This window comes from Ensifer sp. ENS03, assembly GCF_014852035.1.
Taxonomy (GTDB): Bacteria; Pseudomonadota; Alphaproteobacteria; order Rhizobiales; family Rhizobiaceae; genus Ensifer; species Ensifer adhaerens.
The window spans coordinates 1-48,478 of sequence record NZ_JACVAV010000019.1; the positions used below are offsets into that span (position 1 = coordinate 1).

At 62.5% G+C, this 48,478-nt stretch carries 38 protein-coding genes and 2 pseudogenes; 15 read left to right on the forward strand and 25 right to left on the reverse strand.

Annotation, left to right across the window (positions count from 1 at the left end):
- Positions 1–334, reverse strand: a pseudogene (gene cysW, locus IB263_RS33175) (sulfate/thiosulfate ABC transporter permease CysW); the annotation flags it as partial.
- Complete coding sequence (cysT, locus tag IB263_RS33180) at positions 324–1,184, reverse strand: sulfate ABC transporter permease subunit CysT (RefSeq protein ID WP_064817029.1); 861 nt, start codon at positions 1,182–1,184, stop codon at positions 324–326. The pseudogene cysW and the gene cysT, both read right to left, overlap by 11 nt.
- Positions 1,185–1,602: 418 nt before the next feature.
- Here cysT and IB263_RS33185 point away from each other — a divergent pair, with 418 nt between their 5' ends.
- Together IB263_RS33185 and IB263_RS33190 are read left to right on the forward strand one after the other, a co-directional pair.
- On the forward strand, positions 1,603–2,208 hold the full coding sequence (locus IB263_RS33185; RefSeq protein ID WP_034801968.1) for an alpha/beta hydrolase: 606 nt from the start codon (positions 1,603–1,605) through the stop codon (positions 2,206–2,208).
- A 312-nt stretch (positions 2,209–2,520) separates the two neighbouring features.
- Entirely contained in the window at positions 2,521–3,927 is a 1,407-nt protein-coding gene (locus IB263_RS33190; RefSeq protein WP_034801970.1) for an FAD/NAD(P)-binding protein, read from the forward strand.
- Between the two features lie 10 nt (positions 3,928–3,937).
- Here IB263_RS33190 and IB263_RS33195 read toward each other — a convergent pair whose 3' ends face one another.
- The 4 genes from IB263_RS33195 to IB263_RS33210 form a co-directional block, all read right to left on the reverse strand.
- On the reverse strand, positions 3,938–4,789 hold the full coding sequence (locus IB263_RS33195) for an ABC transporter permease subunit (RefSeq protein ID WP_134887515.1): 852 nt from the start codon (positions 4,787–4,789) through the stop codon (positions 3,938–3,940).
- Positions 4,786–5,577: a taurine ABC transporter ATP-binding protein gene (locus IB263_RS33200; protein WP_034801977.1), complete on the reverse strand. Its 792-nt coding sequence runs from the start codon at positions 5,575–5,577 to the stop codon at positions 4,786–4,788. Before IB263_RS33200 ends, IB263_RS33195 begins: the two co-directional genes overlap by 4 nt.
- Before the next feature lie 71 nt (positions 5,578–5,648).
- Complete coding sequence (gene tauA / locus IB263_RS33205; protein ID WP_060610805.1) at positions 5,649–6,656, reverse strand: taurine ABC transporter substrate-binding protein; 1,008 nt, start codon at positions 6,654–6,656, stop codon at positions 5,649–5,651.
- A gap of 167 nt (positions 6,657–6,823) precedes the next feature.
- Positions 6,824–7,372, reverse strand: a complete 549-nt coding sequence (locus IB263_RS33210) for a flavin reductase family protein (RefSeq protein WP_083523842.1) — start codon at positions 7,370–7,372, stop codon at positions 6,824–6,826.
- A gap of 188 nt (positions 7,373–7,560) precedes the next feature.
- Between IB263_RS33210 and ssuD the strand changes: the two genes are divergently transcribed.
- Positions 7,561–8,754, forward strand: a complete 1,194-nt coding sequence (gene ssuD / locus IB263_RS33215; protein WP_060610802.1) for an FMNH2-dependent alkanesulfonate monooxygenase — start codon at positions 7,561–7,563, stop codon at positions 8,752–8,754.
- Positions 8,751–10,232, forward strand: a complete 1,482-nt coding sequence (locus tag IB263_RS33220; protein ID WP_060582211.1) for an FAD/NAD(P)-binding protein — start codon at positions 8,751–8,753, stop codon at positions 10,230–10,232. Before ssuD ends, IB263_RS33220 begins: the two co-directional genes overlap by 4 nt.
- Here the strand turns inward: IB263_RS33220 and IB263_RS33225 are convergent.
- The 5 genes from IB263_RS33225 to IB263_RS33245 form a co-directional block, all read right to left on the reverse strand.
- Complete coding sequence (locus tag IB263_RS33225; protein WP_060610794.1) at positions 10,179–10,934, reverse strand: MOSC domain-containing protein; 756 nt, start codon at positions 10,932–10,934, stop codon at positions 10,179–10,181. The genes IB263_RS33220 and IB263_RS33225 overlap by 54 nt on opposite strands.
- Positions 10,927–11,634 (reverse strand): glutamine amidotransferase, encoded by a 708-nt coding sequence (locus IB263_RS33230; RefSeq protein ID WP_060610791.1) that lies wholly within the window; start codon positions 11,632–11,634, stop codon positions 10,927–10,929. The genes IB263_RS33225 and IB263_RS33230 overlap by 8 nt, the downstream gene beginning before the upstream one ends.
- A gap of 25 nt (positions 11,635–11,659) precedes the next feature.
- Complete coding sequence (locus tag IB263_RS33235) at positions 11,660–12,214, reverse strand: peroxiredoxin (protein ID WP_210187492.1); 555 nt, start codon at positions 12,212–12,214, stop codon at positions 11,660–11,662.
- Between the two features lie 62 nt (positions 12,215–12,276).
- The gene (locus IB263_RS33240) at positions 12,277–12,825 is read right to left on the reverse strand and encodes a carboxymuconolactone decarboxylase family protein (RefSeq protein WP_089046055.1); all 549 of its coding nucleotides are present in this window, start codon (positions 12,823–12,825) and stop codon (positions 12,277–12,279) included.
- A gap of 211 nt (positions 12,826–13,036) precedes the next feature.
- On the reverse strand, positions 13,037–13,693 hold the full coding sequence (locus IB263_RS33245) for a MarR family winged helix-turn-helix transcriptional regulator (protein ID WP_060520557.1): 657 nt from the start codon (positions 13,691–13,693) through the stop codon (positions 13,037–13,039).
- Between the two features lie 150 nt (positions 13,694–13,843).
- Between IB263_RS33245 and IB263_RS33250 the strand changes: the two genes are divergently transcribed.
- From IB263_RS33250 to IB263_RS33265, 4 genes are all read left to right on the forward strand, one after another.
- Entirely contained in the window at positions 13,844–14,290 is a 447-nt protein-coding gene (locus IB263_RS33250) for a pseudoazurin (protein WP_082005895.1), read from the forward strand.
- A 116-nt stretch (positions 14,291–14,406) separates the two neighbouring features.
- Positions 14,407–14,943, forward strand: a complete 537-nt coding sequence (locus tag IB263_RS33255) for an MgtC/SapB family protein (protein WP_089046057.1) — start codon at positions 14,407–14,409, stop codon at positions 14,941–14,943.
- 287 nt (positions 14,944–15,230) lie between these two features.
- Entirely contained in the window at positions 15,231–17,114 is a 1,884-nt protein-coding gene (locus tag IB263_RS33260; protein ID WP_089046058.1) for a patatin-like phospholipase family protein, read from the forward strand.
- A 366-nt stretch (positions 17,115–17,480) separates the two neighbouring features.
- The gene (locus IB263_RS33265; RefSeq protein ID WP_034802042.1) at positions 17,481–17,942 is read left to right on the forward strand and encodes a hypothetical protein; all 462 of its coding nucleotides are present in this window, start codon (positions 17,481–17,483) and stop codon (positions 17,940–17,942) included.
- A gap of 97 nt (positions 17,943–18,039) precedes the next feature.
- On the opposite strand, the gene ppk2 is transcribed toward IB263_RS33265, so the two are convergent.
- From ppk2 to IB263_RS33290, 5 genes are all read right to left on the reverse strand, one after another.
- Positions 18,040–18,894 (reverse strand): polyphosphate kinase 2, encoded by an 855-nt coding sequence (gene ppk2, locus IB263_RS33270; protein ID WP_060582219.1) that lies wholly within the window; start codon positions 18,892–18,894, stop codon positions 18,040–18,042.
- Positions 18,881–20,644 carry a SulP family inorganic anion transporter gene (locus IB263_RS33275; RefSeq protein WP_089046059.1) on the reverse strand — a complete coding sequence of 588 codons (1,764 nt, stop codon included), beginning with the start codon at positions 20,642–20,644 and terminating at the stop codon, positions 18,881–18,883. Before IB263_RS33275 ends, ppk2 begins: the two co-directional genes overlap by 14 nt.
- A 250-nt stretch (positions 20,645–20,894) precedes the next feature.
- The gene (locus tag IB263_RS33280; RefSeq protein WP_089046060.1) at positions 20,895–21,365 is read right to left on the reverse strand and encodes a BA14K family protein; all 471 of its coding nucleotides are present in this window, start codon (positions 21,363–21,365) and stop codon (positions 20,895–20,897) included.
- 100 nt (positions 21,366–21,465) lie between these two features.
- Complete coding sequence (locus IB263_RS33285) at positions 21,466–21,876, reverse strand: hypothetical protein (protein WP_089046061.1); 411 nt, start codon at positions 21,874–21,876, stop codon at positions 21,466–21,468.
- 168 nt (positions 21,877–22,044) lie between these two features.
- Positions 22,045–23,010, reverse strand: coding sequence for an alpha/beta fold hydrolase (locus IB263_RS33290; RefSeq protein WP_089046062.1), 966 nt, complete (start codon positions 23,008–23,010; stop codon positions 22,045–22,047).
- A gap of 101 nt (positions 23,011–23,111) precedes the next feature.
- Here IB263_RS33290 and IB263_RS33295 point away from each other — a divergent pair, with 101 nt between their 5' ends.
- Complete coding sequence (locus IB263_RS33295; RefSeq protein ID WP_051659609.1) at positions 23,112–23,570, forward strand: Rrf2 family transcriptional regulator; 459 nt, start codon at positions 23,112–23,114, stop codon at positions 23,568–23,570.
- Positions 23,571–23,767: 197 nt separating this feature from the next.
- On the opposite strand, the gene IB263_RS33300 is transcribed toward IB263_RS33295, so the two are convergent.
- The 5 genes from IB263_RS33300 to msrA all read right to left on the reverse strand — a co-directional run bounded on the left by IB263_RS33300 (position 23,768) and on the right by msrA (position 27,757).
- Positions 23,768–24,652, reverse strand: a complete 885-nt coding sequence (locus IB263_RS33300) for a DMT family transporter (protein WP_192373250.1) — start codon at positions 24,650–24,652, stop codon at positions 23,768–23,770.
- Between the two features lie 158 nt (positions 24,653–24,810).
- Positions 24,811–25,161 (reverse strand): ribbon-helix-helix domain-containing protein, encoded by a 351-nt coding sequence (locus tag IB263_RS33305; protein ID WP_060520550.1) that lies wholly within the window; start codon positions 25,159–25,161, stop codon positions 24,811–24,813.
- A gap of 24 nt (positions 25,162–25,185) precedes the next feature.
- Positions 25,186–25,782 (reverse strand): DJ-1/PfpI family protein, encoded by a 597-nt coding sequence (locus IB263_RS33310; protein WP_034802015.1) that lies wholly within the window; start codon positions 25,780–25,782, stop codon positions 25,186–25,188.
- Between the two features lie 101 nt (positions 25,783–25,883).
- Positions 25,884–27,110 carry a bifunctional alpha/beta hydrolase/OsmC family protein gene (locus IB263_RS33315; protein WP_192439585.1) on the reverse strand — a complete coding sequence of 409 codons (1,227 nt, stop codon included), beginning with the start codon at positions 27,108–27,110 and terminating at the stop codon, positions 25,884–25,886.
- A 140-nt stretch (positions 27,111–27,250) separates the two neighbouring features.
- Entirely contained in the window at positions 27,251–27,757 is a 507-nt protein-coding gene (msrA, locus tag IB263_RS33320; protein WP_060520547.1) for a peptide-methionine (S)-S-oxide reductase MsrA, read from the reverse strand.
- 769 nt (positions 27,758–28,526) lie between these two features.
- On the opposite strand from msrA, the gene IB263_RS33325 reads away from it, so the two are divergent.
- Positions 28,527–29,186 carry a response regulator transcription factor gene (locus IB263_RS33325; RefSeq protein ID WP_250806632.1) on the forward strand — a complete coding sequence of 220 codons (660 nt, stop codon included), beginning with the start codon at positions 28,527–28,529 and terminating at the stop codon, positions 29,184–29,186.
- A 201-nt stretch (positions 29,187–29,387) separates the two neighbouring features.
- Here the strand turns inward: IB263_RS33325 and IB263_RS33330 are convergent, their stop codons facing one another.
- Positions 29,388–30,053: a response regulator transcription factor gene (locus IB263_RS33330; protein ID WP_060582226.1), complete on the reverse strand. Its 666-nt coding sequence runs from the start codon at positions 30,051–30,053 to the stop codon at positions 29,388–29,390.
- A complete protein-coding gene (locus IB263_RS33335; protein WP_192439586.1) occupies positions 30,046–31,401 on the reverse strand; it encodes a sensor histidine kinase in 1,356 nt (451 codons plus the stop codon). Before IB263_RS33335 ends, IB263_RS33330 begins: the two co-directional genes overlap by 8 nt.
- Before the next feature lie 531 nt (positions 31,402–31,932).
- Here IB263_RS33335 and IB263_RS33340 point away from each other — a divergent pair.
- From IB263_RS33340 to gdhA, 5 genes are all read left to right on the forward strand, one after another.
- The gene (locus IB263_RS33340; protein ID WP_192439587.1) at positions 31,933–39,717 is read left to right on the forward strand and encodes a peroxidase family protein; all 7,785 of its coding nucleotides are present in this window, start codon (positions 31,933–31,935) and stop codon (positions 39,715–39,717) included.
- Positions 39,718–39,790: 73 nt separating this feature from the next.
- Positions 39,791–41,542 carry a type I secretion system permease/ATPase gene (locus IB263_RS33345; protein ID WP_060520542.1) on the forward strand — a complete coding sequence of 584 codons (1,752 nt, stop codon included), beginning with the start codon at positions 39,791–39,793 and terminating at the stop codon, positions 41,540–41,542.
- 40 nt (positions 41,543–41,582) lie between these two features.
- Complete coding sequence (locus IB263_RS33350; protein WP_060610763.1) at positions 41,583–44,291, forward strand: calcium-binding protein; 2,709 nt, start codon at positions 41,583–41,585, stop codon at positions 44,289–44,291.
- Between the two features lie 61 nt (positions 44,292–44,352).
- Positions 44,353–45,678 carry an HlyD family type I secretion periplasmic adaptor subunit gene (locus IB263_RS33355; RefSeq protein WP_060610760.1) on the forward strand — a complete coding sequence of 442 codons (1,326 nt, stop codon included), beginning with the start codon at positions 44,353–44,355 and terminating at the stop codon, positions 45,676–45,678.
- Positions 45,679–45,887: 209 nt separating this feature from the next.
- The gene (gene gdhA, locus IB263_RS33360; RefSeq protein WP_089046067.1) at positions 45,888–47,234 is read left to right on the forward strand and encodes an NADP-specific glutamate dehydrogenase; all 1,347 of its coding nucleotides are present in this window, start codon (positions 45,888–45,890) and stop codon (positions 47,232–47,234) included.
- Between the two features lie 190 nt (positions 47,235–47,424).
- Here gdhA and IB263_RS33365 read toward each other — a convergent pair whose 3' ends face one another.
- Together IB263_RS33365 and IB263_RS33370 are read right to left on the reverse strand one after the other, a co-directional pair.
- Positions 47,425–47,631, reverse strand: coding sequence for a hypothetical protein (locus tag IB263_RS33365; RefSeq protein ID WP_060520539.1), 207 nt, complete (start codon positions 47,629–47,631; stop codon positions 47,425–47,427).
- 443 nt (positions 47,632–48,074) lie between these two features.
- Positions 48,075–48,257: pseudogene (locus tag IB263_RS33370) on the reverse strand (ISNCY family transposase); the annotation flags it as partial.
- Between the last annotated feature and the right edge of the window lie 221 nt (positions 48,258–48,478).

Here is a 48,478-nt window from a genome sequence, read left to right on the forward strand (position 1 = left end):
CGATCGCCCAGGCGGCGGCCACGCCGAAGACGAGGTTGAGCGGCACGGCGATGGCGGCGACGATCAGCGTCAGGCGGATGGCGGAAAAGGTTTCGGCATCGCCAAGGGCCAGCACGAATTCCGTCACGCCCTTGCGCAGCGCCTCGGTAAAGACGGCGGCGAGCGGCAAAAGCAAAAACAGTGCGACGAAGGCAAGCGCCGTGATCGTCAGCGTCAGTCGGGCAAAGCGGCTTTCGGAGGTGGCGGCGGCCAGTTCCGGCAGGGCGGCGCGAGGGCCGGAGGCCGGACTGAGACCGGGACTGGGTGCTGAGGCGGCGGTCAGGTCATGCGACATAGACATATCTCCGCCGGCTCCAGGCCTGGATCGAGTTGATGAGGAGCAGCATGGCAAACGAGATCGCCAGCATGACCGCGGCAATTGCTGTCGCAGCCGCATAGTTGAACTCTTCGAGCCGGATGACGATCAGCAGCGGCGCGATCTCGGAGACATAAGGCAGGTTGCCGGCGATGAAGATCACCGAGCCGTATTCGCCGACACCGCGGGCAAAGGCGAGCGCAAAGCCGGTGAGGCCGGCTGGCAAGAGCCCCGGCAAAAGCACCCGGCTGATCGTCTGGAAGCGGCTGGCGCCAAGGGTGGCTGCAGCCTCCTCCACTTCCTTGTCGATCTCCTCCATGATCGGCTGCACGGTCCTGACCACGAAGGGCAGGCCGACGAAGATCAGGGCAATGACGATGCCGGCCGGGGTGAAGGCGATCTTGAGGCCAAGCGGCTCCAGGAACTGGCCGATCCAGCCGTTCGGGGCATAGAGCGTCGTCAGCGCAATGCCGGCAACCGCGGTCGGCAGCGCAAAGGGCAGGTCGACCATGGCGTCGATCACCCGCTTGCCGGGGAACCGGTAGCGCACCAATACCCAGGCGAGGATGACGCCGAAGACGAGATTGATAACGGCAGCGATAAAGGCCGTGCCGAAGGAGATCTTCAAGGCATTGAGCGTGCGCGGATCAAGCGCCAGCGCCACGAACTGCGCCCAGCCGAGCCCGCTGGCGCGAAACACCAGACCCGACAACGGGATCAACACGATCAGAACCAGCCAGCTCAGCGTGATCCCGAGCGACAATCCAAATCCAGGCAAAACACTCGGCTGGCGAAATCGCCACCGGTTCCCATTGCGTCGCTCCGTCACCTTTCGGTCACCTCTTAGCCCCGCAGCCGCGAGCGGCTGCGCTATCCCCTCATCCAAACCGATCTTCAAACCGCCGGTTGGCCGGCTTGTTCGAGCGCCGGTATCTTTCGGCGCCAAACTACCAATTTCATGGGCTCCAACAACGCAAATTTTTGACGCTTCGGCGGCCGGAAGGGAAACTGATTTTCGCTTCTGACCGCGTCTCAAGAAACACTCTGCTCCCAACTTTGTTCCATGCCTGACATCTAAAATGATGGAAGGCAAACGATGCAGCTGAAAAGTTATGCTATAGAATTTATAGATATTGAATGTTCCTTGCTTACGCGCTGTGTCCCACTCTTCCATAATCAAGCCATGAATCGGGCGCGGCAGAATGCGCGGCCGTTACTTTGAAACATTCTCGTAAGCGGCTGATGTCATGGCAACAACGCTCATCATTCCCGGGCTGTTCGGATCGGGCAGCGGCCACTGGCAGCGCCATTGGCTCAATGACAATCCGCAGGCGGTTCTTGTCGAACAGGACGATTGGGATCGCCCGAGGCTCGATCTCTGGCGCGACAGGCTCGAACACGAGATCTTCCGGCATGGAACAGTCGACCTCGTGGCCCACAGCCTCGGCTGCCTTCTGGTCGCCAATCTCGTGCGGCGCCCGCTCGCCCGGCAGGTGCGCAGCGCCTTGCTCGTCGCGCCGTGCGATCTCGGTCCGACCGATCGGCTTCATCCGGGCGCCATCGACTTCGGGTCGATGCCCGACCTGCCCTTGCCTTTTTCGAGCCTCGTCGTCGGCAGCCTGAACGACCCCTATATGCCTTTCGACCGCCTGCGTCATTTTTCGACCCGCTGGGGGAGCCGCCTCGTCGATCTTGGCCATGCCGGGCACATCAACATTGCCAGTGGTTTTGGCCGCTGGTCGCATGGCTATGACCTATTGAGGGTGTTGAACGGGATTTCGCGTCGGGAGTTTGCACGTGCGCAGCCGGGCGAATTTTCAGAGCAGTTACCCTTGCCAAACGGCGTGGCTTGAACGCTCCAGAGCATGGCGAGGGAGACCGCTTTGCGTGGTCGTGTCACACGGCCCTTGATGTCGGCGCCGTTTCGCGCTCTAATAACGCACAAAGTTTATAGAGTATACCGTCTAGGGATGCGCATGCGCCAAGGTGCCAGGCCAGCCGGGATAGGACATACGGGCTCGACCGTCCTTGCGGCGGACGATATCTTCTCGCGACCCTGCAGATGGTCGCCGATACCCTCACAATTCGGTCGGTGTCTGCGTTGAGGACCGAAACAGCCATGCATTTCAAACTTTGCCGGCGGGGCCGGCCATAGGAGAGTGCACATGACTGTCCATGGATTGTTTGCCAAGACGTCTCCGACGGAAATGAGTTCCAGGGGCAAGCCGCATATCGCCATCGTCGGCCGCGGTTTTTCCGGTGTAATGATGGCTATCGCCCTGATGAAGTCTGTGCGGGCCGCCTTTCACGTCCATCTCTTCGATCCGCAACCGACGATCAGCGGCGGGCAGGTCCTGGCCGCCGCCCAGAGCGGCGAAATCCTCAACAGCCGCGTTCGCGACCTTTCGGTGGCCGCCGGTCAGCCCGAAGACTTCAACGACTGGCTCTCGGCCAATGCCGAGTTTCGCGCCGCCGTGCCGGCCGCCATTCCCGGGTTCCAGCAGATCTTCGTGCCGAAGAGCATCTTCAGCGACTATGTTTACCAGCGCTTCTCCGAGGCGCTGACGCGCCGGCCGGATATTTCGATGCAGCTCTCCTGTCAGGCGGTGCTTGGTCTTCGCAAGCAGGCTAATGGGCGCTTTCTCGTGGTGCAGGAGAACGCGACGGTGGAATGCGACGCCGTTGTGCTGGCGACTGGTTTTGGTTTGCGCCGCGGCGAGATGGAAGTTGCCGACGAGGAAAAGCCACTGGTGCGCGCCCGTCGTCTCGTCGTGCCGCGCCACACGGTCCTGCTCGGTAGCGGAGTCCGGGTGGTCGACCGCCTGCTGCAGCTTCGCGATAACGGCTTTGCCGGCGAGGTCACCATCCTCTCCCGCCATGGTTTCCTGCCGCAGCCGCATACCCGTCTTTCGGCAGCGCCGACATTTCCGGTCGAGCCGATGCCGACGCGGCTCGGCGAGATCGTTCGCTTCGTCCGGCAGGCCTGTGCCGAGGCAGAAGAAGCAGGGCTCGGCTGGCAGGCGGCCATGAACGGCCTGCGTCGACGGGCGCGGTCCTTGTGGCAGGCGCTGCCTGAGGAAGAAAAACATCGCTTTAACCGGCACCTGCGGTCGATCTACGACAGCCACCGCAATCGCCTGCCGGCACCCCTCTACCTGCGTCTCCGGCAGGAGCTTGCCAGCGAGCGGACCGTGCTACGCAAGGGCTGGGCCGGCCGGCGCCGTCCGGAAGGGTTGATGGTGCGCTTTGCCGGTGAAAGCCAGGAGACGCTGCTGTCAGCCGACCAGGTGATCGACTGTCGTTGTTCGGCGCCTGACCTTCAGGCGCCGTTGATGCAGAGCCTTTTTTCCGGCGGCCTTGCCGAGCCCGACGAACTCGATCTCGGCATTGCCGTCAGCCCGGCGGGCGAAGTGCTCGCGGGCGGAGCCCCGACGCGCGATCTCTACGCAATTGGGCCGCTCGGCGTCGGCAGCCTGCCCGACATCGATCTCGTGCCGGAAATCGTCACGCAGACCTATGCCGCGGCGCGACTGATCGCAACCCGGAACCGGGTCACTCTGAAGACTGGCTAAGGCTTGCCGCTTAACGCCGCGTTGCCCAGGGCACCAGCCAGCGCTCGATGAGGCGTGCCGCCAATTCGAACAGGAAGGCGACAGCGGCGATCACGACGATACCGGCGATGACCACGTCGGTCACAAGGAACTGGGCGGCGGACTGGATCATGAAACCGAGGCCGCGGGTTGCGGCGACGAGTTCGGCCGCCACCAGCGTCGACCACCCGGCGCCGAGCGCGATACGGGTTCCCGTGAGGATCGAGGGCAGGGCGCTCGGCACGATGACATGGCGCAGCACCTGCAGCCGCGACGCGCCGAAGGAGCGCGCCGCATTGACGTGATCGGCCGACGCGGAACGGACGCCCGTTGCCGTCGAAAGGATGACCGGCGGTAACATCGCCAGTGCAATCACCGCAATCTTCGACGCTTCGCCGATGCCGAGCCAGATGATCACCAGGGGAAGATAGGCAAGCGGCGGCAGCGGTCGCAAGAATTCGACGATCGGATCGAGGATGCCTTTGCCGAGACGGCTCGCTCCGATGGCAAGGCCGGCGGGAATGCCGGCGACGAGGGCGACGGCAAGCGCGCCGAAGATCCGCAGCAGGCTGGCGCCGACGTGCTCAGCGAGCGTCGCATCGACAAAACCGGTGATGGCAAGGCTCCGGAGTGCCTGGTAGACGGCAACCGGTGACGGCAGGAACAGCGGCGAGACGAAACCATAGCTGGAGGCAAGGCTCCAGAGGAAAAGCAGTGCCGTAGTGGTCGCGAGCGAAATCCAGACAAGCGGCAATGGTGGTCGGTCGGCGCTCTGTTCCGGTTGCTCGTCTAGGTGACGTGCCGTCGGCATGATGGGCGGCAGGCCTTCAACCGAGATGCTCATGCGGCAATTCCTTCTTCTTCGGCATGGATGAGCACGGTCAATTCGTCCTGCAGGCGGCGAAAGGCGGCTGAGCTGCGGATTTCCGAAAGCGGTGTCCCTGCGAGGTGATCGCGGCCGAAGGTCGTGAAGATTTCGCTGGTGATCCGGCCGGGGTTGGGGGCAAGCACGATAACCCGCGTTGCCAGCAGCAGCGCCTCCTCGATGCTGTGGGTGATCAGGAGGGCGCCGACGCGATTCCGTTGCCATATGTCCAGAAGAAAGCCCTGCATACGGCTGCGGGTCAGCGCGTCGAGCGCGCCGAGCGGCTCGTCCATCAACAGAAACTTCGGGCTGGAGGCGAGCGCACGGGCAATGCCGACACGCTGGCGCATGCCGCCCGACAGTTCCCAGACATGCCGCTCGGCTGCATCGCTGAGCCCGACCTGATCGAGAAGGGCTCGCGCCCGCCGAAGCCGATCCGCCTTGGAAAAACCGCGCAGGCGCAGGGGAAAGGCGACATTGTCGAGGGCAGTCAGCCACGGATAGAGTGCATCGTCCTGGAACACGACGGCGCGCTCTGCCCCTGGGCCGGCGACCGGCGCGCCATCGAGCCGAACGCGGCCGCTGCTTGGTTTCACGAAGCCAGCAGCAAGATTGAGAAGGCTGGTCTTGCCGGAGCCGGAGCGGCCGATGACGACAACGAACTCGTCGTGGTCGATCGACAGATCGATCGATGCAAGCACCGGCGTGTTCCGGCCGGCATCGGCCGCGTATCGCAATGTGACATTCTCAAGCGAGAGGACGGACATGCTGTTCTCCTGGCATGGCGAAGTGCGCCCGCCCGAAGATTTCATCCGGGCGGGCAGCAATTGAGTGAACGTCAGAACGAGAGCTTTGCCGCTTCCTGCGCCCAGCGGGCGGAAACGTAGGGCGCGTAGTCGGGGAGGACTGCCGGGATCTTGCCCTGTTCGAGCAGGAAGGCCGAGGTCTGGGCGATCGCCTTGACGGTCGCGCCGCCGAGAAGATCAGCGCTCGCCTGCTCTTCGAGCGAAGGGAAGTAATAGCCCTTTAGCAGGTTCGGCACCTCCTCGGGCTTTGCACCGGTGAGCCGTGCGATCTTCTCGGCCTGGGGCGAGCCCGCGCTCCAGGCCTCCGGCTTGGTGCGGTAGTCCGCATAGGCGTCGCCGGTCACCTTGACGAAGCCGGTGACGATTTCAGGATGTTCCTCGGCAAACTTCTTGCTGACGATCCAGGCGTCGAAGGTCGGGCCGCCCCATTTCGCGACGTCGCTCGATGTCGCAAGCACGGTCGCGGTCTTCTTGATTTCGGAGAGAACCGGATCCCAGACATAGGCGCCATCGATATCGCCGCGCTGCCATGCAGCGGCGATCTCCGGTGGCCGGAGGTTGAGGATTTCAACCGCCTTCGGGTCAATGTTCCAGTGTTTCAAGGCGGTGAGCAGGCTGTAATGCGCCGTCGAGACGAAGGGCGTTGCAATCTTCTTGCCGGCAAGCTCTTCCGGCTTGTCGATTCCCTTGACAGCCAGCGCCTCTGCGTCGCTGATCAGGCCGACGACGAAGATTGTTTCAAGCGGAATTTGGCGGCTCGCGGCGGCGGCCAGCGGCGAGGATCCGACATAGCCGATGTCGATCGACCCGGATGCAAGTGCCGCAATCACGTCTGCGCCACCGTCGAATTTCTGCCAGGTGATCTTGGCGCCGGTCACCTTCTCATAGGTCCCGTCTGCCTGCGGCACGCGCGACGGCTCGACGATGGGCTGGTAGCCGATGGTCAGCGTCGTTTCGTCCGCATGGGCTGGAAGGGAAAGCTGGCTCGCCGCCAAGAGGGCGGCACTGGCGGCAAGAAGGGTGCGTCTGCGGATCGTCATCGTATGCTCCTCAACGGTTGCGGCTTCCTCGGGAAGTCCTCACATTATGTTGATTAAAAGCATGGATTTTATGTAGATAAATTATTCCGCTTTTTGTGGCTTTGCAGAGAGCCCATTCCAAATTTGAGATCCGTGGCAGCGCTCTGTGCCATGCATGGAAAGCAGCGTCAGAACTGCACGCCGCCGTAGCGGCCGTTGTGGTAGACGATCGGTTCGCCGGTCCCCGCGCTAATCGCCACCACCCGACCGAGGATGATCGCATGGCTATGGCGCTCGATGATCTCCTCGACCTCGCAATCGATGGCGGCAAGCGCGCCGGCAAGCGCCGACGCGCCGCTGGCAAGCCGGATCCATTCGGCGCCATCGTAGCGAGCGGCGCCCTTGGTGCCATCGACACCGGAGAAACGCTCGGCGACCCTTTGCTGTTCGCGCGACAGAAGGTTGACGCAGAAATGCCGATAGCGCTCGATGACCGGCCAGGTGGAGGATGTGCGGTTGATGTTGACGATCATGGTCGGCGGATCGACGGCGAGCGCGGTTGCGGAGGTCACGGTGGCGCCGGTACGCTCTTCGCCTATCCCTGCGGTGATGACGGAGACGCCACCTGAGAAGTTGCGCATGGCCGCCTTCAGCGCGGGCGTGGTGATCGACCCGTAACCATTGGCGGTCGGAACGATGGCATCGAATGCGGGAGAAGCGGCAAGCGCAATGGTCATGGCCAAATCCTCGAAAAATTTAATCTAATTCCCGGTCGCTCACGGCTGATGCGGGAAAAATTTTTCCTCACATCAAGGATGATCGTCCGAATTCTTATTGTCAATAAATTTTATAGAGTTTATGCTTTTTGGCAATCGAGGGACGCTCTTGCGTGCCTCCGAAGGAACCTGCGAGGAGGCTTGCGCGAATGGGAATTGTGCCCGACGAAATCCCCGAGAAGATCCCCGAGAAGATCAATGTGCTCTGGTTTCTGCCGACCCACGGCGATAGCCGCTATCTCGGAACCACGCGCGGCGGCCGAAACGTGGACCTCAATTATCTCAAGCAGGTCGCGCAGGCCGCCGATACGCTCGGCTACTATGGCGTGCTCATCCCGACGGGGCGGAGTTGCGAGGACAGTTGGGTGGTCGCTTCGGCGCTGGCGCCGCTCACTGAAAAGTTGCGGTTCCTGATCGCGGTTCGGCCCGGCCTGCTTTCGCCCACGCTCGCGGCACGCATGACGGCCACGCTGGACCGTCTCTCGGGCGGACGGCTGCTGATCAACGTCGTTACCGGCGGCGATCCGATCGAAAACAAGGGCGACGGCATACATCTCGCGCATGGCGAACGCTACGAGGTGACCGAGGAATTCCTGAACGTCTACAAGGCCGTGCTTCGCGGAGAAGAGGTCGATTTCAAGGGGAATCACTTCGATATCGAAGGCGGGAAGCTCCTGTTTCCGTGCGTACAGCAGCCCCACCCGCCGCTTTATTTCGGCGGCTCCTCCGGCAAGGGCCAGGAGGTGGCAGCGCGCACGATCGACAAGTACCTGACCTGGGGCGAGCCGGTCGAGGACGTTGCCCGCAAGATCGCCGAAGTGCGCGCCCTGGCCGAAGCCGAGGGCAGGGACGTTACCTTCGGCATCCGCCTTCATGTGATCGTTCGCGAAACCGCAAAGGAAGCGTGGCAGGCCGCCGACGAACTGATACGATATGTGGATGACGACACGATTGCTGCCGCACAGAAGGTGTTCGAGCGCATGGATTCGGTTGGTCAGAGCCGCATGAGCCGCCTGCATGGTGGTCGCCGTGACAAGCTCGAAATCGCTCCCAATCTCTGGGCCGGCGTCGGTCTGGTGCGCGGAGGGGCGGGAACGGCGCTCGTCGGCGATCCCGATCAAGTCAGGGCGCGCATGGAAGAATACCGACAAATCGGCATCGACAGCTTTATCCTGTCCGGTTACCCGCATCTCGAAGAGGCCTATCGCTTCGGTGAACTGGTTCTGCCGCATCTGCCGCTGGCCCACGCCGTCCCGGCACGCGAGACATCGATCAACACCGGGCCGTTCGGCGAAACCATCGCCGGCGATCATCGCCCGAAGCTGAAGGTCTCCCAGTCGTGACAGCTGTGCGGCGACCGGTCATTGCCATTGTCGGCGGCGGCTTCACCGGCGCAGTGGTCGCGGCGAACCTTGCACGCCATGCCGCCAGCGACGGCGCCGCCATCGTGGTCTTCGAGCCGCGAGACCGGCTCGGCGCGGGCCTTGCCTATGATAGCGGCAATCCCGCCCATCGCACGAATGTGCCTGCGGCCCGCATGAGCCTCGTTCCTGATGATCCCGACGATTTTTTGAACTGGCTGGCGGCCCATGGCGAGCCACGCGGCGACCCGGACGCAAGGGCGGCCGATGGCCATCTTTATGTGCGGCGGGCGGTGTTCGGGCGATACGTCGGCGCGTTCGTCGCGCCGTTCGTGCGGAGCGGCAAGGTCGTGCACCGGCGCGAGCGCATCGCGCGCATCGAGCGGCGTGGAGCGCGCTGGAAGCTGACCTCCGACGCTGGGACGGAGCTGCTGGCCGACATCGTCGTGATCGCCACGACGCATCCCTCGCCTTGTGCGCCGAAGCGCGTTGCACAGGCGCTCGAAGGCCACCCGCGTTTCGTCGCCGACACTACGGTCGCTGGGTCTCTCACCTGCCTTCGTCCCGATGATCACGTTCTGGTGCTTGGAAACGGCCTGACGGCGGCGGACGTGATTGCGTCGCTGAGGCTCGCCGACCACCGCGGCTCGATCGTCGCCCTGTCGCGCCGCGGACTTCGTTCGCGAGGCCATGCGGGAAGAGCACAGGAACCCTTCGGCGATTTTGTCGGTACCCCGGCGCGAACCGCGCTCGAACTGCTTCGACGCGTGCGCCTGGCGGTGCGGCAGGCCGCTCAGGCGGGGCTCAGCTGGCATGCGGTTTTCGACGCTTTGCGTAGCCAGGGCGGACAAGTCTGGCGGGCGTTGCCGGTTGCAGAGCGACGCCGCCTCGTGCAGCGCCTGCGACCGTTCTGGGACGCCCACCGGTTCCGCGTGGCGCCGCAGATCGATGACGCGATCCGGCAGGCAATCGAGACGGGACAGTTGCGTGTCCTCGGCGCTTCGATCGAGGGCGTCGAGCGCTACGGTCAGGTCATCGCGGTCGATATCCGTCACCGGCAGACGCGCATCCGGGAACGCCTGTTGTTCGATGCCTGCGTCGTGACGACCGGCCCGGCGCATACGGGTATTCTTTCCAGCCAGGACTGGCTCGCGGATCTGGCGTCGAAGGGCTGGCTGCGCCTAGACAGTGTCGGACTGGGGCTTGCCTGCGATGAGGCGAGTCGGGCGATCGGGACGAGTGGCGTGGCCGAGAGATCGCTGATCGTTGCCGGGCCGCTGGCGCGCGGCACCTTCGGCGAACTCATGGGCCTGCCGCAGGTCAACGATCACGCCATCTTCATTGCCGATGAGATCGCCGAGATGCTGGCGCGGCCGGACAGGGTCGCCACCCGCCGCAGGTCGGCGTCATCCGTTCGGCAACGACTGGTCACGACCCTCGACGGCGCCGCCAGGCGTTGAAGCCGGAGCCTCGCCGTCGAGCCGGCGGGACCAATCTTCGACAGCCCGCGTCTGCAGGCGCTTGGCTGCATAGTCCCGCCAATTCGGGGGCAGGATGGCGAGATCGGCGATTTCGGACAGGGCATCGCAGTTGAGCGTATCGACATAGAGATAGTGCCACAGCCGGGCGATCGTCCATTCGGGATAGCGCCGCTCGACGAGTTGCATCCGCTCACCGGGCGAAACCAAGCCGGTTTCGATGACCCGGTAGTACCATCCCGTTCGGCCGGTCTGCTGGACGCGGCGGGCCATATCCGGCAGATCGAAACGGCGGTTCAGCTTCCAGCAGGGTTGCCGGCCCTGGCTCACCTCGAGAAGGGCTTTACCAAGGCGGAACTGGTCGCCGACCGCGACATCTCTTTCCGTCAATCCCAAGGCCGAGATGTTCTCGCCGAAGGCGCCCGGCTGCTCCAGCCTGGCTACGCTTCCGAGATCCTTGACCCAAGCCTCGTAGTGGTCGCGCGGGTAATGATGCACGGCCTTATCCGGGCCACCGTGCCTCTTCAGATCACCCTGATGGTCGCCGGCAAAGCCGGTTGTGCCGAGATGTATCGGCCCGAGAGCCGGATGTTTGTCGATACCGCTTAAGGTTCCGCGGTCGTCGATCGGCGTGAGGGTGCCGATGAGCAGGGCGTCGAGCGCAATCGGGACCTGCTCAACCATCGACGTTCTCCAGCCATTCGCCGATCATCGACGCGGCCGCCGCCTCCAGGCGAGGCCCGTGACGTCGGGCGTCGGCGCGCAGGCCCGGCACGCTGAGCCCGGCGGACGCCAGTTCGCAGGCGTGACCGACGAGCCAGCGTTCAAAGGCCGCGCCGGCTTGGGCCTCCGGGTGAAACTGAAGGGCGAGCACCGTATTGCCGCGCGCGAAGCCTTGCTGCGCGATCAGCGATGTCGAGGCCAGCAGGTCAGTGCTGGCCGGCAGGTCGTAGGTGTCACCGTGCCAATGCAGGACGGAGACGTCGGCGAGATGGCGGAGGGCCGAGGCCTCGCCGGCGGCGCTAAGGCTCAGCGGCGAAAACCCGATCTCCTTCAGGCCGGAAGGGTAGACGCGGGCGCCGAGCGCGCGGGCGATCAGCTGGGCGCCGAGGCAGATTCCGAGCGTCGGCCGGTTGCCGGCAAGACGTGCCTGAAGCATGGCGATTTCCCCGGCGATGAAGGGATAGGCCCCGTCTTCATAGACCCCGATCGGACCGCCGAGCACGATGACGAGATCGGGCTCCAACGGATCGAAAGAGAGGTAATTTTCGTCGCCGACATTGCGGTACTCGATTTCAAATCCCGCCGCCCGCAGCGGTCCGGAAAAGCTGCCGAGATCTTCGAAATGCACATGTCTGAGGGCGAGCGCCTTTCTGGTCGTCATCGTCTGTTCTCCATGCTCAGAGGTTCTAGCCGGCCCGCGCGTCGGGCACGCATCCTTCGCTCGTGCACCCGGCTGAAGTGGCGGTGGCCGCGCTGAAATCGGGGATCGGGGCGGAAAGGAGTGTCGCAAGACGCGCGCCGATGACCATGTCGTCTTCGATGCCGAAGCGGTGGTGTTCGACATGACCGTCGCGTCCGATGATGATTGCCGTCGGCGTGCCTCGCATGCCGTAGCGCTCCATCGTTTTCGGTATCGGTCCCTGCTCGGAAGGCTGGTCGACGGCGATCGGGAAGGTCAGGCGATACTCATGAATGAAAGCCTTCAGCGCCTCGGGTGTCATGACCGCGTGATGCTCGAACACCGAATGCAGGCCGAGGACCTGAAGATCGGTATCCCGAAAAATGCTCTGGACGCGCTGCATCTGCGGCAGTCCGTGCGAAACGCAGGCCGGGCACAGCATCTGAAACGCATGAAGGAAAACGACCCGGCCGCGAAGCTGCGCAAGGCTCGGACGTTCCTGTGTGTTGAACCAGGTCGAAACGGCGAGTTCCGGAGCCGCGGTCCTGTGATTGCTGTTCATTGTTCTCATCTCCAAGACGGCCGGGCGAACGCTCGTCGCCCGGCCTTTGCGACATGTGCGGATCAGGCGGCTTCGCGAACGAGCTTCACGCCGGGGAAGTCGACCGGAACGGCAAGCGCGACGTTGATGTAGTTGGTGAACAGGTTGAGCGCGACATGCGCGATGATCTCGACGACGTCCTCGTCATCGAAGCCGGCGTCGCGCAAGGTGCGCACATCCGCGTCGGATACCTGTCCGCGCGCCTCGACGAGCTTCTGAGCAAAGGTAAGGGCCGCAGCCGTCTTCGGATCGGAGGACTTGCCGTGCTGCGCTGCCGTCATCTCCTCGGCGGTCGCGCCGGCCTTGCGGCCAAGTGCGGTGTGCGCCGCCAGGCAATAGTGGCAATCGTTGCGATCCGCGACGGCAACGGCGATCTGCTCGCCGAGCTTGGCGCCGAGGCGTCCCTTGCCGAGCGCGCCGAAGGAGCCCCACATGCTGGCAAGGGCCGCCGGTGAATTGGCGACGGCGCGGAACATGTTGGGTGCTACCCCGAAGGCGGAGCGGATTTCGCCAAGCAGTTCGGCGCTGGGGCCAGTTGCCGAAACGGGGTCGACTAGATTAATTCTGCTCATGGTTTTCTCTTTCTATTTGCTGGAGGGAGAAAATTGCCGGTCCGCCGATGGCAGTCGTCGGACCGGCGCCGACATCATCGTCTGTCCGCTTGCGACGCAGGAAACAGCGCTCGCGAATTCCGATGGTGAAGCTTGTGGCGAGGCGCCGGGGGGGGAGCGACGCCTTCGGGACCGCCGGCATTGGCGCCGGCGGCTGGATCGTTTGGCATGATCAGACCGTCTCGCGATTGAAGAGACGCCAGGCCGCCCTTTGTGCTTCGGGTTCTGCTGTTTCGTATTCGCCGCAATCGACGCGCAGTTCCGCCGGTCCGAACGCAGCATCGACGAACGCGCAGTGATGCGGCGCCTTCGGGTCGTCATAGACATGCGGCCGGAAGTATCGACAGTTGACGCACATGCGCTGTTCCGGGATGGCGCCAGCCGCCTGCAGACCACGGATGATCTTGACGAGATGCATGAGCAGATCCTGCTGCTCCAGCCTCGAAAGCGAAGCGATGGCATCCTCCGTGGCTGATGCGAGCCGCCCCGCCTGTCGTACTGCGTCCTCGCCGGCCGGCGTGGTGGCAACCGAAAGGGCGCGCGCGTCGCTCGGATCCGGCCGCTTCTCGACCAGCCCCTTGCGCAAGAGCGCGTTGACCGAGTCCGTCGTCGTCGGCTGGCTGACGCCGAGATAACCGGCGATCTGTTTTACCCGCATTCCGCCGCGTCTACGGGCAACCAGGAAGGTCAGGATCTGCAATTGCGTCGGATTGAGGCCGATCGCTTCCGCACTCGACCAGGCCTCCGTGCGCATGGCCGTCGCTACGCGGGAAAGGCCGTCGCCGATACGGTCGATCAGGGGCGGTGTCGTGTCAGGTTCCTTGCTCATACGGTGATTAATATAGGAATCCTATGTATTGTCAATGCCGACAAAAAAGCGGCGCGAATTTGACGCGCATCAAAGTGGAGGGGGCGTCTCAGGCTTAATCCTCTTCTCGAACAACCCGAGCACGGGCTGGTCGCTCAAATGGAGAAGACGATGTTGAATGCAATCAAGAGCGGATTTGGTATCGCGATCGCGGCAATGCTGGTCGCCGCACCGGCAGCCGCCGCGGACTTCGAAGTGCACATGCTGAACAAGGGCAAGGACGGCGCGATGGTTTTCGAGCCGGCGTCGCTGAAGGTTGCGCCTGGCGACACGGTCACCTTCATCCCGACCGACAAGGGACATAACGTCGAAACCATCAAGGGCATGATCCCCGATGGCGCCGAGGCCTTCAAAAGCAAGATCAATGAAAACTACAAGGTGACTTTCACGGCGCCGGGCGTCTACGGCGTAAAGTGCACGCCGCACTACGGCATGGGCATGGTCGGCGTCGTTCAGGTCGGCGATGCGCCGGCCAACCTGGAAGCGGTCAAGGGAGCGAAGAACCCGAAGAAGGCTCAGGAACGCCTGGACGCAGCCCTCGCGGCGCTCGGTAACTAAGCGACTTCTAGCGCTTCGGAGCGGGGTGGGGACAGGCCGCTCCTGGCGTCTGCGCACTGGGTGAGGCGCGGGCGCCATCATGCGGAACCAATGCGAAGCATTCGCGTTGGTTCCGCATGGATCAGATCACTGCCGAATTGTTTCCGCCATCGCAAATTTCCTATCCGGTCATTTTTGCGCGCATCCTTGGGGCGCTGCTGATGGGCGCGCTCATCGGCTTCGAGCGCGAGGTCAAGGCACGACCAGCCGGCCTCAAGACCCATATGCTCGTCTGCCTCGCAGCCTGCACCTTCGGCATCATCTCGATCGAAAGCGTCCGCCTCGGCGGCTTCTTCGACGAACGCGTCCGCATCGATCCTCTGCGCGTGGTGGAGGCGGTTACAGCCGGTGTCGCCTTTCTTGCAGCCGGCACAATCGTCTTGTCTCGCGGCGAGGTTCAGGGCCTGACGACCGGGGCCAGCCTCTGGCTTGCCGGCGCGATCGGCATTTCGGTCGGCTTCGGCCATTGGATCGTTGCCGGCCTGGCGGTCGGTTCCGCCTTCGCCGTTCTCACCATCATCGGCTACTTCGAAGCCAAGGCCGTGCGACACCAAAAGCCTGACGTGGAGCCGGAGGGTAAGGCGAGCGACGAGGGCGGCAAGAAGCAAGCCTAACGATAGGTTTGCGATAGTCCTGAGCGCCGTCTCGCGGCGGGTTCTGCAAGCCTTAGGGTAATCCCCTGCCGTCCCAGGCTAGGTGCAACGCAATGCTATTCTGCACAGAAAGGTTGTGTCCCGCTGGCGCCCTCGACCCGGCGTCGCTGTCGTGTCTTCAGGGGCGAGCCATCTGTTTATGACCCGGTGAAAGCCGCCTGCGCCATATGGCGTGGCGAGGAAATGTGTTCGGCAATCCCGATCGAAACGGCTAAGCTCGTAAGCGGCCTGTTTCCAAGGAAGGTTCAATGGACGCCACCGGTTCCCTTGCTGCCAAGCTGTTGTCTGAGACCCTGATGTTCGACCAGACGTCATTGGCTGCGTTGGAAGCCTTGGCCGCCAATTCCGATCGCGGCATCGTGCGGCGTGGCGAGATCCTGGTTCGCCAAGGCGAGTCGTCGGACCGGTTTTTCGTGGTCCTGTCCGGCCGCTTTACCGTGCACCGGGATGACGTCTCCGACCCTATTGCCGAGATAGGGCAGGGCGAACTCGTTGGCGAGGTCGGTTTCTTCGCCGGGCTGCCGCGCATGGCTACGGTCGTTGCTGCTCGCGATTCCATTGTTCTTTCGATCTGTGACCACCAGTTCGAAAAGGCGGCGAGTGCCCTGCCGAGCCTGCGCCAATCGGTCACCACGTTTCTGGCGCGACGGTTTGCCAAGCAGGCACCGGCTTCGCCGCATGCCGAGGGCGCCTGCCGGATAAGGACGCTCGCGATTGTTGCTGCCGGAAGCAGCCGGGTTTCTCCCCGCTTCATCGACCTGCTGCGCAAGGCTTTTTCCGGATCCACGCGCACGGCTTTCCTGGCGAGGGCCGACATCGAAGAGCGCTTTCCCGGCGTTCCGATCGATGATCAGCCGGTGCTGGACTGGCTCAACCAATTGGAAGCCAAGACCGGAGGCCTCGTCTACATCGCCGACGACGAACCAAGCGACTGGACGCGTGTCTGCATCCGCCAGGCCGATGGTGTCCTGTTGGTCGGCGAGCCGTCCGGCTCTGCAAAACTCAACCCGTCAGAGCAACTGGCGCTGTCAGTGCACTCGCCATCGAGCGTGCGGCTCGCTCTGGTGCACGACAAGCGCGCCGCAACGGTCGCCGGCACCAGCGGCTGGCTGAACGAGCGCCCCGGAATCCGGCAGCATCATCACGTGGCGCTCGACGACATTGAGGATGTCGAGCGTCTGGTCCGCTTCATTGCCGGCGAGGCGAGGGGCTTTGTCGCAGCCGGCGGGGGCTCGCTCGGATGCGCGCATCTTGGCGTCCACAAGGCTTTTATCGAGGCCGGCGCCTCCTTCGACTATCTGGGAGGCACCAGTTCGGGGGCGGCCATGATGGCGGGCTTCGCCCGCGGCATGAACGCCGACGAGATCAATCGTGGGACGCACGAGATCTTTGTCCGCAGTCGCGCCTTTCGTCGGCTGACCGTGCCGCAATATGCGCTGCTGGATCACAAGGTGCTCGACCGCACGCTGCAGGCGGAATATGGCGACGTTCTTATCGAAGACCTCTGGCTGCCATTTTTCGCGCTGTCGACCAATCTCAGCACAGGGCAAGCGCATGTCCATCGCCGCGGAAAACTATGGCAGGCCGTCAGAGCGTCGGGTTCGATCCCCGGCATACTGCCGCCCTTCTTCACGGCCGACGGTGACATGCTGGTCGACGGGGCGATCATGAACAATCTGCCACTGGAACAGATGAAGGAACTGAAGACAGGCCCGAACGTCGTCGTGAGCCTGGGTGGGGGCGGTCCGGGAAAACAACACATCGACTATGACAGTATTCCCGGCGCGTCCGAACTGACCGTTCGGTTGCTCAACCCCTTCGGCCGCTCGGGCTTGCCGAAAATCCCCAACCTGATCCAGGTCATTGCCGCAAGCATGCTGGCGCACCGGCCGCAGGAGATCGCTCTCGGGGAAAAGGACATCCTGATTTCCCCACCAGTCTCGGCGGCGATAAGCTTTATGGATTGGAGCCGGCACTCCGAACTGTTTGCCGAAGCTTATTATTGGGCGAAATCATGGATTGATGAGCGTATTGGCGAGAACGACCCGAGGATGGAGGCCATTTGCGGCCTGCCGGCCCGCTATGGCTCGCCGGAAACACATGGCAGCGCGCAGGCGCATTCCGCGCTCTAGGATGCGCCCCGGCATCCGTGGCCTGATCGTTATGTAAGGCCCGCGAGTGCTTTGCATGCGCATGGATTTTCGACTGATCTTGCCGCCCCTGTTAAGTTGTCACTGTCCTCTTGCGGTTGTGGTATTTTAGGATAGCCTTGCATCGGGAGAGCCAGTCGCGGTTCTTTCGTTTTGCAGTGAAAAGACCAATGAATAGAGGGCCATCGGAGATATAGCGGCTCGCATTCGAAAATGTTTCGTCCCCGAATTGCACTGCCATTTGGGTTTCCTTGGATGTAACTGCGGGACGTCCCTGGTCATGTGATGCACGGAAGCCGTGTATCGCTTCGTCACAGAGCGCCCATTTGCTTGAAGTGGATCGACGTGATGTCTGACAACAAGAATGCCGGCGCACCTCCAAGTGCACAGGACCTCAGAATGCAGATGCTCCAGCGTGAAATGGACGAGATGGACAAGGAGCGGCGACTAAAATCCATCGAAGAGCAAAAGCTCGCCGACTTTGCCGCGGATTTTCTCAAGAAGCATGTAACGGAAGAGGAAATCGCCATCGTTCGCCGGCTGGTCGCGAACGCCGTGAAGGCCGGCAAGTTCGAAGCGATGGTCTACAGCTTCCCGTCCGAGCTTTGCACTGACAGCGGCCGCGCGATCAACAGCGGCGACCGGGATTGGCCGAACACGCTGCAGGGAAAAGCAAAAGAGTTCTTTGATCGCTATCAGGCCTTCGGCAAGCCAAGTGGCTACAAGTTGAAGGCGATGATCATCAACTTCCCGGGTGGCGTGCCCGGTGACGTCGGGTTCTTCTTGAACTGGGCTCCCGAAAAAGCCTGAGTACGACCGTCCCGGCGTCGCATCGCGTTGTCACGCTGCGGCTCGTCCCCGATCGAAAGTGTTCAAAGCCCGCACCTTTGGTGCGGGCTTTTCAGTCTTATAAAACGTCGGGCACGTTTCTACGCACGTGGTCGTCCGCAGCAAAGTCATCCGGCCGTTTCTGGCGCTTGCCGAGATCGGGCTCCGAGAATTTCACGCGCTCGTATGGGATCGACGAGAGAATGTGCGAGATGCAGTTGATGCGGGCACGCTTCTTGTCATCCGACGGTACGATCCACCAGGGCGCGAAATCGGTGTCCGTCATACGGATCATCTCGTTGTAGGCGCGGGTATAATCCCACCAGCGGCGATAGGATTCGACGTCCATCGGGCTGAGCTTCCACTGGCGCAGCGGATCGGCAATGCGCTGCCGGAAGCGCTTTTCCTGCTCCTTCTCGCTGACGTCGAGGAAGTATTTAAGCAGGATGATGCCGCTTTCGACCATGGCCGCTTCGAAACGCGGCGCGAGCTCGAGAAAGCGTCGGGCACTGTCATCCGAGCAGAAACCCATAACGCGCTCGACGCCGGGGCGGTTATACCAGGAGCGATCGAAGATCACGATCTCGCCAGCGGCGGGCAGGTGCTGGATATAGCGCTGCATGTAAATCTGCGACTTCTCGCGGTCGGTCGGCGCCGGCAGCGCGGTCACGCGGAAGACGCGTGGGCTGACACGCTCGGTCAGCCGCTTGATCACGCCGCCCTTGCCGGCCGCATCGCGGCCTTCGAAGACGATGACGATGCGCGCGCCTGTTTTCTTCACCCAGGCCTGCAGATGGGCGGTTTCCTGCTGCAGCCGGGCGAGCTCCTTGGCATAGCCCTCGGATGACGAGTCGTCCGAAGTCGTCGCGTCGGCGGCTATTTCGCCTTCGCTCTTGTCTTTGCCCTTTTTCTTCTTGCCGTCATGCTTGCCCATTTTTCCCTCCCGTTCGGACATGGTCATCTGGCTTGATCTCGACAGAACCGGTCGGCTGACCGTCGTTCCGCCCGTATTTGGTCTCGTAAGCGTCGAGCGCATCTTCCATCCCCTCGAAGATCATACCCGGGCCGATCTTCTCGACGACCCCGGAGCGCTCGAGCAGGGCGCGCGCATCGGTGTGCAACTCGGCCAGACCGAGCGTGACGCCGCGGTTCTTCAGGTCGCTCTGCAACTCTCCAAGCATGTCCGCGGCGGTGCTGTCGATTTGCGGGATGGCGCTCGCATCGATCACCAGCCAGCGGGCGGGTTGCGGCAGGCTCTCGGCGATCACCTCGAGGCGCTCGCGGACGTAATCGGCGTTGTAGAAAAGCAGACTATCTTGAACCATGCAGGCACCGAAGCCTGGAACCGGACGTGCCTCGGTCATGCGATGCAGTTTGTAGAAGCCGTCGCGCCCGGGGATGCGGCCCAGCATGGCGTCGTGCGGATACATGGTCTGCAAGATGAGGTAGACCAGTGTTGCAGCGATGGCGATGACCACGCCGTTCAGCACGCCGAGGCCGATCGGTCCCCAAAGGGCAATCAGCGCGAAAATGAACTCGATGCGGTTGACGGTCCAGATCCGTCTCAGGCCGTCGATGTCGATCAGGCTGAGCGCCGTTGCCGCAAGGATCGCCCCGAGCGCGGCGACCGGCAGAATGCGAAGGACGTCACCAAGAAAGAGCAGCACCACCATCAGGGTCCCCGCCGCAACGAGGCTCGCGATCTGCGACCGCCCACCGACGGCGAAATTCACGGCCGTGCGTGAATCCGAGGCGGTCACCGGAAACGTCCCGAACAGTCCTGCCGCGATGTTGGCGGCCCCGAAGCCGCTCAGTTCACGGTTCGGATCGACGCGGTAGCCGCCGAGCGCCGCAAAACTGCGCGCTGCGATGACGCCGGAACCGAAACTGACGAGGAAGATTGCCGCGCCGCCGGTCAGCAATCCATCGATCGGCAGACCCTCGAGACGAGGCAGGACGAAGGTCGGCAAGCCGTCGGGAATGTTGCCGACGACCGTCATGCCGCGCCCTTCGAAGTCGAAGAGATATGACAACAACACCGCGACGAAGACGACGATAACAGGACCTGGAACGGGTGAGCGATAGAAGCGGGCGACCTGCAGCAGCGCAAAACACGCCAAGGCAAACACCAGAGTGGGCCAGTGGATGGAGCCGGCCTGCCTCAGAAGTTCGAGAATAGGGCTGATCAGCCCGTCCGACTCGATCTGGACGCCGGTGACGCGCTTGATCTGTCCAACCAGAATCGAGAGGGAAATTCCAGCAAAGAAGCCTGTGAGGATCGGGCGCGAAAGAAAGGTCGCGAGCACGCCGAGACGGACGAGGCGTGCAATCAGGCAGAGGATGCCGACGATGAGGGCCAGCAGGGCCGCCGCCGTTACGCGGTCAGCGCCACCGGCAGAGGAGGCGAATACCGTCGTCAGCACGGCCGCCAGCACCGTCATCGTCGCCGCATCCGGTCCGACGATCAGTTGCCGCGACGGACCGAAAAGGGCGTAGGCGACAAGCGGCGTGATGCTCGCATAAAGGCCCGTCTCGGGCGGCAGCCCGGCGATGGCGGGATAGGCGATGGCGCTCGGCAATCCGACCGCGGCAATGGCGACGCCTGCGGAAATGTCACTGCGCAACCAACTTCCCTGATACCCCTTAAGGTTGTCCAGAAGCGGCAGGCGAGGCAGGTTCAGCATGCTGACGGTCCCCGGGGGCACAGCCCTCTTAAAGTGCTCTAAACGCTACAAATCAGGCTGCGCGGGAAGCGCAAACAATGCACTCTATCATTGCGTACATTAGGGTTGCAAAACTTTCCTTTCATCGGCTTCGACAAAAAGAATAAAAGTTGCAGACAATTAGAGGTGGCCTGCCGCGTCGATCCGGCAAGTGCCGGACCGAGGGATCTGCACCAAGTTATGAAGCCCGTGTCAGCTGAGCTTCAACGCTTCAGTAGTAGGGGGAGACACACGCCTGCCGCGGACCGTAATACGGCTGGAACGTGTCGTCATAGGCCCTGTAGGACCGGTAACGAGCGTAGCACCAGCGGGTGTGGGCGCTGCCTCCGTAATAGGTTTGGCGATAGTAGCGCGGCGCATAGTAGCGTGGGGCGGAATAGGTCGGGCCGTAATAGCCTTCGTCATAATAGCCCGGGCCATAGTAGCGAGGCTGCGCGAGCAGCCCGCCGATGATCGCGCCGGTTGCCAATCCGCCGAGCGCCCATGCCCAGTCATCGCCACCGCCGTGGTGATGCCCGTGGTTGTAGCCGCCGTGATAGCCGCCGCCGTGGTGCCTGTACTGAACCGGTTGGACTTGAGATGCCCCGATCTCCGCCGTAACGGCTGGAGGAAATGCCATGGCCGGCGGAACACTCGTAGCCACCGCCGCCAGTGACAAGGCAAAGATTGCTAGCCTCTTCATTGGCTTCACCTTCTTTCCACCCCGCGCCCGATTATAGCGCGGAACCGGTTCGATAGCACTTCGTTTTCCAGGTGCTTCCGCCGCCCGACCAAGCGCCTGTCTATTTGAGGACAGTCACGCTCAATACGCCTTCTTCGATCTTTCCGTCTTCATAGGGGGAGCGAATGACAAGCCGGTCGCGGCCGGTATAGCCGGGGTTCGGCGTATAGTAGGCGACGACGCCATTCACCTTGGTTGTCGCGCATTTTGACTGCTTGCCCACCAGTTTCGGATAGACCGCCTCGTGGACAATCTCCAGGTGGCCATGCTTGGGCTTCTCCGCAATCGTCATCGCCGGATAGTCGATCTGGCTGCAGTTATCGTCGATATGCCAGTTCTTGGCGACGAGCGTCTTCACGCCGCTGCGCGCCGTGATCGATAGCGCCTGCTGCCGGGAATCGTCGGAGGTTGTGGTGCAAGCCGACAAAGCGACAACGATTACGGGCAAAAAGAGATATCTAAAGGTTTTCATGAGCAATCCTGAGAATACTTTAAGTTTGGATTTAAGTCGCATGAGGGCCCGGGCCGCACCCGTTTCATCGAGATGCACCCCTTGGATCCACACGTTTTGCGTGTGCGATCATGCATTCTTTGGTCTCGGGGGACAGGGGGTGTCCTTCGCTCGTCGATCACGTGACTTTCAAACATTCCGGGCAAACCGGATGAGAACCTCGTTCACGACATCGGGGCGCTCCTGCGGCAGCCAATGGCCGCTGCCGGGCACGATGATGCTTTCCTTGAGCTGCGGGACGAGGGGCGGCATTGCATCGACAATTTCGCGCATCCCGGGGATGGCGAGGCCCGTGTCGCGCTCGCCGACCATGAACAGGGCAGGAATTTCGACCTTTACGCCGGCGAAAGCGGCCTGCAGCTGCCAATTGCGATCGAGGTTTCGATAGTAGTTCAACCCTCCGCGAAAACCGGTCGTGGCAAAGGCGCTGATGTAGGTGTCGAGGTCTGCAGCAGTGAGCCAGTCGGGCATGCTGTCGGGCAGCGGCGCAAGCAGTCCATGCCGGCGCGATACCATGCCGAACGGATTGGGTGTCTGGTCTCCGGCCTGTCGTGCGCCCGCGTCGCCGGAAGCCGCAAAGAGGATCTTTCGCAGCGTCTGGCCGATGTCACGCTCCAGCTCCGCCTCGGCGACATCAGGCTCCTGGAAATAGAGCGTGTACAATTCTGCCTCGTCGGTCCGCGGGAAGATCCGGGTCGGCGGAACGGGCGCCTGGCCCATCATCGGCACGCTCATGGCGACAACGCCGCAGAAACGGTCGGGCCGCATCTGTGCCGCCTGCCAGGCAACGGTCGCGCCCCAGTCGTTACCGACGAGGATGGCCGTTGATAGGTCGAGGGCATCCAGCAGAGCAATCATGTCGCCGACGATGTGAAACACGCTGTATTCGTCGACCGATGGAGGACATTCCGAGAGGCCGTAGCCGCGCATGTCAGGCGCGATCGCGCGAAAGCCGGCCTCCGCAAGTGCCGCTATCTGGTGCCGCCAGGCATGGGAGGTCTCCGGGAAGCCATGGCAGAGCAGAACGGCCGGGCCGTTTCCCTGTTCGATAAAGCCCATGCGGATGGTTCGGGTCTGGATTGTCTGGGCCTGCATCTTCGTTCCTTCTCGACACTCTGATACCGTAATTGTATAAGTTACGGAAACAGGTGACGTCAAGAGTGTGTAACTTATATTGTTACGCTATGGGGAGTCGAATGAAGCAAGACAGCCGGTTGGCGCGGATGATCCATGTGCTCATACACATGGCACTGCTCGGGGGACGGGAGACGTCAGAGACCATCGCCAAGATGCTGAACACCAACCCGGTGGTCGTTCGCCGGACGATGGGGGCGTTGAAGCGCAAGGGTGTCGTCGGTTCCGAAGGCGGCCGGGGAGGGGGCTGGGCGCTTCTGCGGCCGCTTGGGGAGTTGACGGTGCTCGATGTGCAGCGGGCGCTGGACGATGGGCAGGTTCTGGCGGCAGGCGTGTCCGAGGACCATCCGACCTGCCCGGTGGAGCGCGCAGCGAATGCGGCGCTGGTGGACGCCTTCGAAAAAGCGGAGCGGACCCTGCTGCAGGAGTTTGCCGAACTCAGGCTTTCAACGATTGCGGAGCGTGCGATGAAGGATGCTGCGGGGTCTCAGCGGGCAACGCACCTGGATCATCAAGCCTGAAGGCGCCACGCATGTGGGCGATGAGCCGGCGAAGCGGCAGGATCGAGCGAGCTTGTGGTCAGGCCCTTTCGCCAAAAACTGAGCCGGCGGCTCTGCATGATCGTCCGGCAGGACAAGCGGCTTGATCTCGGCCTTCGAAAGACGCTGGCTGCTCTCATATCGCTGGCGGCGCCTGAGCGGCCGGTCAGCGAGCAGGACTAGGCGCGCGATACCGACGACCGTCTCGCCAGCTGATGCTCGCGCCAGATCGTGAAGAGACCGGCGCCGACGACGATGAGCGCGCCGACGATCATGTTGTGAGTGATCGTCTCGCCGAAGAGCATGACGGCGAAGATCACATTGAGGACCAGCTGGAAATAGGTAACGGGCTGGACTTCGGCTGCCGGCAGCAGTCCGTAGGCTTTGATGAGGAAAAAGTGACTGAGGGTGCCACAGACGCAAAGCGCGGCAAGGGCAAACCAATCGGACGGCACCACCTCTGTCCAGTAGAACGGGCCGACCAGCGAGATCGCCACGGCGCCGACAACACCGGCATAAAAGAGGCTCGTGACGGCCGAATCCTCGCGACTGACGGCGCGGGTGGCAATGCTGTAAAGCGCGAAAAGCACGGAGGCTGCGAGCGGCAGAAGCAGCGACAAGTCGAAGTGCACGTTGACGGGATTGATGATCACCAGAACGCCGATCAGACCGATCAGAATGGCCGCACCGCGCCGCCATCCCACGGTCTCCCCGAGAAGAGGGATCGAGAGGATGGTGATGATCAGTGGTGTCGCCTGAAAGATCGACTGGCTCATGGCGAGCCCGGCGTGAACGTAGGAAATGACGATGACGACGATTTCGGCGACGAGCAGCAGGCCCCGCACGACCTGCAGCCAGGGGTGGCGCGTGTGAGCGGTCTTGCGAAGTCCACCCGATGACGAGGCGGCGAAAGCGAACACGAAGAGCGCAAACGCCCAGAATCGGATCATCGTGATGAACAAAGCGGGGTAGCGGTCGCCAAGATACTTGGTGATGGCGTCCTGGCCAGCAAAGATGCAAATGGCAAGGAAGGCAAACAGATAACCGCGGGTCTTGGGGCTCATTGCACTACAAACTCAGAATCGCTGGCCCCCTGAATAGCATAGTCTTGTCGCCGGGGCTTGAACCAAACGACTTTGGTTTGATGATCCTGGATCCGCGGCAGCAGGCGAGGGGCGCGTCGAGCCGGGACTGCCCCCGCGAAGGGGCAGCCTGCCTCAGCTCAATGATATTTTTCCTGCTCGCGCGTGAGGATCGCCGGAGCGTTCAGCCCGGCGATCGGTTGGTTGACATCCGTCGGAATGTCACCTGACAGCTGCAGGTCGAGATAGCGCGCGCAGCAGACCCTCAGGAATGATGTGAAGTTCCCGAGATCATGCCCGGCATCGATGGACTCGTGGTGTAGCTTGGTGATCAGCTGCGTGACGTTCATACGATCGCGCCGCGCGATCTCCTCAAGCTTCGACCAGAAGAAGTTCTCCAGCCGGACGCTCGTCACCATGCCATCGATGCGCAGCGACCGGGTGGTGCTCTCCCAGAGCCGCGCATCCGCCTTTATGAACAACTCGCACATCTCGCCCCTCCCGTGGCTGCCTTCTCAGGCGGCGTCCGTTTGTAGCAGGGCCGAGGCGTCGAGCACAGCCATGAACTGGCGCAGCCACGACGGATGGGCGGGCCACGCCGGCGCGGTAACGAGGTTGCCGTCGGCGACCGCGTCGCTGATCGCGATATCCGCATAAATGCCGCCGGCAAGTTCGACCTCCGGACGGCACGCCGGGTAGGCCGAACAGGTGCGGCCCTTCAACACGCCGGCCGCCGCCAGCAATTGTGCGCCGTGGCAGATGGCCGCCACCGGTTTTCCCGCCGCGAAGAAATGCTGGACAGCCTTGATGACATCCGGGTTGAGACGCAGATATTCGGGCGCGCGACCGCCGGGTATGACCAGCGCGTCGTAATCTTCAGCGCGGATGGCGGAGAAGGTGGCGTTGAGCGCGAAATTGTGACCGCGCTTTTCGGAATAGGTCTGGTCGCCTTCGAAATCATGGATCGCGGTCGCAACCGTCTCGCCGGCATTCTTGCCGGGGCAGACGGCATGCACCGTGTGGCCGCAGGCAAGCAAGGTCTGAAACGGAACCATCGTTTCATAGTCTTCGGTGAAATCACCCGTGATCATCAGAATTTTCGAGTTTGCCATTTGTTTCCTCCCAAAAACCAATGGGCGGAGTTTAGCAATCCGGCTGAGGCAACGGGTACTAGCGGAATACTACAAAGGAAAATTCCGGGCAGGGCCGCGGACTATTTCACGGCCGTCGTTATCTTGGCGATCCCTTCCAGAGTGCGATGGACCGGGCACTTGTCGGCAATCTCGGCGATCTTGGAGCGAAGCTCGTCTGCGACCTCGCCCTCGATCGCTATGACCCGCTCGAACCGGTCGATCTTCCCGCTGTCGGCGCGCTCCGTTGCAGCGCAGTCTTCGCAATCCCGCGCATGGATCTTGGAATGCGAGACCTCCACCTTAATGCGCCCGAGCGGCAGCTTCTTGTGGTCGGCGTAGAGGCGCAGCGTCATGGAGGTACAGGCAGCAAGCCCGATCGACAGGTAGTCATAGGGCGATGGCCCGGAATCGAACCCGCCGACGCTTTGCGGCTCGTCGGCAAAGAGGCGATGCCTGCCGGCTTGAACCGAATTCTGAAATTTGCCTTCGCCCGTTTCCGTTACCTGCACCTGTTCCACCGACGTCGCGCCTTGCGGACTGTCGGCCACGAGATAGCGGCTCAGCCACTCCGCAATCACCCGGGCGGCGTAGGCGGCATCGGCAGGATCGGTGAGCAGATGGTCGGCCTTGTCCAGCGAAACGAAGCTCTTCGGATGTTTGGCCGCATGGAAGAGGTCGCTGGCGTTTTCGATGCCGACCGTTTGATCCAGCGGCGCGTGGAGAATGAGAACGGGTTTCCTGAGCGTCGCCACAGCCTCATGAAGGCGCTGGGCGCAAGCGTCGTCGACGAACTGTTTCTTGATCAGGAATTTGCGACCGGCAAGATCGACTTCGGCGGCACCACTTTCCTCTATTTCCTTGAGGCTCGCTCCGAAGTTCTTGAGCACATGGCCGACGTCCGCGGGTGCGCCGATCGTGGCCACGGCGCGAACTTCCGGAATTTCGTTGGCAACCGCAAAGACGGCTGCACCGCCAAGCGAATGGCCAATCAGGAGCGACGGCGCCTCGAAGTGTAGCCGCAGATAGTCGGCGGCCGAACGAAGATCCGCGATGTTGGACGAAAAGTTGGTCGAGGCGAACTCGCCCTCGCTTGATCCGAGGCCGGTGAAATCGAAGCGCAGGACCGCGATCCCTTCGCGCGCGAGTTCGGCCGAGATCTGACGCGCCGCCGCCAGATCCTTGGAGCAGGTGAAGCAGTGGGCGAAAATCGCATAGGCCCGCACCGGGCCGTTTGGAAGGTCGAGTCTGGCGCCAAGGGTGGCGCCGGAATGGCCGGTAAATTCAAGTCGTTGACTATTGAAGTTCATGTGATGCTCCAGGAAGGAGAACAATCATCCCAAGGTCGCAACGACTGTCCTGAATTCGAATGATGCGGCCGGCGTCCATGTCCGCCGAACCTGGCGGATGCATGCGGACACGGTTCGCCAGACGCTCGCCGGGGCGTTTGTTACTCCGCGGCGGACCGTCGCGGCAGCACCCAGTTCGGACGCGGGAAGTGGCAGGTATAGCCGTTCGGATAGCGCTCCAGGTAATCCTGGTGCTCCGGCTCCGCCTGCCAGAAGTCGCCGACGGGTTCCAGTTCCGTCACCACCTTGCCCGGCCACAGGCCAGAGGCTTCCACATCGGCAATGGTGTCCTCGGCAATGCGCTTCTGTTCGTCATCGACGTAGTAGATCGCCGAACGATAGGAGGTGCCGATGTCGTTGCCCTGACGGTTTTTCGTGGTGGGGTCGTGGATCTGGAAAAACAGCTCCAGAATCCGCCGATAGGAGGTCTTCGCCGGATCGTAGAATATCTCGATGCCCTCGGCATGTGTTCCGTGGTTGCGATAGGTCGCATTGGGCACGTCGCCGCCGGTATAGCCCACACGGGTGCCGGTGACGCCGGGGAGCCTGCGGATCAGATCCTGCATTCCCCAGAAGCAACCGCCGGCCAGAACAGCTCTCTCGGTCATTCAGATATCCTCCACCTGGTTCGTGAGCGCGAATTCGCTTTTTCTCCCACTGGCTGCGGGCCAGCGCGGGAGATGGACTGTAATATAGGAACTCCTGCTGCCAAGATCAGGAGGGCGGTTCCAAATCCGCGTTTTGGTTCGGCACGTGTCGCGTTACCGGTGCCACTGCTTCAAAAGGCGATCGATGTCGCTCCCGGCAGCCGACGGGTCGTCGCCCGGCCGATCTGTCCGGTTCCCCCAACAATGGCGGCTCTGGGCATCACGAGATCCTTTGCGAGTTTTCCGCGTTTGACGACCCACCGTGTGAATGTCCGCTGCATTCCGCAGCCGGAAGGAAAGTAGCCAGAGCGCATTCAAATCTACCGTCATGCTGACGGCAAGGCCGCTGAGGACCGGCTTTGTGGCGACAGTTGCGCCAATCGGTGGGCAGGGGCTTTGTCGCCCTACTTCGGGCGGCGGAACTCCGTGTCGCGAGGAGGTTCAACCCCCTAAAATTAACCTATGTTTAAGCATGCGCTTTAAAATTGAGTTCTTCTGTAATAGTATTCGCGGCATGGGAGGGTGTGGGGCTCATTCGCGTCTTCTCTACCGAATGAACGAGGATGCGATGCGCTTTGTGGGATGCGCGGTCGTTTCTGTATGTATTGAATTTCGATGTCAAATGTATTCGTTCCTAGCTGCATAAATTTAACTGCGTAATATCTCTGCGATTTTGCAATGTGGGTTTTTTTAAGTATCTAATTGTGGGCTGGCTTCCATGTGTATTTCCGTGGCATTTGTCGATGATCACCCTATTCTTCTTGATGGTTTAATCAGTGTTTTTTCTGGTAAGAGCGATCTGGAGATCGTTGCGAAGGGCGAGAACGCGGTTGACGCTTTAAGAATTGTCGAAGATCATTCTCCGCGCGTGCTCGTACTCGATCTCAGCATGCCGGGGGATGCCGTTGCGGCCATCGAGTTGATTGCTCGAAAGTACCAGGGCACGCGCATCATCGTCTTCACGGCGAATTCAAGCATAGAAACGGCGATCCAGGTGCTGAACTACGGTGTTGCCGGCTATGTGCTCAAGGGCAGCAGGGCCAGCGATCTGCATCAGGCGATCCGCATGGTCTATGACGGTGAGACTTTCATCTCGGCGGGGTTTGCCACAAAGGTCATCATGGCGATGAAGACCGCGGAGATGCGCCGGCGCGAACAGGCGCAACAACGCCTCAGTCTTCGTGAAGAGCAGATCGTTCGGCATCTGATGCGCGGTAGCACCAATCGGGAGATCGCGCGCTGTCTCGATATCAGCGAAAAGACGGTCAAGCACTACATGAGCGTGCTCATGCAGAAGCTCGATGCCAGGAACCGCCTTGAAGTCGTGCTGGCCGCCCAGCGGCTCGACGTGATCCCGAAGGTTGCCGGCGAGCGCGAGCGGATCAACTAGAGAACGGCGCGCAAAAGTGCGCAGCGGTTTTGCGATAACGACATTCGACAAATCAATAATTCAACGCACCGAGCCAGTCTGAAAGATCGCGACGCCCTTTAGGGCATCCGGCGGCTGGTGAACCGGTGAACGGCCAGCAAATTCGTTTCCGAGACCGCGTCTTCGGTGAGAGGAATGCACCGACCCTGCCGGCGGTCCGGCTCACGTCTTGCGGCTTGTCGAAAGCTTCAGATGTCGCTGCGCCAGCAGCGCCGCTTCGACCCGGTTCTTGGCGCCGAGTTTGATGAGCAGTCGACCGACATGGAATTTCACCGTCTTGATCTGCACGCTCATTTCCTCGGCGATCGTCCGGTTGGTGCAGCCGCGTCCCAGCAGGCGGAAGACGATCGCCTCCTTCGGCGTCAGCTTGTCGACAAGGCGCTCCACCCGGTGGCCTTCGGTGCGGTTGCGAATGACGCCGAACAGGCGCATGCCAAGTGCGGGCGAAAGATAGGCTCGCCCCTCGGCAACGGTTGATATCGCCGTAATCAAGTCCAGTGCGGGAGCACCCTTGAGCACGTAGCCGGCCGCACCGGCATCAAGTGCCTCCAGCACGTCATCGTCCTCCTCCGACACCGTCAGCATCACGATCTTCGTGGTTGGCCATCGCGTCGAGATTTCACGGGCGGCGTCTATCCCGCTGCCGGGCATCGAGATGTCGAGCAGCGCCACGTTCGGAAGAAAGTTTTCCACGAGCCGGAGGGCATCCTCTTTCGAGCCTCCTTCGCCGACGACGGCAAAGCGCTTGTGCGCTGACAGTGCCTGCAGGACGCCCATTCGAAAGAGTGCGTGGTCGTCGACGACGATGACCGAAGATGGTTCATCCATCGAGCATTCCTCCTCCGAGATCCAGTGTCATCTGGAGCTCCGCCCCGTCCCGTCGATGTACGAACTTCAGCGTGCCGCCAAGGCTCTCCACCCGCTGTTGAAGACCGTGTATGCCGAGACCGCTGCCATCCGGCTTGTCGCTGGAACTGCTCTTGGCAGACGGGCCGCCATGGTCGCGAACGCTGAGGTTCAGAACGGTGCCATCGATGCGGCAACGGATAGCCTGGCCCCGGCCGTTCGCATGCCGGTGGGCGTTGTTCAGGCCCTCCTGAACAAAACGGTAGATGCAGGTCTTGATAACAGGCGGGAGAGGCAACTTGCTGCCGCTGCCCTTGATGGCAACCTGGGTTCCCGTCCGCGCCTCGTGAAGTTTTGCTGCCCGCCCGATCACCTGGTCGAGGTCCAGATGCTCGATATCCGGTAGCAGCAGCGACCGCGCGATCAGGCGGATTTCCTTCAGGGCTTCTTCCAGCGTGCCACATATCACCTCCAGCGCCTCTTCACGCTCGGATCTGGACCGTGCGACGCGTACAGGCTCCGTCTGGAGGATGGCAAAGCCGATAAGCTGCGCCGGACCATCATGCAGATCCGCACCAATTCCGCGCGTCAGACGTTCGTTGGAGTCCGTCATGCGCAAGGAAGCGAGCCTTGCGCGATCGCGCAGGACGCGAATTTCTTCCGAAACCCGTTCGGCCTCCTCGGCGCGCTGCTCCAGCCGCAAACGCTGCCGCTCGATCGTTGCGCTGCCACGATGAACGATTGCGAGCAGCCCGAGCATGATGAGGGTGGATGCGCCGGCAACGACCGTCCAGCCGATCAGGCGAACCTCGAAGATCTCCCAGTGCAGGGTATCCGTATCTTCGTGTATCTCCGCGACCGCAACGACTTCGCCGGTATCGGACCGGCGCAGCGGACTGTAGATTTCCAGATAACGCGTGCTCAGGCTGCGCAGCGTATGTTCGCTGGCCGTCAGGTCCGCATATTCCGCGGCAACGTCGCCCTTGAGCGCGCGCAGAAGCCCCGGCGGCGGGTTGAAACGGCGGCCAATCAACTCCTTCGAGGTGGAGTAGGCGACCGACCCATCCGGCAGCCACAGCTCGAAGTAGGGAAAACGATCCTTGAACTGCGGCTCGGCAAAAAGCTTGTCGAGACGAAGCCGGCGTTCTGCCGAAAGCTGGCCCGACTGGGCAATCTCGTTTCCGGCCGGTTCGAGAATGCTCTGCATGAAGAGAGCCGTCGCAGCCGCGCGATCGACCGCCGCATTATGAGACACTTCGCGAGAGATGAGATAGCCGGAGACGGCTGCGACCAGAAAGATCAGCGCGCCGCAGGCAAGCAGGAACTGCATGGAGAGGGTCTGCCGGCCAAACCATTGTCGTATCGGCAGCAGCAACCGACGGCGGCCCACTAGCGCCGGCTCCGCTGGCGCGGCGAACTCATGCAAAATACCCCCTGAATGCTCAGTCACGCTGCGCGATTTCCTCTCGGATTGCGTGCCGCGGAAATGCAGTGCCCCGGCCAAGCCGCCCAGGCGATGATCGCACTATTCTGGCAAATTGAAAGACCTTCTCCAGTCAATTTCTACGGGAGAAAGAAGAACTGGACCTAAGTCCAGGTTTTTCATTGGACCAATGCCATGAGTGCACGTCCACTAGTCCGAAATCCGCTCCAACCTTCGTCGACAATCTCGTCCGACCTTGCGCCGTTTCTTTCGTCGGCGCCGCGGCTCACCATACGAGCATCAGAAGGCCTATTTCGGCTCACGAACGAGACACGAAAAGCAACCGGCGCGCCGGGGAGGACAGCCTCGCCGCCGGACCATGGAACTTTGTTTGAAAACGGGCGGCCGCGATTGCGGGGTGCTCCGATGGAGGGAAAAATGGTAAAGCTTAACCGGAACGACCTCGACTTCATCCTGACGCAGATCAAGATCGCCGAAGCCCACACGGCAGCCATCAACGGCGGCGCCGATCCGCGTGCCGCTCTCGAACAGCTGGTATCGAGCCCCCTTCTTCCCTACGGCCTCCGCACAGTCGATGGCTCATTCAACAACTTCCAGCCGAACATGACACAATTCGGCTCATCCGATGAAACGATGGTGCGGTTGCTGACGCCGAACTACGCGCCGGCCGAAATCAACCCGCGCAACGGGCAACAGACGAGCTATGCCGATCCGACGGGGTCCGTCTACGATAGCCAGCCACGGCTGATCTCCAACATCGTTGCCGACCAGTCGCTCGACAATCCCGCCGCGATAGCGGCAGCGCTTGCGTCCGTCGACATCAAGGGGGCAGAAGCCCTCGGCATTGTCCGCACGGTTATGGATCTGCAGGCAGTTGCACGCGCAGCGCATGCCGCCGTGACGACGGCGGCTGCGAACGCTGCCGCCGCCGTCGCTGCCGCCAATGTCGTCGTCGCCAATGCTCAGACGGCGCAGGCAACGGCGCAGGCGACTTATGACGCAGCCGTCGTCGTCCAGTCGGGAGCAACGCAGGCACTCGCAAGCGCCAATGCCGCTCTGGCCTCGGCAATCGCGGCACGCGATGCCCATGCGCCTCTGGTCGCGACCGCCCAGGCGGCTGCCGCCACGGCACTTGCAGCCAGCCAGGCCGCAGCGTCGGCGGTGTCCGATGCAACGGATGCACGCAACATCGCCTTTGCCAATCTGGCCTTGGCCGAGCAGGCGGAGAGCGCCGCCCTCACGGCGTTCCAGAATGCGCCGACACCGCAAAACAGCGCGCTGTATCTCGCGGCTGTGGATGCACGAGAGGACGCTCAGATCGCCTACGATCTTTCGGTCGAGAATCTGGAAGACGCTTCGGCGGCACTGACGACAGCACAGGCGGAGCACGCGACCGCGGTGATCGTCCTGCAAGACGCTGTGGCCGAGCAACAAAGCCTGGCAAGCGCCGTCGACGGTGCCCAAAGCGCTGCAGCAAGCGCCTCTTCGGCGCTGGCGACCGCCGATGCGGCGCTGGACGCGGCGGCGGGGGACCTGGCGGACGCAACAGATGCCCTCGATGACGCGATTGCCGCGCGCGACGCAATTCCGACTGGAAGTGCCGCGACGGCAGCCGCCGCGGCCGCGGCCGCGGCGGCCGATGCCGCTGTCATCGATGAGCTTTCGTCTCACGGTGTGACGATGGATGGCGACAACGTCTTCATCAAGAACGTTGCCGCCGACCTCGGCGACACCGCTTCGTTCAACGGGTTCATGACCATCTTCGGCCAGTTCTTCGACCACGGCCTCGACCTGACCTCGAAGGGCGGCAGCGGCAACGTCATCATTCCCCTGCAGCCGGATGATCCGCTCTATGTCCCGGGTAGTGCGACCAACTTCATGGTCCTTACCCGCGCGACCAATGACCCGGGCGCTGATGGTGTACTCGGAACGTCGGACGACATCCGCGATCACCGCAACGAGACCACACCGTGGATCGATCTCAACCAGGTCTATACGTCCAATCCATCGCACCAGGTCTTCCTGCGCCAGTATGTGCTTGTGGACGGCAAGCCCCTGGCAACGGGCGAGATGTTACACGGCGCAACGGGCGGACCGCCGACCTGGGCTGATATCAAGAACCAGGCAAGAGACCTGCTCGGCATCGAGCTCAGCGACCTGAACGTTCATAGTGTGCCGCTCCTGGTGACGGACCTCTACGGCGAATTCGTTCGCGGACCCAACGGCCTGCCGCTGATGATAACCGTCAACGGACCTGTCGAGGGCAATCTCGCGAACCCGATCGATGCAGTCACGGCGCTGAGCGCCGGCCGCGCCTTCCTCAACGACATCGCCCACAGCGCCGTACCGAGCGGTCCTGTCGATCACGACCGGAACCCGCAAACTGCTCCCGTTGCTGTTGTCGCGGACGACGACGATGTTGCCGGCAATCCGATCCTTCCGAACGCATTCGGCGTCAACGTCACCTATGACGATGAGTTGCTCGACGCCCACTTCGTCGTCGGCGACGGCCGCGGCAACGAGAACATCGCGCTGACGGCGACCCATTCGGTCTTCCACAGCGAGCACAACCGGCAGGTCAGCGCCATCAAGGCGACGGTGCTGGCCGAAGGAGATCTGGCGCTGCTCAACGAGTGGCTGCTGGTCGACGTGACCACGTTCCCGACCAGTTCCACAGGCCTCGTATGGGATGGCGAGCGTCTCTTCCAGGCGGCGCGCTTCTCGACGGAAATGGTCTACCAGCACCTCGTCTTCGAGGAGTTCGTCCGCGCCGTGGCGCCGCAGATCGATGCCTTCGTGTTCTCCCACTCCGTCGAGATCGACGGTGCGATCTTCGAGGAATTCGCCCAGGTCGTCTATCGCTTCGGCCACTCGATGCTTGCCGAAAACGTCGAGATGCTCACGCTGAACGCTCAAGGCGCGGCAACACCGCAGGAGCTCGGCCTGATCGAAGCCTTCCTCAACCCGCTGGCGTTCAACAATGCAGGCGTCGATGCACACGCTGCCTCCGGCGCCATCATTCGCGGCATGACCCAGCAGGTCGGCAACGAGATCGACGAATTCGTGACCAGCGCGCTGCGCAACAACCTCGTCGGCCTGCCGCTGGACCTCGCGGCGGTCAACATCACCCGAGCGCGCGAAACCGGCATTCCCTCGCTCAACGAGGCGCGACGCCAGATCTACGAACAGACGAACGACAGCTACCTCAAGCCCTATGAGAGCTGGGCGGATTTCGCCCTGCACATCAAGAACCCGCTTTCGATCGTCAACTTCATCGCCGCCTACGGCACCCATGAAACGGTCCTCGCCGCCACCACGGCCGAGGCAAAGCGGGATGCCGCCTGGGACCTCGTGTTCGGCACGACCGGTGAAACGCCGGCGGACCGCCAGGCGCGGCTCGATTATCTGAACTCCACCGGCACATGGGCAGCGCGGGAAACCGGCCTCAACAAGGTGGACTTCTGGATCGGCGGCCTAGCCGAGGCGCTGATGCCCTTCGGCGGCATGCTGGGCTCGACCTTCACTTTCGTCTTCGAACTGCAGATCCAGAACCTCCAGAACGGCGACCGCTTCTACTATCTGAGCCGCACGCAAGGGCAGAACCTGCTCAACGAACTCGAGGCCGACAGTTTCGCCGACTTGATCCGCCGCAATACCGACACTGAGGACAGCGGCCTTCACATCAACGGCTCGGCCTTCCAGACGGCCGACTACATCATCACGATGGATCAGACCAAGCAGTGGAACCACGGGCTCGGCAATGCTGACCCGACCCGTGAAGCCGACGTGATTTCTGCGGTTACGGGCACCGATTCCCTCGTCGTTCGCGGCACCAATTACCTGCGCTTTACCGGTGAAGAGCACGTGGTGCTTGGCGGCACGAACACCGGCGAAACCCTGATCGGGGGTGCAGGCGACGACACGATCTGGGGCGAGGGCGGTGATGACCGCATCGAGGGCGGCTTCGGCGTCGACCATCTGCACGGCGGTGACGGCGACGACATCATCACGGACAGCGGCACCGACATCGGCGCAAGCGACGTCATCAAGGGCGAAGCCGGCGACGACGTCATCAATGGCGGCATGGGCCTCGACCTGATCTTCGGCGGCGACGGCAACGACGTGCTGGCCGGCGGGGAGGATCAGAAGACGCTTTCGGGTGGCCAGGGCAACGACTTCATCCGGGCGCCCACCGGGGGTGGCGGCGCCATTCTCGGCAACGAGGGCGACGACTGGATGGAAGCCCAGGGCAATATGACGACGCTCACGGGCGACAATTCGGAACTGTTCTTCAACTCCCGCATCATCGGCCATGACGTGATGATCGCGGGTGAGAACGATACCGATTTCGATGCAGAATCCGGCGATGACATCATGGTGCAAGGCATCGGCGTCAACCGCTCGAACGGCATGGCCGGCTTCGACTGGACGACGTTCAAGAACAACAACTACGACGCCGATGCGAACATGAACATCAGCATTTTCGTCAACCAGCAGAACAACATCCTGCGCGACCGTTATGATCTGGTCGAAGGGCTCTCTGGGTGGGATCGCAACGATACGCTCACCGGCCGGGACGTGGTCATCGGCGGTTACGATCCGAACGGCAATGCTGCTCAAGTCGACGCCGACGCTCCGATCGAGAGCTTCTCGAACGCGCTGCTCGAAAAGAATGTCGACCGGATCGCCGGGCTGCGCGAGCTCGTCGCTCACCTCCAGCGCTTCGACCTCTACAATCCGCACAACCTCGATGCGAACGGCATTCCGATCAACCCGGCGGGCGCAAAGGAGGTCGCCGTGATGGATACGTCCGACGGGTCGGACATCATCCTCGGCGGCGGCGGTTCGGACACGATCCGCGGCATGGGCGGCAATGACATCATCGACGGCGACAAGTGGCTGAACGTACGCATCCTCGTCTCGCCGCGTGAAGGTCAGGGCTGGTCTGCCTTCAGCGTCGACTCGATCGCCGACATCCAGAGCCGCCTGTTTTCGGGCGAGATCAAGCCAAGCCAGCTGCAGGTCATCCGCGAGATTGTCGACGGCGGCAAGGCCGGCGATGTCGACACAGCCGTCTATTACGACAACTTCGAGAACTACGAGATCACCTTCAATGCCGACGGCAGCGTGACGGTCGCCCACACAGACCCCACCGCCGGCGTCATCGACCCGGTAACCGGACGCAATCTCGAGGCCGAGGGGACCGACCGCCTCTTCAACATCGAACGCATCCAGTTTGCCGATCGGGTCCTCGACCTTCGTGGTCCTTCGCTCGACCTGCACGCTTTCGACAGCGGCAATTATCGCGATGCTTTCGGTTCCGCGAACTACGCCAACTCAAACGGATCGGCGACCTGGACTTCGCCATGGATTGAGACGGACGACCGCACGACAAACGTGGCGACGACGGGCGAAATCCGCGTCAATGGCGGACAGCTCGAATTCCGCCAGGACACAGGCGCCGGCTCTACGCCAGCGGGCGCCACGATCACCCGGACCGTCGATCTTTCCATGGTCGGCGCCGGCACTGCGACACTGAGCTTCAGCTACGAAGAAAGCGGCCTCGACAACGGCGAAACCTTGCAGGTGCAGTTCTCCGCCGATGGCAACAACTTCACGACCATAGAGACGATTACCGGCGCATCGAACGATGGGACGGCAAACCTCTCGCTTGCGGGTCCGTTCACGGCCGCGTCTGCGATCCGCTTCGTCTTCAGCGGCGTGAACGGCAACACCGAAACCGTGCGGATCGACAATGTGAATGTCGAATACACCACGCCCGTCGACGACGGAACGACGGCCTGGAACGCGACCTTCACGGAAAACCAGGCAGCCGTCGGTATCTCGAGCCTCTCGGGCATCACCACGGACGAGACGATCGTCTCGGCACGCGTCGTGCTGAAGAACATGGCAGCGGGCGACACGTTCTCGGCAACGACGGCCAACGGTCGCCCCGCGGCAATCGCGGTGTCGCAGGCAGTGATTGCCGGGGAACTCGTGCTGCTGCTCACAGGCGAGGCGAGTGCAGCCGATTACCAGCGCGCGCTGGACGCCGTCCGGTTCTCCAACACTTCGGATAACCCAGCCATCACGGCGCGGACCATCGAGGTGACGGTGAATGACGGCTTCCGGGACAGCCAGCCGGCGACCGCCACAATCAACGTCGTTGCCGTGGACGATCCCATGATCGCCAACAACGATCGTATCGTGACGAACTGGACCAATGGCAATCCCTTCACGATCCCGAGCTGGGCGCTGCTCGCCAACGATGTTGATCCAGACAGCGCCATGGCGATTTCGGCGATCACGCAGGCGAACAGTCTCACGGCAACCCTCGGCCCGGATGGCGTCACGATCAACGACAACGGCGTTGCTGTCGGTGGCAGCTTCACCTACCGCGGAACCGGTACGGATACGGCAACCGTCGACGTGGTGCGCGATATCCTGGGCACAATCGACGGCGGGACCGGCAACGACATTCTCGTCGGCGACAATGCGGCAAACACGCTGAACGGCAACGCGGGCAATGACATTGTCTTTGCCGGTGGCGGCAATGACACGATCAACCAAAGCAGCACTCAAGGACGCGATATCATCGACGGCGGTGCGGGCAGCGACACCTATGTGCTTTCGGGCAGTGCCGGCGCCGAACTGTTCCGCATCTATGCCATCACCGCCGGCCAGAACGCCAACCTGGCAACAAGCCTGAACACGACGTTCCTGGCCTCGACGGAAATCGTGATCACCCGCACCGTCGGCGGCGTCGAAAGCGTGATCGCCGAGCTCGACAACATCGAGGAGATCAGCGTCAACACCCTGAACGTGACGAACAACAACAACAATGGCGGCCCGGACCAGGGCGTCAGTCAAGGCGACACGATCCAGGTCATCGGGAATTTCGACACGACCAGCCTGAATTACTCGACGATCACCGTCGAAGGCTCCGCCGGCAACGACGTGATCGACATTTCGAGCCTGTCTTCGGCGCACCGCATCGTCTTCCGCAGCAATGGCGGTCAGGACACCATCGTCGGCGCGCTGCGGCCTCAGGATGTCATCGAGATCCCGACGGGTGCCAATCCTGCCGACTATGCCGAAACCGACAACGGCGACGGCACCAGAACCCTTTCGAGCGGCACGCACTCCATCACCTTCGTCGGCGACACGCCGACCCTCGTTTCCGGCGGAGACAATGATGATGATGATGATGATCATGATGATCATGATGACGAAGGCGGCTCGGACGATGGCGGCGATGATGACCACTGCGGCTCGGGTGACGCCGACGGCACACCCTTGCCGGTTGCGGCCCGCACGCTGATCGGCACGGCGGCCTCCGATGTGCTGCTCGGTGGGGCCGCCGGCGACATCCTGCTCGGTGGGGCATCGGCTGACATTCTCTCTGGCGACAGCGGCAACGACGTGTTGCGCGGCGAGGATGGCGACGATGTGCTGAGTGGCGGCGACGGCGATGACGTCGCTTCCGGTGGGGCCGGCAACGACGAAGTCCACGGCGGGGCTGGCGCCGACATGCTGTTCGGTAATGGCGGCGACGACCTTCTCTACGGCGATGCCGGCAACGACATCATCGAAGGCGGCGCCGGGGCGGACAAAGTCTGGGCCGGCGACGGCGACGACATCGTGCTTGCCACGCTCAACGACGGTTCCGACAGCTACTGGGGCGGCGATGGCGTCGACACGCTCGACTATTCGGTGGCGACCGGCAACCTGAAGGTGGATCTCGGCAACGGCTTCATGGGCCGCGGCCAGGTGGTGGGGGGCGAGGTCGGCACCGATACGATCTACGGGTTCGAGAATATCATCGCCGGTTCGGGTCACGACGAGATCACCGCCTCGACGGCCGTCAACATCATGGACGGCGGGCTTGGCGACGACGTCTTCCGCTTCACCTCGGTGGCGGCGGCCGACGGCGACACGATCTACGGCTTCTCGCCGGGCGACCGGATCGACTTCTCGGCGATCGATGCAAACAGCGGGCAGGCCGGCAAACAGGGCTTCACGCTTTCCAGCGGCACGACGCTTTCAGGGGCCGGCCAGATCGTGGTTACGCACGAGACTCGCGACGGTGCCGACGTAACCGTGATCCGCGGCAGCGTCGATGGCGACCCGGATGCCGAGTTCGCACTGACGCTCGACGGCACCCACAACCTCAAGGTCGCCGACTTCAACGGCGTCTCCTGAACATGAAGCACACGTCCCGGCCGACTGACATCGGCCGGGACGGCATGCGGGGCGGGCAAAAGGGGATCTCATCATGAGCAAGAAGAAAGAGCCGCAACACAAGATCGGCGGCATGCGCGGTATCCTGATTTATCTCTTCGGTCTTTCGGGCATCATCAACATCCTGGCGCTGACCGGCGCCTTCTACATGCTGCAGATCTATGACCGGGCGCTGACCAGCGGCAGCATCTCCACCCTGGTGGCGCTATCGGTACTCGCGGTCGGGCTTTACCTGTTCCAAGGCCTGTTCGATGTCATCCGCTCGCAGATCCTGGTGCGTCTCGGCGCGCGGCTCGATGCGGAACTGGCACCGCTCGCCCACAAGGTGGTGATCGAAATGCCGCGCTTCGGCTATTCGACCGCCGAGGCGACGGAACGCGGCCGCGATGTCGACACGCTGCGCGGCTTTCTCGCCGGCCAGGGCCCGGTGGCGCTGTTCGACCTGCCCTGGATCCCGATCTATCTCGCCTTCGTCTGGCTCCTGCATCCGATGCTGGGTTACCTCACGCTCGGCGGCGCCTTGGTTCTGGCGCTGCTGACGGTGATCGCCGAAGTGATGACGCGGCGCCATTCCAGCCCGACGATCAAGGCCTCCGTGGCGCGCAGCTCGATTGCCGAAAGCAATGCCCGCAACAGCGACGTGCTGCACGCCATGGGTATGACCGGCCGGGCCGTGGCGCGCTTCGAGAAGGCCAATCGTCGCCACCTCGACTGTCAGACCAAAACCTCGGACATCGGCGGCACCTTGTCGGGCCTGTCGAAGGTGCTGCGCATGATCCTGCAATCGGCGATCCTCGGGCTCGGCGCCTATCTGGCGATCCGCGGACAGATGTCGGCCGGCTCGATCATTGCCTCGTCGATCGTGACGGCCCGGGCACTGGCGCCGGTCGACTTGGCAATCGCGCAGTGGAAGGGCGTCGTCGCCGCCCGCCGCAGCTATCACCGCCTCAACGAGACGCTCGGAGTGCTCGACGAACGCAGCGGCAATCTCGACCTGCCGGCGCCGCAGCAGAGCCTTAGTCTCGACAAGGTGACGACGGTTGCGCCTTCGACTGGCGCGGTGCTTCTGAGCGAGGTGAGCCTCGAACTGAAGGCCGGCCAGGCCGTGGGGCTGATTGGCCCGTCGGGTGGCGGCAAGACGACGCTCGCTCGCACCATACTCGGCATCTGGCCGGTGCTGCGTGGGGCTGTGCGCATCGACGGCGCCGATCTCAGTCAGTGGCCGGAGGGGCTGTTCAACCAGCATGTCGGCTACCTGCCGCAGGACGTGGCGCTGATGGATGGCACCGTGTCCGACAACATCTCGCGCTTCGCTGAAGCGCCGAATGCGCGGGCGATCATCCGCGCCGCCAAGGCCGCCGGCATTCACGAGATGATCGTGCACCTGCCGAATGGCTACCAGACCGAGCTTGGTCCCCATGGAACCGCCCTGTCCGCGGGCCAGAGACAGCGCATCGCCTTGGCACGCGCACTCTATGGAGACCCTTTTCTCGTGGTGCTCGACGAGCCCAACTCCAACCTGGACGCCGAAGGCGAGGAAGCGCTCAACCGGGCGATCTTCAATGTGCGCGAGCGCGGCGGCATCGTCGTCATCGTCGCCCATCGCCCGAGCGCCTTGCAGACGGTCGACATGATCGGCCTGGTGCAGGGCGGACGGCTGGTCGCCTTCGGTCCGAAGGAGGAGATCCTGCCGTCGCAAAAGACCCGGCCATTGGTGGTCGAAAAGACCCGGCGTGCGGATGCCGGCGGACAACCGCCGCAACGGGTGTCGGCGGCGGCTGAGTGAGAGACCTTAAGAGGTTCGGCCGCAGGCCGAGGAGGATGTCATGGACGAAAAGCTCATCCTGAAGCGCCCCGACAGCCAGCAGGCGATCGCGCCGATGAACCGGTACGAGATCGCGGACAAGCCCGGGCGCAAGCGTGGGCGGCTGGTGCAGTCGGCGCTGTTCCTCGGCGCGCTCGGTTCAGTGTTCGGCAGCAAGGAAGGCGAAAGCGAACCGGCGAAGCACGATCCGAATCCCGAGCCGGTCGGTCCCGGCCAGCCGAGCGATGTGCTCGACATGTCCGGGGCACTCGGGGCGATCGAGGATGCCGCCGCTTACGTGCAGGGGCTTCTGCAAGACCTGGCGTTTCCGGACGAGGCCTTGCCGTCAAAGCTCGGCCGCCTGCGCTCCTCGGTGCGGCTGGCTTTCGACGAGGGCCTGCCCACAACCGATCTCATCGACGAGCGGCCCTATAAGACAAGCGCGCGCCCCGCCAACGACAACGGCCCGCAGGGTTTCGATTTCCCCGGTCTGGCGTCCTTCGGCAGTTCGCCGTCCGGCCGGGTAGAGGACGACGATGCTGATGACGATGACGGCAGTCCCGGTGGCGGCGATGACGACGACGATGACGACGACGATGGCGAGCCGGGTGGTCCTGGTGGTCCCGGCGATGGTGACGACGACGACGGCAGTGCCCGCAGCAATCGCCTTCCTGTCGTCACCGGACGCAATGTGCTCGCCAACGGCCTGATGAACCTCTCGGCCGTCATCCTGTTGAACGATCTTCTCGCCAACACGGTCGATCCGGACGACGACAGGCTGTCGATCGCCAACCTGACGGTATCGAATGGATCTATTCGCGCCTATGGCGAGGGCATGTGGCTCTATACGCCGGAACGCGGCGATCTCGGTGAGGTCACTTTCACCTATTCGGTCTCGGATGGCACCGGCCGTACCGTCAATGGTGCGCTGATGACGCTGATGGACTGGCCGGCGAACGAGATCAGGGGCACCGAAGGTGACGACGTGATGCGCGGCACGCCGCAAAAGGACATCATTGCGGCCCTTGGTGGCGACGACATCGTCTATGGCCGCGAGTCCGATGACACCATTTTGGGGGGCAGCGGCAACGACACGCTCATCGGCGGCGACGGCAACGACACGCTTTACGGTGAGGCCGGCAATGACCGTCTCTATGGCGGGCGCGGCAACGACATTCTGTTCGGCGGGATGGGGGACGATCACCTCTATGGGGAAGAGGGGGACGACATCCTGCTTGGTGAGGCCGGTGACGACTATCTTTCGGGCGGCGCGGGAAATGACCGCCTGTTCGGTGAGGAAGGTACCGATGTTATCGATGGCGATGCCGGCAACGACCTCGTCGACGGCGGGGTCGGTAACGACCGGCTGACCGGTGGCTCCGGCGACGACACGGTGCTTGCCGGCGCCGGCGATGACATCATCGTCACTGGCCTCACCGCCGATGAAACCCGCAACGCATCGCCGCCCGCCAGCGATGGCGACGATCACTATTCCGGTGGCGAAGGCCACGACACGATCGATGCCAGTAGCGCACAGGAGACGGTCGTCATCGATCTCGTCGCAGGTACGTCCACCGGCGCGGAAATAGGCTCCGATACGATCGAGAGCATCGAAGACGTGATCGGCGGTTCCGGCGACGACCGGATCACCGGCGACGAGAACTGCAACACGCTGATCGGCAATGACGGCAACGACGTCATTGCCGGAAATGCCGGGGACGATACGCTGATTGGTGGCAATGGCGACGATGTCGTCTCGGGAGGCGCCGGCAATGACACGATCGTGGTCGTCGCCTTCGATGGCAGCGGCGAGGCCGACGATGACGGCAACGACAGCTATAGCGGCGGCGATGGCATCGACACGCTCGATCTGTCCGCGCTGGTGAAGGCGGTTCTCGCCGACATGGATGCCGGCATCGCCGAAGGCGACGAGATCGGCGAGGATCGCATCGAGGACTTCGAGATCATCGTCGGCGGGCGCGGCAACGACCGGATCTCCGGTAGCCGCGGTGACGACATGCTATTCGGTGGTAATGGCGACGACAGGCTGCGCGGCCGCGACGGCGATGACGTGCTCGTCGGCGGTGCTGGCGACGACGAACTGAAGGGCGAAGATGGCAACGACACCTTCGTCGTCGTTCTCCTGCCCGGCATCGACGACGGAGACGATACGATCGACGGCGGTGACGGCGTCGATCGCTACGATGCCTCCGCAGCGACACAGGCGGTGGTGATCGATCTCGACCGCGGCGTTGCCACGGGTGTCGAGATAGGCAACGACAGTTTGAGTTCCGTCGAGACCGCGATCGGCGGCAAGGGCAACGACATCATCGTCGCCAGCAATGCCGTCAACTTCCTGGCCGGTGGCGCAGGCGCAGATATCTTCGTCTTCCGCAGCCTCGCTGCCCTTGCCAATGGCGGGGAGGGGCGCGATGAGATCCGCGACTTCCAGGTCGGAGACCGCATCGATCTGTCGAAGATTGCCGAAGCCATCGGCGGCCTCGCCTTTGCGCCGTTTGCCGATGACGGCAGCCCGACGCCGGTCAACCGCATCACCTTCTACCACGAGACCTTCAGCGACAGCGAGCGCACGGTCGTGCGCGCCGTCATCGATCTCGAGCGCGATGAAGATCTCGAATTCCTGATCGCCGGCCGCCACGCGCTGACCGAGCAGGATTTCATTCTCGCCGCCATTGAGACGGCCGCGGAGCAGCAGAGAGACGCCGTCTAAGCAATCGCAAGCAACACCACCCGCATCAACCAGAGCTGTCACGCGTTACCGGGAGAAGGCCATGATCAGTAGAGAGAACGAGACCAAGACCACCAAGATCGAAGACAAGATCGCACGGGACAGCAGCCAGTTCGGCATCACCTCGCGCATCGTCGTCTCCGCTGCCTTTGCCGCCACTCTGCTTTTCGGCGTCGGCGGTTGGGCCGCCAATGCCCGGCTTTCCGGGGCCGTCATCACCCAGGGCCAGGTCGCCATCTCCCAGCAGGTCAAGCTCATCCAGCACCGTGACGGCGGCATCGTTTCCGAGATTGCGGTGCGCAACGGCGACCAGGTCAAGAAGGGCGACGTGCTGATCCGCCTCGACGAGACGCAAACCCGGGTGGAGCTCGCGATCGTGCGCGGTCAGTTGCAGCAGTTCTACGCCATGCGCGCCCGGTTGAAGGCCGAGCGGGATGGCGAGGCCGGCGTGTCTTTCGATGGCCTCGATGTCAGCGAGGTGCTGAAGGTCAGCGAGCTCAAGCTGTTTGAGGCCAATCGCCGGATGATCACCAGCCAGGAAGAGCAGATGCGCCTGCAGATCACCCAGCTCGAAGAGCAGATCCGCGGCCTCAAGGCTCAGACCGGATCGAGCGACGCGGAAAGGGAGATCGTCGAGAAGGAGATCGCCAAACTCGAGACCTTGCTGAAGAGCGGCCTGGTGCCAGTCTCCGAACACCGTGATCTCCTGCGCCAGATGGCCCGGATCGACGGCTCCAAGGGCGAACTCGTGGCGCGGATCGCCGAGGCCGTCGGGCAGATCAGCGAACTGCGCATCAAGCTGCTCGCCATCGACCAGAACACCCGCAAGGAAACCCAGACCCAGATCGTCGGCATCGAGGCCAAGATCGCCGAACTCAGCGAGCGCGAGGTCGCCGCCCGCGACCGGCTGTCGCGCATGGAGGTGCGCGCGCCTGTCGATGGGCTCGTCTACGACCTGCAGGTCCATACCATCGGCGGCATCATCGCCCCCGGCGCCAGCGTGATGTCGATCGTGCCCGAGGATGACGACCTGACCGTTGAAATCCGCATCCCGCCGGCCGACATCGACCGTATCGCGCCGGGCCAGGCCAGCCGCCTGCGCTTCACCGTCTTCAATCAGCGCACCACCCCGGAACTCGATGGCCAGGTCGGTGTGGTTGCCGCCGCAACAACCATCGATCGCGCCACCGGACAACCCTATTATCTCGCCACGGTCGACATCACCCAGGCGCTGGACAGGCTTGGCGACCGCAAGCTGATGCCGGGCATGCCGGTCGAAGTCTATGTCCAGACGGACGAGCGCACGGCCATCTCCTATCTAACAAAGCCCTTCACCGACCAAATGCTTCGAGCCTTCCGCGAGGAATGATTGCGTGCTTCACCGTGGAGGGAACGCGCCCGCACTTTGTCCTTGAGCAGGGGCCATAGAGGCGGCCTGTTTTTCCCAAGGAAAACGGCGTCCAGGGAAGCAATCACGAATTGCATGGCCGCGGGAAATAAATCTTCACTTGCCGCCTAGCTTCCGATAATGCGCGAGGGGTCTGCGCCTAAGAACCTGCGCGCATGAGGAGAACCATCTTGAATGTCGATGAGAAGCTGGAACCAATTCTAACGGAAGTGCTGAGGCGCAACGCCGGCGAGCTGGAATTTCACCAGGCCGTACGGGAAGTGCTTGAAAGTCTGGGGCGTGTCATTGCCAAGCATCCGCGCTATGCGGAACAGGCCCTTATAGAACGGATCTGCGAACCCGAGCGGCAGATCATCTTCAGGGTGCCTTGGGTCGACGACGCCGGGCAGGTACAGATCAACCGCGGCTTCCGCGTGCAATTCAACTCCGCACTTGGGCCCTATAAGGGCGGGATACGCTTTCATCCTTCAGTCAACGTCGGGATCATCAAGTTCCTCGGCTTCGAGCAAACCTTCAAGAACGCCCTGACAGGCATGCCGATCGGCGGCGGCAAGGGCGGCTCCGACTTCAACCCGAGAGGGCGAACGGATGGGGAAATCATGCGATTTTGCCAGTCGTTCATGACCGAGCTCCACCGACACCTGGGCGAATACACCGACGTTCCTGCCGGCGATATCGGCGTCGGAGGCCGGGAGATCGGCTATATGTTCGGCCAGTACAAGCGGCTCACCAACCGGTATGAGGCCGGGGTGCTGACGGGCAAGGCGCTGATTTACGGCGGCTCGCGCGCACGCAAGGAGGCAACGGGCTTCGGTGCGACCTACTTCGTCCAGCGGATGCTCAGCACCAAGGGCCTCGATTTCGAAGGCAGGCGCGTGACCGTATCGGGATCCGGAAACGTCGCTATCTACACCATGGAAAAGGTCGCGGAGTTCGGTGGCAAGATCGTCGCATGCTCCGACTCCAACGGTTATGTCGTCGATGAGGACGGGATCGATCTCGAATTGGTCAAGCAGATCAAGGAGGTTCGCCGTGAGCGGATATCCGAGTACGCCAGGCTGAAAGGCTCCAGGGCACACTATGTCGAGGGCGGCTCCGTCTGGGACGTTCCTTGCGATGTCGCGATGCCCTCGGCGACCCAGAACGAGCTCACGGGCAAGGATGCCCGCACTCTGGTGAAGAATGGCGTCATCGCAGTAGGCGAGGGGGCAAACATGCCGTCGACCCCGGAAGCGGTTCGCATCTTTCAGGATGCAGGTGTCATGTTTGCCCCTGGCAAGGCCGCCAATGCGGGCGGTGTTGCGACATCGGCTCTCGAGATGCAGCAGAATGCCTCTCGCGACAGCTGGACGTTCGAGCAAACCGAAACACGGCTTGCCATTATCATGCAGTCGATCCACGACCGTTGCGCCGAGACCGCCGAGGAATACGGGAACCCCGGCGACTATGTGCTCGGAGCCAACATCGCCGGCTTCGTGAGGGTCGCCGAAGCGATGGACGCGCTCGGCGTCATCTAATGCTTCTGCTGGAGGGAGCCGGCTTGCGCTGGCTTCCTTCAGTAATTCGTCGAAGCTCTTGGGGCTGAGACTGTAGTACCACCGGTCACGGCTAGTTTCGTGAGCATGGCGCGCGATCCTATGGGGAGGCCATACCACGCCGCCCGCGGATCCGGGTTGCGAGACGGCAGTAAGAGCCAATCGATCGAATTTATGAAGCGACGAGACCGTCGAAAACCTCGAGCATGGCATCGCTGATCGCCTGGCCGAGGGCGGCCGCGGTTTGCGACAGGGCTTCCTCGTCTGCGCCCTGGGCTGCGATTGCGAAGGCTGCGCCTTCTCCCGTCACGATTTCCTGAGCGCGCTGAATGGCCCAAAGGGCAAAGTCGTTACGATCGCTGATTTCTACCGTTTCCATGATTTCCTCTGATTGTCCGTGTGGAAAAATTCTTGTGGCTTTGCCGGGCGGCCGAGAGCCCGGGGTCGGCTTCGCAACCCCATCTAACCGTCAACGGCATCACTGCCAAAGCCCTAGAACCGGGAGCAGGGTGCTTTGAAGCCTTAAAATGGCATCCGGGCTATCCGCCCATTTCCGTCGACTGTCAATCCGCAGTCGATGCCGCTTTGCAATTGGCTTGCCTTATCAGAGGCTTCGGGTCATCTTTTGAGAGACGTCGGCCTCCGTTGCGCAGCTGATGTTGACAATCGTAAGCGCCTGTTTGCGGGCCATCTTTTAGCTTACGTCCCGCTCCGGCGCGCGCTCGACGACCGACCGAGCCACCACGCGCCCTTTACCCGATTTTCAGGGGAGCTCGAAGACTACATGTCTTAGGAAGATGCCGAACATACGGTGCGCACGGTCATAGCGTGGGGCCGGGTCGACGCCGTACCGCCGGTGTTGATCCGCTCCAGCAACCGGCGAACCTGGCGGGTGCTCAGCTCAAGCACGTGCTCCGCCGACGCCAACGTCATGCGTGCGGCGATCACCTTCGACAAAACCTCAATCCGCTGCAGATCGCGCTCGCTCATCGCAATCAATCCCATCCGCAATCTCCCAGCTCATCAAAACCCGGGGAGAGTGACATTCCAACTTTGCAGGATCAGGACACTTTAACTTTGCGGTGGTGGCTACAGATTTTGTGGCAGCCAAGTTGAACTGTCCGCTTTGGCGCAAAGTTAAAATGTCAATTTGAGCTGCCCTACGGCACGACGACCAGCCCCGATCTGACCGGCTGATCCGGTTGCAAGATCAGATCGGGGTGGGT

Coding starts and splice junctions, on each gene's coding strand:
- IB263_RS33345 (WP_060520542.1), top strand. CDS start 39,791: ATGAGCAAGAAGAAAGAGCCGCAACACAAGATCGGCGGCATGCGCGGT.
- IB263_RS33365 (WP_060520539.1), bottom strand. CDS start 47,631: ATGGAAACGGTAGAAATCAGCGATCGTAACGACTTTGCCCTTTGGGCC.
- IB263_RS33195 (WP_134887515.1), bottom strand. CDS start 4,789: ATGAGCATCTCGGTTGAAGGCCTGCCGCCCATCATGCCGACGGCACGT.
- IB263_RS33240 (WP_089046055.1), bottom strand. CDS start 12,825: ATGAGCAGAATTAATCTAGTCGACCCCGTTTCGGCAACTGGCCCCAGC.
- IB263_RS33210 (WP_083523842.1), bottom strand. CDS start 7,372: ATGACCATTGCGCTTGCCGCTTCTCCCGCATTCGATGCCATCGTTCCG.
- IB263_RS33200 (WP_034801977.1), bottom strand. CDS start 5,577: ATGTCCGTCCTCTCGCTTGAGAATGTCACATTGCGATACGCGGCCGAT.
- IB263_RS33285 (WP_089046061.1), bottom strand. CDS start 21,876: ATGAAAACCTTTAGATATCTCTTTTTGCCCGTAATCGTTGTCGCTTTG.
- IB263_RS33230 (WP_060610791.1), bottom strand. CDS start 11,634: ATGACGACCAGAAAGGCGCTCGCCCTCAGACATGTGCATTTCGAAGAT.
- ssuD (WP_060610802.1), top strand. CDS start 7,561: ATGGGAATTGTGCCCGACGAAATCCCCGAGAAGATCCCCGAGAAGATC.
- IB263_RS33330 (WP_060582226.1), bottom strand. CDS start 30,053: ATGGATGAACCATCTTCGGTCATCGTCGTCGACGACCACGCACTCTTT.
- msrA (WP_060520547.1), bottom strand. CDS start 27,757: ATGACCGAGAGAGCTGTTCTGGCCGGCGGTTGCTTCTGGGGAATGCAG.
- IB263_RS33335 (WP_192439586.1), bottom strand. CDS start 31,401: ATGCAGTTCCTGCTTGCCTGCGGCGCGCTGATCTTTCTGGTCGCAGCC.
- tauA (WP_060610805.1), bottom strand. CDS start 6,656: ATGACGATCCGCAGACGCACCCTTCTTGCCGCCAGTGCCGCCCTCTTG.
- IB263_RS33275 (WP_089046059.1), bottom strand. CDS start 20,644: ATGCTGAACCTGCCTCGCCTGCCGCTTCTGGACAACCTTAAGGGGTAT.
- IB263_RS33310 (WP_034802015.1), bottom strand. CDS start 25,782: ATGGCAAACTCGAAAATTCTGATGATCACGGGTGATTTCACCGAAGAC.
- IB263_RS33305 (WP_060520550.1), bottom strand. CDS start 25,161: ATGTGCGAGTTGTTCATAAAGGCGGATGCGCGGCTCTGGGAGAGCACC.
- IB263_RS33300 (WP_192373250.1), bottom strand. CDS start 24,652: ATGAGCCCCAAGACCCGCGGTTATCTGTTTGCCTTCCTTGCCATTTGC.
- ppk2 (WP_060582219.1), bottom strand. CDS start 18,894: ATGGGCAAGCATGACGGCAAGAAGAAAAAGGGCAAAGACAAGAGCGAA.
- IB263_RS33265 (WP_034802042.1), top strand. CDS start 17,481: ATGTCTGACAACAAGAATGCCGGCGCACCTCCAAGTGCACAGGACCTC.
- IB263_RS33350 (WP_060610763.1), top strand. CDS start 41,583: ATGGACGAAAAGCTCATCCTGAAGCGCCCCGACAGCCAGCAGGCGATC.
- IB263_RS33290 (WP_089046062.1), bottom strand. CDS start 23,010: ATGCAGGCCCAGACAATCCAGACCCGAACCATCCGCATGGGCTTTATC.
- IB263_RS33250 (WP_082005895.1), top strand. CDS start 13,844: ATGTTGAATGCAATCAAGAGCGGATTTGGTATCGCGATCGCGGCAATG.
- IB263_RS33185 (WP_034801968.1), top strand. CDS start 1,603: ATGGCAACAACGCTCATCATTCCCGGGCTGTTCGGATCGGGCAGCGGC.
- IB263_RS33280 (WP_089046060.1), bottom strand. CDS start 21,365: ATGAAGAGGCTAGCAATCTTTGCCTTGTCACTGGCGGCGGTGGCTACG.
- IB263_RS33235 (WP_210187492.1), bottom strand. CDS start 12,214: ATGAACAGCAATCACAGGACCGCGGCTCCGGAACTCGCCGTTTCGACC.
- IB263_RS33295 (WP_051659609.1), top strand. CDS start 23,112: ATGAAGCAAGACAGCCGGTTGGCGCGGATGATCCATGTGCTCATACAC.
- IB263_RS33255 (WP_089046057.1), top strand. CDS start 14,407: ATGGATCAGATCACTGCCGAATTGTTTCCGCCATCGCAAATTTCCTAT.
- IB263_RS33355 (WP_060610760.1), top strand. CDS start 44,353: ATGATCAGTAGAGAGAACGAGACCAAGACCACCAAGATCGAAGACAAG.
- IB263_RS33245 (WP_060520557.1), bottom strand. CDS start 13,693: ATGAGCAAGGAACCTGACACGACACCGCCCCTGATCGACCGTATCGGC.
- IB263_RS33315 (WP_192439585.1), bottom strand. CDS start 27,110: ATGAACTTCAATAGTCAACGACTTGAATTTACCGGCCATTCCGGCGCC.
- IB263_RS33260 (WP_089046058.1), top strand. CDS start 15,231: ATGGACGCCACCGGTTCCCTTGCTGCCAAGCTGTTGTCTGAGACCCTG.
- IB263_RS33340 (WP_192439587.1), top strand. CDS start 31,933: ATGGTAAAGCTTAACCGGAACGACCTCGACTTCATCCTGACGCAGATC.
- IB263_RS33225 (WP_060610794.1), bottom strand. CDS start 10,934: ATGGTTGAGCAGGTCCCGATTGCGCTCGACGCCCTGCTCATCGGCACC.
- IB263_RS33190 (WP_034801970.1), top strand. CDS start 2,521: ATGACTGTCCATGGATTGTTTGCCAAGACGTCTCCGACGGAAATGAGT.